Below are 57,671 nucleotides of genomic sequence, written 5' to 3' on the forward strand. Positions count from 1 at the left end.
GAAATATTCCCCCGACCTCAATCCGATCGAACAGGTCTTTGCCAAGATCAAGCACTGGATGCGCCAGGCTCAAAAGCGAACCGTCGACGACACCTGGCGCCATCTCGGCTACCTCGCCAACACCATCGAACCAGACGAATGCGCCAACTACTTTACCAACGCAGGATACGCTTCGGTGAAAACATGAAACGCTCTAGCACACCGGCGGGGATTGAACTGGTTCACATGATGCGCAAGCAGCAAGGCCTGTTTGCCTGCAGTCGTCCACTTACTCTCAAAGAGCAGTTCGAGGCAATCGCCGCCTGAAATGTATCATGAGGTAGGGCACTCTCTAGCCAGTTCCAGAATTTGAAACACAACCCTATCACTGTATCACTCCTGCATGGCGTGCGATGAAATCTCGGCGAGCGGCGAGAACAGGTATTCAAAGATCCGCCGCTTCCCGGTCAGGCGTCATTCACCCAGCTTTCGCAAGCTTGCTCCAGGCGTGCGCTTGGGCTCGGTGTTGAGAAGTTTTCTACGTCATCGCCTAACACGGCTGTCCAACTGTGCTTCCGATGTTCGTAGACGGAGACCGGCAAAGCTCAGACAGATATATGGCAGAAAAACACGCTCTGATGTAAGCTCAACCATGGAATTGATGAGGAAAGTCGGAAAATGGTTCGGATGCGGCCGTGCCGCACTCATCGTTGCTGTGGCGCTAGTCGGCATCCTCAACTCAACGCTACCGAACGGAGCACAGAGCGTCCGTACAGCGCTGGTGCTGCAACTCGAAGGGGTTATTGGCCCGGCTTTGTCCGATTATGTGGTGCGCGGCCTCGGAATAGCGGCGCAGCGCAATGCATCGCTCGTCATTGTACAGATGGACACTCCCGGCGGCCTCGACACGTCGATGCGCGCCATTATACGCGCCATGCTAGTCTCGCCTATCCCAGTCGTCATATATGTCAGCCCAAGCGGCGCCCGGGCAGCAAGCGCTGGCACGTACATCCTTTATGCCGCCCATATAGCTGCAATGGCGCCCGGTACCAACCTTGGCGCTGCGACTCCCGTGCAGATCGGCGATCTGCCATTTCCAGGAGGGGGTGAGGACGAGAAGGCTAAGGATCAGGATACGAAGACAAAAGACAATGGTGGTGCGACACCGCCGGCCTCGCCCCGCAACCCGATGGAAGCAAAGGCGATCAACGATGCCAGTGCCTACATCCGCTCGCTTGCCGAATTGCGCGGCCGCAATGTGGCCTGGGCGGAAAAGGCAGTGCGCGAGGCGGCAAGTCTTTCCTCCAGTGCAGCGCTCAAGGAAGATGTAATCGATATCGTAGCAACGAGCATGGACGACCTTATTGCACAGGCCAATGGCCGTATCGTCAGCGCTGGGGGCAACAGGATTACGCTTGATACCAACGGACTTGTTCTGGAGCAGATCAAACCCGATTGGCGCACGCAACTACTGGCCGTCATCACAAACCCCAACATCGCGCTCATCCTGATGATGATCGGGATTTACGGACTTATCTTCGAGTTCCTGACGCCCGGATCGTTTTTCTCTGGAACAATCGGCGCGATCTGCCTTCTGGTCGGCCTTTATGCTCTTGCCGTCCTTCCGGTGAATCTTGCCGGACTTGGTCTCATCGTCCTTGGCCTTGCGCTGATGGCGGCCGAAGCGTTCACAACTTCCTTCGGTGTCCTCGGTATTGGCGGCGCCATAGCTTTCGTGTCCGGCGCAACAATACTTATGGACACTGACATTCCGGCCTTTCGCATTTCCTGGCCGGTAACCGGCGGCATCGCTCTTGCCAGTCTGGCGCTTTCCTTGATCGTGATCCGCCTGGCACTCTTTTCGCGCAACCGCCCGGTTGTGACAGGCAGCGAAGAAATGGCGCGGGCCCATGGCGAGGTCCTAGACTGGCGTGGCCGCCGGGGACACGTCCTCGCTCATGGCGAACGGTGGACGGCGATGTCCGAAACTCCGCTGAAAAAGGGCCAGAGGGTGCGGGTAGCCAGCATCGAGGGAATTATCCTCAAGGTTGAACCCGATCAGCCGGACAACAGCTAATGGAGGATTTGCCGATGTTCATCACCGTTCTTGTTCCGATCATCGTTATTCTGCTGGTCCTGTTGGCTGCTGCCATCAAGATTCTACGCGAATATCAGCGTGGCGTCGTCTTTACGCTTGGTCGCTTCACCGGGGTCAAGGGCCCCGGCTTGATCATCCTCATCCCTTTTGTCCAGCAAATGCTGCGGGTCGATCTGCGGACAGTCGTCCACGATGTGCCGAGCCAGGACGTGATCTCGAAAGACAATGTTTCGGTGCGCGTCAACGCAGTGCTCTATTTTCGCGTCATAAATCCCGAGCGAGCGATGATCCAGGTCGAGGACTTCCTGATGGCGACGAGCCAGCTTGCCCAAACGACGTTGCGTTCCGTCCTGGGCAAGCACGATCTCGATGAGATGCTGGCCGAGCGAGATAAACTCAATAGCGACATCCAGGAAATTCTCGATGCTCAGACCGATGCATGGGGGATCAAGGTGGCAAATGTCGAGATCAAGCATGTCGATCTTAACGAGACTATGGTGCGTGCAATTGCACGGCAAGCCGAGGCGGAGCGTGAACGGCGGGCAAAAGTCATCAACGCTGAAGGCGAACAACAGGCGGCGCAGAAGCTACTGGAGGCCGCTAATATTCTCGGTCAGCGACCCGAAGCAATGCAGTTGCGATACCTCAGCACTTTGAACGTGATTGCTGGTGAGAAAAACTCAACGATTGTGTTTCCATTTCCGATGGAACTTGGCGAGTTCTTCAAGGCGACAACGGGAGTGAAATAGCGGTATCAGAGAATTGGGCGGGCCATCCGCCCCTTTCTTTGAATCAAGTGAAGCAAGGATCCGCGAAAGGCATCTATCACCGACAGAACGGAAAGCTCAAAAGCGCTTGACCTCAACACGCCGAATAGAGAGATCCTCTTAAATTGCTGTGAACACGGACTTTTCGGGCAACATTAAAGATGACTTATGCCCGGACGGATGATTTCTGCAAAGGTACTTTTATTGACGTTTCAGGAACCTGAATTTGTCGGTCAGTTCGCCGGTAGCGATGAGGTCGTGCTGATCAAATGGCCGTTAGTACACCATTTGCCAGCCGATTGTTGAGTGACGCCACCAATCGACCCATTTTTCCATCTGCGATTGACCACAATTGATCGAGATAAAACGAAGATAAATAATAAGCTTCTAATAGAGTTGGTGGGTCAGCGCTGAATGGCAAAGTGGTAGAAATCAACAGCAGCGGCCTCTTCAGAGTCCGCCGAACTAGCATACTATGCCTTCGCGCTGAAAGTGGATGGAAAGGCGGTTGTGTAGAACAACGGTCTCCACTTGCCTGCCGGACGCTCGGCATATATATTGGCCAAATGCTTGACCATTCGTCCCGACCGTCTTCGCCGCCGCATATCCCGATGGATGCGCTAAGCGAAGTCCTACAAGACTTTCGCTTGAGTGGCGTCAACTATGGCCGCTGCGAGCTCCGACATCCATGGAGCATCGCCTTTCCGCAACAACCGCTGCTTCGTTTTCACTTTGCCAGCCAGGGTCCATGCTGGATCCATACCGAAGTGCAAGGCTGGCAGGAGTTGCACGCTGGCGACCTGGTGCTGCTGCCGCAAGGCATCGCCCATCGGCTGGCCAGCGCGCCGGACGTTATGGGCGACTCGCTCAAGGGTTGCCAAGTGACCAAGTTGGGGAGCAACGTCTGCGAAGTGGTGCGGGAAGGAACGGGCGCGACCAGCACCCTTTTCTGCGGCTCCATGGCCTTGGGCGCCTGTGCGCTTAACCCCTTGATCACTTTGATGCCGCCAATCATCAAGGGCTGCGACGTGGCCGTCAATGACCCGATCGTTAGTCCGTTGCTCGCGGCTATGACGGCTGAGGCTGCACAACCGCAGATGGGCAGCGCCACCATCTTATCACGAATGGCGGACCTGCTCACAGCGCGGCTCATCCGCTGCTGGGTCAATTGCACCGGAGCCCCGACCACCGGCTGGCTCGCCGCCATCCGCGACCCCCATATTGGCCGCGCCCTGGCAGCCATGCACCGAGACCCCGGCCATAACTGGACCCTCGAAAGCCTCGCCGGCCTGGCAGGCCAATCGCGCTCGATTTTCGCCGAGCGCTTCAGCGCTGTTTTAGGGGAAGGCGCGGCACGCTATCTCGCCCGGCTGCGTATGCAGCTTGCCCGCGAGTTATTGGGGCAAAGCGGCATGTCGGTTGCCGAGGTCGCTACCCGTTTGGGCTATGAGTCCGAGGCATCCTTCGCTCGCGCGTTCAAGCGCATCACCAGCGTCTCGCCGGGCGTTGTGCGACGCACAATATCCGGACGAACGGACATGGATTTCGGATTTTGAGATACATATCATCCGAAAAGACTCGTCTATGAAGATCTCCAAACCTTGGAGATACCTCAATGACGGACACAACATTACAGCTTGATGGCGCGGTGACAGACCTTGATGCCGCTGCGCCAGCCGCGTGGAGCGCAGCCACCTGGTTCGCGGTCCTTTCGATGGCGACCGCCAGCTTTGCGCTGGTGTCAGCCGAGTTTCTGCCGGCGGGCCTGTTGACGCCAATGGCGCGCGATCTCGGCATCAGCGAGGGAACGGCCGGACAGGTCGTCACAGCCACTGCTTCCGTCGGCGCCGTGACGGCCATTTTGAGCAATGTTCTCATCGGCCGCTTGAACCGCAAGACGGTGTTGGTTGGTCTCAGCGCCTTGGCGATCGGCTCCAATATTCTTGCGGCGGTAGCGACCGAGTTCTGGCTATTATTGTTAGGTCGGGCCGGGCTGGGCATCGCCCTCAGCGCTTTCTGGGCGCTTTCAGTTGCTGTCGTAGCGAGGCTGGTGGGCGCCAATGCGACAGGTCGGGGCATGGCCATCGTCACCCTCGGCGTCTCGCTCGCCACCATTGCCGCACCGTCAATGGGTGCATTGATCAGCGACTGGTTGGGCTGGCGCAGCGCCATGGCCATGACAGCGGGGCTGGCCGCGCTTGCCATGCTGCTGCAGTTGCTCAGCCTGCCGACCTTGCCTGCAACCACAAGCAACAGTCTTGCCGATGTTCTTCGGCTGACACGGCGGCGTGGCATTCAACTCGGCATGCTTGCTATCCTTTTGCTAATGACGGGGCATTTTGCTGGCTCGGTCTATGTGCGCCCCTTCCTCGAACAGGTTACGCTCCTTGCAACCGGGCCGATTGCCCTGGCACTGCTCGGCTTTGGCATCGCCGCTGTGATCGGTAATATTGCCGGTGGCCGCATGGCCGACGCCAATATCCGTATTGCCCTTACGGCCACCGCCGCGTTAATGGCGTTTGCGGCGCTCGCTTTGGTACTTTGGGGCGTGCATATCGGCGTTGCCTTCGGCTTCGCTACGATGTGGGGCTTCGCCTTCGGCATGGCACCGGTGGTGCTGCCAACCAATCTGTCCCGCGCAGCGCCTGATGCGCTGGAAGCAGCGGGCAGCCTGATGGTCACTTCTTTTCAGGTCGCCATCACTATTGGCGCGGTTGCCGGCGGCTATGTCGTGGACACCTATGGCGCCACGGCGCCCTTAACTCTTACTGCCATCCTTGCCGCATCGACAGCCGTGCTGGCGCTGCTACAGTCCCGCAGCTAATCTTTGCTGCTGCGCGGTAGATGAAGCAACCAGACGTCATCGCCAGGTTGCAGGGGCCGAAATTGCAGTAAGCCCTTGGCGCATCTGCAAGAGCAGTTCCCGATGAGGTATTAAGCGATTTTCGAAGCACAGATCGGAAACATCAGACGGTTTCGTGCTCGAAAGTGGCGACGACTGATGGGGATAAAGGAGGCGACTTGCGAAGCTGCAATGCGACCGACCATGCGCTTTGTGGCGGTTAAAAGCGAAACCCGGCAGGCGTCCCCGCCGCTGTCTTCAAGGTACGTGATGTGCTGGTGCGGCAAAGGACGCAGATTATCAATGCCCTGCGCGGCCAAATGGCTGAGTTCGGGGTGGTGGTGCCACAAGGATCGGCGCAAAAGGCGCGGCCTGACTGGCCGGCGCTACTCCGGATTCAGGCGTGCTGCCACACGGCCTTGGGACATAGTCAGGAGGCTCGCTGCTTCGCCGCCGCTGCAGGCGATCTCCCGGAGCCTGCCGGCGATGCGCTTGGTCCGCTCAGAGATGGCAACAAGGAATGGGCGACCCGCCTCGAGGGCCTGCTGCGAGAGGCGGAACATCAAACGACCGGTTCCGGTCGTAACGCCATCTTTCCCGAAGACTAGGCAAACGACCGCTTTCCTAGCCGACGCTTGGCCACCGACGAGAAATGCGCCGATGCGAACGTCGAATGCCGCCTAACATTGCCACTTCTACGAGAACGAATTTCCTCCAGAGTGGCTCAGCGACGCAGATCGTAGGAAATCATCGATTCGGCGGAGTTGGCGCGCCATTTCACAGTCGAAGACTCGAACTGTCCTCGCTCAGCGCACAGGACCACTCAGCATGTGATCCGCCAGGCTGTAGCAGTGGCTCGCCTGATAGGCGTTCCGACCCCGGTTCATGTGCGTCAAGTTGAACGCCCGGATGGCCCGCAACGCACGGCGCGCCGCGAGGAATTTGCCGATCGAGGAGCAGCCGCGGACCTTGATGCCGAAAATATCCTCGCCGCGGGGGAAGAAATAGCCGACGTCTTCCGGCGTCATGACACAGCGCTCGAGGAAAGCTTCGTCCACCTGGCCCTGATCGAGTGAATGGTCGGTGGTGAAATCGGAAAGGTGCACCACGAATAGCGCGCGGATGCCCTCACCGTCCGCATAGAGGGAGAAAAGCTCCATCCAGCTCGCATTGACGCGAACGAGCGCCTTGCCCGGAGTCGACGGCAGACAGGAAACCGACCAGTAATGCCGCTCGGTCCGGCGCGGGATCGGGATGCAGTCGCGGCCGTAGCGCCGGAGAATCTCCAGGACCTCTTGCGCCTGCGGCCGGCGCAGCAGCTTCTCAAACCGCGCAACGTATCTGAGACGCAGTTCCAGGGACTCCGAGCGCTCGTCGGCGTCGGGCAGGATCGTCTTGCCCTGCATCCAATCGCGCTGCTGCTGGAGATCCAGGAATCGGCGCAGACCGGTGGTGTTTGGGCGGCGAGTCGCGCTCACGTCAGGTACCATGTCGGCCCATACAGTTCGGATGGGGTGTCGGCAATTCGATCAGCCTAAAATACCGCCCCATCGAGCGCAAATCGACCGAAATTCTCACGCTGCATGTCACATTCACCTCGTTGCAGTCGTCATTGCCATCCTCATAACCGGCGGCAATCATCTTCATGTATCTCGGCCAGGCTGTCGCGCTGCAGTTAACCATGAGAATGCCGCCTTAATGATTTCAATGAGTTGGCTTTGCACTTAATTTGAGAGCGTGCAGTTTATTTGAGAATTCAGCGCTAAACACTGCAGTGAATTTGATAAGCGATCCCAACAGCGTCGGCCCTTGTCGCTGCTGGCGGATGCAGGCATTCAGGCATTACGTTCGTCAGAAAATTCTATCAACTTCCAGTAGATAGCCTCACGAGACGGTTAGTAACTGAATTCCCAGTATTGCAGTTAATTTGAGAATCTAAGCGACTTCATTCTCATATAAAGTGCAGCAGTCAAGCGCAAACGGCCGCATTCTTACGATTAACTGCAGTGCGACAGTCTTTTTTACCCATGCACGCGGCATCGAATGTACTGACGATCAAGGATGTTCGGCTCATGTGCGAGTGTGGTCCAGAACGGGCGATATTCAATAGGGACAATCATGCATGCCACGGACAATCATGCATGCCACGGCGCACCATTCTGACCGAGCGTCAGCGTGAAACGCTGTTCGCCTTGGTGATCGCGACGATAACGCCGCCTAAATCGACGGGGCCTCCGAAATGCGCTATGTCACAATGACTTGAAGGGAACAGCACGTATGACATTCGCCAGGCTTCTCACCCTTGTCATGCTTTGCATCTCGACGATCTCGGCTCACGCACAATCCGATCAGTCAAAGCAGATGGCCGGGTGATGTCGGGTTAACTTTTCGTCATCGGTTTCGGATGTAATCGCTGCAGTCCTGCCATTCCATAGAATCCTTGTCCGCTCACTGCTTGCGCGCCTCGCTCAATCGCGTGACGGATCATAATAGTACAGCTCAATCACGTTGACCCGCAGCCCAGCCTGCCAATAGCGCGTTCGCCCCCGCGCGACCAGAACGGGACCCACTCCGGCCGAAACACGAAGGCACGCTTCTGAGAAGCGCAACGTCTGGAAACTGGGCGTCCCTGCTGCTTCCGGGGGCTACAAGAAGGGCGACTATCCTTGGCGTTTGAAATTCAATAGTTGCCTCCTGAGTTGCCTCCTGAATTGCCTCCTGAATTGCCTCCTGAGTTGCCTCCTGTAGATGCGGCGGGCGCCGTGCGTTGTGAAGATCCGCCTTGCGTGGCGACGCAGGCGGAAACGCTGAAGCAGATCAGTCCAAGAAATACAGCAAAGAAGAGGGCTTTTATTGACATCTGAGGTCACTCCTTTGTTAGATCGGGCGCCCAATGCGCGCGATTATGTGCTAACGGCCTTCGGACCTCTTTTATTCGAAATGTTTGCCTTACGCGGTCGCAACAGAGACTGGCTTGCGTTTTTCCTCGGACTCACCATCGAACTCTCTTTTTTCCAAGCTAAAGGGATAGGGATCATTGCCCCTCCCCACACTGCGGAGTGCTAGAAACACGAAATGGAACGCTCTTCGGGCAATGAGCGAATGATCGTTGGTTGCAGAGGCACGAGGAAATGCCTCGTCCAGTATGGAATGATAAGATGCCGACGTCCGTCAATTTGCATGGTTCAGTCGAGTTCATCACATGTTCAACAGATTCCGGAGGGCCGAACCCGCAAGAGCAACTGTTGATTAAGGCCGCAGGCTGTATACTCGCGGCCGGACGGTCATCATTTCCGTCCATGTCGCGACGGCGACCGCCGACGTTGGATGCCGACGATCCCGCCGCTCTCACTTCAGAGAGGGCTCTTTAATTGGACGCAGCCAACCGATCGCAGCAGCATCAGGCAACGCCGAGCTTTGCTGAACTTTTCACTCCCAAGCTGATCACCGTCCTGCGCGAAGGTTATGGCCGCACGAAATTTCAGGCGGATCTGGTTGCCGGGTTGACGGTTGCAATCGTTGCACAATTTCATTCTCGACTGCTCCGCGGTGCCTTAGCTTGATTCCACAGCGGCCAATGTCATCGAAGCCTCGGCGCGCAAGGCGGAACGGGCAGGAGTCCGGTTCTTCATAACCGGTGCTTCGCCAAGTGTGCGGCGCATGCTGAGCTCGCATGGTGTACGCCCGCCCCGCGTTGCTTATGCCGCCACCATCGAGGACGCAAAGGAACTGCTTCGCTCTTCAGCTCATGGAACCTAGTATCGTTCCAGCCTCCATCTTTGGGGAGCGGGAAGAGAAATCATTCGACTGAGCCCCGTTGCTGAGCGTGATAAAATGAGGCATGTACATCCTAGCAAGCATCGGCAAATGTTCGTTTGAAAATGCCGATAATGGCAGATTTCGATTGGTTCCTAAATTGTCTACAGTGACTTATCAGACTAAGAGACGCCACTTCCACGCTGGGTCCACAGCAGCCCCTCAAGTGATGAAATGTGAACTCGAGCAGAGTTGGTAAGCAAGCTTGCTCGAGTTACCGACGCTGCGGACCCAGTCAGAAGACATTTGCGATGCGTGCATCGCTGCAAAGTCAGCTCAGAGCAGCCCGTTCCTTTTCGGGCGAAACGCCACATTTCAAGGGACGTTCGCGATTAAGGCGATCCCATCGCAAAACCTGTTCTAACGTGTCGGTGGGAGGTCGAGTGGTGAGTCCCGCCGCATGCGCTTTTCCGGTATCGACCTGCATCAAGTATCGAAACGATGGAACTGGCGGTGCCATCAAAGGCATTTCCGACCAGGCCTCGATCTCGGCGTCCTTCAGTTTTTGCTCACTCACCCAGACAAGTTCGGCACCCGATTCTGAAATTCGGATGGCTTCATTGAGGACTGCGCAAAGCGGCATTTCGGGACCGGTTACATTGTAGATCCCTGAAAGCTCCGACACCGCGGCGTGTACGGCAAATTTGGCGGCGTCACGCGCGTCGATCAACTGGATTGGCCGAGAGTGCGGAGCCGGCGCAACGACCATACCTCCTTGGTCGATGCGTCGTACCCACCAGGTTAAACGATCCGTGTAGTCGCCCGCTCCTGCAAGCAGCCCCACGCGCAGTGAGATCGCTTTCTCCCCCAGGCGGTCGTGGGCGAGGATCTCGCATGCGCGTTTGAGCGGACCATAGGATGCCCCATAGGCGGCGGCGTTGCCGCGATTCCTTTCCGGTACATTTCGCGCGACCTCGACATCGGCCTCATTCGCCGTTGGAACGGCATCTGACTCGTTCAGTAGCGGCTTCAAGAAGGTCCCATAGGCTGAGATCGAAGAAACCAAAACATACCGCCGGAAACCCAACCCGATTGCGTCAAGCAAGTTTTCGACAGCGTCAGGCGAGAAAGCGCAGGTATCGAAGACAAAATCGAACTGTTCATTCCGGAGAGCAACCAGAGAGCCATAGCGATCGCCGTGCAATGTCCGCGTTCCATCGGGTAAATCGCGCTTCGTTCCTCCGCGCGAAAGGACGGTTACCTCGTGACCTGCTCTGGCGATGCTGTCGACGATCGCTCCTCCCAGAAAGCCGGTTCCGCCAACAACAAGTGTCTTAAACATCGTTCATCCATTCGCACTGTGCCCGTAGCAGGTCGATCCAAGGACTACCGCCCGATAAAGGGTGCATTATGGTTACAACGCAATGGCGAAAAGTTGAAGGCTTCATCGTCCCTACGCTCAAGATTGCCATTCCCTTCAGTTGAGGGGCGCGGGCATCGCTGGAAGATGCCGATAGTCCGACGGGTTTCAACACGATGAACGCCAGATAATTCATTGGCTGTGACGGATCGGCTTGCTTTTATCCAGTCGCTGAGCTGCCAAGAGATAAGGAGGGGTCAGTCCAAGGTGCTGGGAACTTTTCTCGGGAGGAAGGTGACAAAGGCGAAGTTTAGCGGGCCGTGAAACCGCGTGGCGACCCGCCAAAAACACGATGCTGCCTTAACGTGACATCGCATAAATAACACCCTAGTTGTATTTTTCTTAGGCTTGAGTTAGGGAATCTTCGAATGGATTGGACTTGCGCGAATGCAACATAATGACGTCGATCGCAATTCGTTGAAAGCCGCACCGTCCTCCTTGTTCCGGATGGAGGCCATTGTCGCACGGCAGGATGCCTGGCTTGGGCGGACCGTCTTGCTGCGGCCGCAACATGACATGGGCTTGCTCATGCATGAACCCGATCTTGCGACTTTCACCGAAGAGATGGACGTCAAGTTGCGTCGCTTCAGGAAGGATCGAAAGGAGGGGGGTCCCTGCGGCTACAAATTGCCCCTGCTGCACGAGCACAGCCGTGACTGTTCCGGCCCGTGGCGCCGACACAGGCGAACCTCCTTGTCACGGGGCACTCAAATGGGGTCTTCCTCAATCTGTGTGATGATTTTTTTATAAACTACCTGTCCTTGGCTATCTAACAGAACATCGTAAGCCTTCGCGACGTTCCAAATCTATCAGGCTGGCCCCATGGATACCGCCTTATGCCAGTTCCAGTCACCTTCCTGGGTGCCGCGAGTGGTGAAATTGGGTTTGGGCTGCTGCAAAATGGTGTCGTCCCTGACTGGAATGCCAAGACGGGCGAATCGGCCGCCTGTGGCGGCTTGAAATCGCCTTCCGTCGGCGTACCATTACGTTGCCTACCTTGAAGGAGCGCAGCCATGGAACTCACCGTCGTGCCCATCGTCAAGCCGGACGCCGCCAACTTCATTTTTGGCCAGTCGCATTTCATCAAGACTGTGGAAGACCTCCACGAGGCGCTGGTAGGCGCGGTTCCTGGCATCCGCTTCGGACTGGCCTTCTGCGAGGCCTCCGGTAAGCGGCTGGTGCGCTGGTCGGGTAATGACGAAGCCGTGCTCGCCCTCGCACGCGACAACGCATTGGCCATTGGCGCCGGCCACACTTTCCTGATCTTCCTGGGCGAGGGATTCTTTCCCGTCAACGTGCTGGCTGCGGTGCGTGCGGTGCCAGAGGTCTGCCGCATCTACTGCGCGACGGCCAACCCGACACAGGTGATCGTCGCGCAAACGGAGCTGGGCCGCGGCGTGCTCGGCGTGGTGGATGGCGCCTCACCGCTGGGTGTCGAAACCGACGCGGACATTGCATGGCGAAAAGACCTGCTGCGAAAGATCGGCTACAAGCTGTAGTGGCTGGATGAAGCCGAAGTCGACGGGCCTGCATCGACAATACCGTCAAGCTCATGACCCAGATGCCCGGACCGTTCCACGCAACGTGGCGGTGACCGCGCGCTACGGCGCGTATGGTCGCCGCATGCCATGCCTCTGGCGGTCGCTCTGGTTGCCCATCACGAGGACTTGCGGCGCAGCACGAGGAACAGCGTCGGTGCGCATAGGGCCGCAGGCGTACGACAAGGCCAACGACCATCGAGGGCGAGATCATTGACGCGAGCGATTGCGGAGCAGCTAAACCGGTGCGCGACCAGATTGGAGAATCTCCGTGCCTGCCCCTCGCCTCGCCTGGTCCCATCTCGCCGGCCGCGAGGTCCTCTCAGACTGGCCTGGAACGGCCGGACACACGTCAGCACCCGACCACTTTGTTCATCGCCACCCGTAAGATTTTGCTTGCATCCGGCGGGGCGTCCACACACGTTCCTTTGAAAATCTCGATAAAGGCACATTCGGCTTATGCCTAAGTCTCCGGAATTCCATGAGATCAGTTTCACGTCGCGGAACAGCATCCCACAAGAGTAACGATGTAGTCTAGGCGACTGTTGCGGGAGGCCGCACCGCATAGATGTGTGCGGATTAGCGAGGAGATCACGACACTGTGACCACGGTTGCAACATCAAGTTGTCGGATTAACCCCGTGCGGATCGTCGTTCGGCTAAAGGCGCCGATTGCGTGCTCCATTGTGAAAGGAAATGTCATGTCGATGCTGAAAACGCCCATCGGTACACTCAACTCCCTCATCACCTCGTCGCTATTTCTGACCTTGCCCGTCTGGGAGGAGGATCTGGGTGGCTACCCAGCTCTGATTAGCGGTGGACAAAACGCGCCGCGCAGCCCCTTAAGCGCTGTCTCCGGCTGAGGAGAACGTCTCTACTGTCTGTCACAAAGGAATCTTCATGGCAGCCACTCGACCCCCAAAAGCAACGCGGCGCGAATGGTTCGGGCTTGCCGTGATCGCACTGCCCTGCCTGCTCTATTCCATGGACTTAACGGTCCTCAACCTCGCAACGCCGCATCTCAGCGCCGATCTTGAACCAACGAGCTCGCAACTGCTGTGGATCGTGGATATTTATGGCTTTCTGCTCGCCGGCTGCCTGGTCACCATGGGCACCTTAGGCGACCGTATCGGCCGCCGCAAATTGCTGCTGATTGGAGCCGTGGCATTTGGTGCGGCCTCAGTGCTAGCCGCCTTTTCTACCAGTGCACCAATGCTCATAGCCGCCCGGGCCGTGCTTGGCATTGCGGCCGCTACACTCGCGCCCTCGACACTTTCCCTTATCCGCAACATGTTCTTGAACGAGCGCGAGCGGACCTTTGCGATCGGCGTATGGATCGCCAGCTTTTCGGCCGGCGGTGCAATCGGTCCGCTGGTCGGCGGCGTTCTACTCACCTATTTCTGGTGGGGATCGGTGTTCCTCATCGCGACTCCGATCATGGCGCTGCTGCTCGTGCTTGGCCCAATTTACCTACCCGAATACCGTGATCCTGCGGCCGGACGGCTGGATATCATAAGCGCAGCCCTATCGCTCGTTTCCGTTCTTGCCGTGATCTATGGGATCAAGCAGGCGGCCGAAATCGGCTTCAATTGGGTTACGCTTTTGAGCGTGGCAACGGGCGTGGTCTTCGGTGCCGTGTTTGTCCGGCGCCAACGGGTACTGCGCGAACCCCTGATTGATCTCGAGCTGTTCCGTCAGCCGGCCTTCAGCGCCGCCCTCGCCGTCAATGTCCTCGGTTTCTTCGTTGCCTTCAGCGCTTTTTTGTTCATCGCACAGTTTCTTCAACTGGTGTTGGGTCTCACGCCTTTCGAGGCGGGGCTCTGGAGCGTACCCTCAGGGCTTGCCTTCGTTGCCGGCTCGATGCTGACGCCGCTCCTCGTCAAAGGACGCCGGCCGACATCCGTGATGGCAACAGGCTTTTTACTCGCGGCGGCGGGTTTCCTAGTTCTTATCCGTGCCGGCGAGCCGGCCACCCTCCCGACAACCATCCTCGGCTACGCCGTCTTCTCGCTGGGGCTTGCACCGGTTTTCACCTTGGCCACCGACACGATGGTTGGTTCCGTTCCACCCGAGAAGGCCGGTATGGCCTCCGGCATCGCGGAAACCAGTAGCGAGTTCGGGGGCGCGCTCGGCATTGCCCTCCTCGGCAGCCTTGTTACGACGATTTATCGGAGCCGGATGAACAATGCTCAGCTGGATGGGATACCGGCGGAGGCGGTCGAGATGGCTCGCAATACACTCGGAAGTGCGGTCACCGCGGCGCGGCAAATCCCTAAGGAAAATAGCGACGTCTTGCTCGTGATAGCCCAAGACGCGTTTGCGCGAGCCTTCACGTGGGTTTCCGCGGTGAGCGCCGCGCTCGCCCTCCTCGGGGCGCTCCTCACCGTTCTGGCGATTCGTCGGTGGCACCCCGGTTCGAGGTCTTCCCATTGAGATCGATAGTTGCTGAGCTCGGAGCCACAGGGCCAAATGGGGAAACCTAGAACAATTGCCTCGTTAGTCGGTCGAGGGCTGTACTGACAATGATTGCCTGACTGACGAAAACAGCCCAAGCTGTCGCGCCGATTAGGTGATAAGCGAAGGAGACCATGGCGATGCCATCAAACAGGAAATCGGGCGCGGAAGCCGAAATCAGCGAACTCATCGAAAACTGGGCCAGGGCAGTGCGCGAACAGGACTTGGATGGTGTCGTGGCCGGACATGTCGAGGACATGGTGATGTTTGATGTCCCGCCACCTGTTCAAGTGCGGGGCATCGAAGCCTACCGCGAAACATGGCCGCCATTTTTTGACCACCAGAACAGTGATTCCGCCGCAGCTTTCGACATTGTATCACTTGACGTCACGGCAGGCGAAGAGATTGCGTTCGCAACCGCCATACTTTCCTGTGGGACAAGAGAAGATCTGGAAGAAAATCCGGAGCCTCGCCTTCGTTTGACTGTCGGGCTGCGCAAGGAAAGCGGGCACTGGGCCATTGCGCATGAGCACCATTCGTTTCCGGCCGAATCGTAGCCTCGGGTGGAGCTCTCCGCCACTTCTTACAAATTATCTCTATATTTCAATACATCGCGGGCGGTGTAGTGCTACAAAAGTAGCGACGACCAATGGGGGAAAGGGTGCATCAGAATCGCTGGCGTGAACGCGTAAAAGCGTAGGGAACCATGATGCGCATTCGGCGTTAAAATATATGGTAGTTACGCTACACCCTAGCCGCCTTTGTCGGCCATTGCGCCCCTACGCAGCGGCGTTTTTCGCGCGCCTTTGAAGGGTCCTTCGCGCCGTTATTTAGCGGAGGTTACTATGTCATATAAGGATATCATCGTCTACCTGGACGCCAGCGACCTGAACGAGCCGAGGGTCGGGACTGCGATCAAAATAGCTGCGCAACACAACGCGAAGCTGACCGGCGTCGACATCAGCACAGCCGCAGCTTTCGAAGGCGAAAGGCGCGAACGGGCGCAAGCTATCCAGGGCACGTTTGAGAAGATGGTTCGGACAGCGGGGCTGGAAGCTGACTGCCGGGTGGCGGGTTCTTCAGCCAAGACTGCCCAGGAACTCTGCTCGCTCTCGCATTGCGCGGATCTCATCGTTGCAAGCCAACCCCATCCTGACAGCGCTCATCTCGCCGCCGCGGCCGTTCCCAAAGACGTGCTGCTTGCGTCGGGCGTCCCGATGCTCATCCTCCCGACCGGGTGGGAAGCCGAGGATCATATCGGGCGGCGCATCCTCTTGGCATGGAATTTCAGCCGCGAATCGACACGCGCTCTCCATGACTCTATGCCGATGCTCGCCAAGGCCGAGAGTGTCGTGCTGTTCGTCTTCGACGCGAGCTTCGATCCACACCGTTCCGACGTGCTGGACGTTGTGGCTCATCTCGAACGACATGGGATCAAAGTGACGGTTGATGGTTGGCGCGGGACCGGAGAGGTCGACACGATCAGCGCGATGTTTGCAAGTCTGGATCGCGAGGAAGCCGACTTGATCGTCGCCGGAGCCTACGGGCATTCGCCTCTGTCGGAATCCCTGTTTGGAGGAGTCTCCGAACAGCTACTCCATAACGTCTCGATGCCGGTAGTAATGTCCCATTGATCCGAAATTACGGGAAGACCGAATTCGTAATGGCCATGCGAGTGGATAGGTACTGCACTGCCCGGGCTTTGCATCGTTAATAACGATTGCAATTTCAATGTTTTAGAGATTTTTCCGGTAGGTCATCTTGCGTGCTTATAGAGCGGCTTCCTGTGAATTTTTCAAATTGCAGTCCTTTGTGGGAAGAAAACGCCCGCCCGAGGCGGATGCCGCTCGGTCATGCGTGTCGCTTCCGCCGGCAATGTCTGCGCGCTTCTCAAAGACCCTGATCCAGCCTACTCTGTGCCTACCGGTTGGCAAATGGAGTCGATGATCCGGGAAATGACGGCCAAAGACCCAAAAGAACTCACCTGGCCAACACATAGCGGGATAACAGGAGGTAACAATGGATCTCAAGGACAGACGCCTCTGGTACGGCGTAGCCGTGATCGTGGTATTGATCGTGATTGCCTATGCGGCTGGTTGGTTTGGTGGGCCGCCGACACCAGTGCCACCGCAGTGACAACGCTCGTCACGCCCCGTTAGACCTTATGATTTGGAACAGCTCTTGTCGCCGCCCCTACAATGCTGATGGTCTTGCAATCTATAATTATTCGCATATCCTATTAATAATAATTTGATCCGCAAGGAGGTGCTACCCTCATGACTGCCGAAACAATCGACCACACCACACTATCCCGGCTCGTGGAGGCTGGCGCCGTGCGCGGGGCGCATGTCGTCGGCCAGGCGGGTGGATGGGCCGTCACCGTAAAATACGGCATGGCAGAGCGGTCGCTCGCTGCGCAGCGGAGCCGACAAGTCCGCCTGTTCAAACGCATGGAAACGCTTGTGTCCTATCTCAAGGCTGTGGGAATCTCCCACTTCGACGTGGATGCGGCGGATTACACGCCGGAAGGGGGCAAGGATCATTCCCGACCGGATCGGGCCGAGGCGCTGCGCCGTGTACACGAAGCCGCCGCCCATGACAAGTGGTTCCGCCAACAGGTCGGGGAAGCCATACGCGAGGCAGATGACCCGAGCACAGTTTGGGTTAGCAATGACGACGCCAACAAGGGGTGGGCGAAGAAGCGGGCAGCGCTTGCCGCACGGATCGCGGCCGGAGATAAGGCTTGATTGTTGCTTGGCTCCCGCGAGCACTCGCAGATCGGGACGCGCAACTTGACTATATCGCAGCCGACAATGTGAGCGCCGCCATCGAGCAAGGCGACAGGATCCAGCACCAGGTCAACTTGTTGGCCGATCATCCGGCGATGGGAAGGGTGGGACGAAAGCGCGGTACCCGTGAGCTGGTAATCTCCCGAACACCGTTCGTTATCGTCTACCGGGCGCCCCGGAGCACGCAACGAGTCGAGATTCTGCGTGTCCTGCACGGTGCACAGCAATGGCCACCCAAGCCCCTCAAATTGTAAGATGCCTTGACTGCGGTGATGCCCATTGTGCTTGCCCAGTTTTTTCTATCGGCAACTGGATGAAGCTGGAACATTTTGCATCACAGTTGGTTGATGTCGCATCATCTACAGGAGGCCAAAATGAAACACCATGCACTCGAGCAGTTGCAGATCGTCGCCGAGGTCAGTCAGGACCACCCGCGCCAGATCATGTCGCGCAATGAACGTCTTGAACGATGGGCGGAGCTCCTCGACCGGGATCCTGGCCGGCGCCTCTCGACGCTGCACCAGACCGAGTATCAGCCGATCAGGGAGCGCACGGCCATGCGCAACGACGGCTCGCCGATCTCGGTCGCTTTCGAGGACCCAGTCTTCCGCGCAGCCGGGCTGGAAAACGACAGTTACGGCGAAGCGAAGCGGTTTTTCGAACTGACTGATCATCAATTGCACCGGGTCATCTGCTATTGCCATTTCGGAGAAACGGTGAACGCTGCGACGGCCGCCTATCACATCCGTAAGGCGCTTACCGGTAAACAACGAGGTGTGTTTGCCCGGTTACACGAGATGTTCGCCGGATAACGAAGGCAAAGTTTCGCGGGGTCAGCGTTGAAGCGGCTCGTCCGGGTTCGTCGAACCGCGGTGACGAAGTTTTGCTGCAAATAAGCCAGACCAGTTCCGGACCTCGTCGCTCGCTGGTGCCATGCCGACGCAATGGATGGTGCCGCCACACAATTTTGTTCAAACCCGGGCAACGTGCGTGCCAGCAAGGTTAGCGTTTAGGTGCCGCCGATATCCCACGTCTTTCGATCCGCACGTCGCCGGAACGAAAGCGGATGCAATCCGTTACCTCGTGAAAGGAGCTACGATGGTATTAGCGACGCTGGTCGGTGCACTGCTCGTTACCTGCGGGCTTTTGTATATGGCAGGAGCCGCCATCTATCGTGGCAGGTTGACCGAATCCCGTTCGTCTCCCCGTGAGCCGGCCGGTCTCACGCTCGAACCCCGCCATCGCAGTCTACGCTTCCTTGGTTTGAAAGCCAATTGGCCGGGACTTTTGATTGCGGCGATCGGTGCGCTGATGCTGTTGTTTCCACTAGTGTAGCGACCCTCGGCTATGGCGTGCCTTGGGCCGCGGGAATTTGAGGGTCTCGTAGTTCGCGTTTTCGCCGACCCGGCGAGCCAGTCACCTCATAGGCTTAGCGAGAAATCGCTGAGCCTTTTTGCTTTTCTGACGGCTAGACATTGCCTACTTCCACACTCCAACATGCTTAGGCGGTTCCCGCACCTCATCGGGATTCGGCAAGGGTATCTCATCCGGTAACTGAATTGGCGGTGGCTCCGCTACTGGCGGAATTGGTCCAGGCTCCGGGTTGGGGACAGGCGGATCGCCAGGCAGTGGCGGGTTCGGTTCTGGCTCCGGGCCAGGTATCGGATCACCCATATCTTTCTCCTCATGGTGAGATCCAAACTACTGAATGCCACGATTGTTCCGCTGGCTCAGCACCACAGTCCTTGCATGGCGGGCGGACGGTCCCAAAATTGGAATCGAACGGATTTCTGAAACGGTTCGCTATTCCCCGCGGACAAGCGTAGACTTTGCTCTTGCCGGGCAATGCAAATAGTGGCCGCTGGGCGCTTGAGAGATGGAAGGTGCTCCCGCCAACGGTGGAAGAGGAGCCGCCATGATACACAATCACATTTCTGACAGATCCACTTACGGCGAAGAAGATTGGCATATCATCGAGCGTGCGCACATCAAGGCATGCGAACTTCTTGGACAGCCGCCCGCGACATACGAACACGCTGACCGTCTGGCCCGCACCATTATGAGGCTATTCGATCAAGGCTCACGCGACTTTCAGATTCTTGCCGCAATAGCCGCCCATCACGAAAACGTATTGAACCGTCGGTCATCCGAGTATCATTGACTGATATAAGGAACGTCATGCCTGAGAGACTTGACCACATGCTAGAGTATCCCAATTGCGGGACGATCTAGCTGGATATCCCGCGGAACGTTAAGGGTGACAGCCAGACAGCAATAACTGTTCGGTTGAAAATGCCGATAATATGTGTCTTGGCGCGGTTCTGATTGGATCCTGAAGGTCCACAGTCTCACAAGTAGCTGCCGGGGCCCGTTTGATGAATGTGCGGTTCCATTGGAGCCATTATGCGATTTTCGAAGCACCGAACGGGAAGGCCTTGCCGCTCCAGCACTCCTGATGCCACCAAAGGATGGCTCAGATGATATCGTCCGGGAACTTGAACGCTTCAGATTCACACCTTGGCAAATTCCGGAACATTTGGCGCAAAAATCTTCAGGTGGCGACCTTATCTTGCAGACTTAAGCAACACCGGAATCGACCCGATGCGGCCACTAGGGACCGAATCAACAAACAACGGTTTAAGCGGATCGCTGATATCAAAGACACCTGCGAAATTGGTCGGCTAACTGCTCAACGACGATATTGGATTGTGCTGCTCGCGCAACGCGTCGGCTGACTGACGAACTACTTCAGCAATCTGCAAGAGCTGTTTGGCAATGGGGCTTTTCTTGCGCCAAATCATGCCAATTGTCCGTGAGGGTTGGGGACTGTTGAAGCGGGCGACGGATACTGACGCCGAGCGTGTCTCCACCGCCACAGCCATCTCCGGGATCAAGGTGACGCCGATGCCGGCACTGACCATTTGGACCAGTGTAGACAGAGAGCTACCATCCAGCAACTCCCGTGGTCGTGCCGAATGCATATTGCAGAAAGACAGAGCCTGATCGCGGAAACAATGCCCCTCTTCCAACAGAAGCAGCCTCATTTCGCGCAGCGTTTCGCGATTGGGTACCGGCATTCCCTCATCCTGCCCTGGCCGGACCAACACAAAATTCTCCGCAAACAGCACTACCTCCGTCAACGAAGGTTCGGACACCGGCAGTGCAACAATCGCCGCGTCAAGCCGACCGTCCGCCAGTTCCTGGATCAGCTTCTGCGTCAGCGTCTCGCGCACGTGAACGTCAAGGCCGTCATGCATGCGGGCAAGGTTTCCGATTATTGTAGGCAGCAGGTAGGGCGCAATCGTCGGGATCACTCCTATCCGCAGCCGGCCCACCAGCCGGTCCCGTGAGGCGCGCGCCAAGTCGCCCAGTTCATCTACCGAACGCAGAATGTCGCGGACGCGCAGGGCAAACTCTTCTCCGAAGTTGGTCAACCGGACCTGCCGCGCGCCTCTTTCGAAGAGCTCTGTGCCCAGCGCTTCTTCTAATTCCTTGATCTGCACAGAGATAGCAGGCTGAGAGATCGCACAGGCATCCGCCGCGCGTCCGAAGTGGTTATGTCGTGCCAATGCCTCAAAATAGCGAAGTTGCCTTAGCGTCAGGTTGTTCATAACGGCATCTTATCCCTGCAATCAGTTAATCCAACTTAAATTAATCAAGCCACTCTGGTATACGATTGGAAAAGGAGATCAGGAGCGGCCGATATCACAACCGCCTTGCGTCGTGGGCACTGGCGGTTCGCAGCTTGCCGATGTCCAGATTATCCAGATGGCTGGCGCGCTCGGGCATCTTTTGCTTCAGGAGACTTGTTCAAGGCAAGCTCAAAGCAGTAGGACATCCCAACTATTTTGGCACGTGGTCATCGCGCTGGCCATGGAACGGACTGTCATCAAGGACATTCATTGTCCTTGTTTAAGGAGCAGTTCAGATAACGTAGCAATGATCGGAGAGAAAGATGGACACAAAGACTGATAACCAGAGCGCGGGAAAGTGCCCAGTCGTGCACGCAACAATGGCCAGGGCCAACCGGGATTGGTGGCCGAACCAGTTGAATCTCCAGATTCTCCACCAGCATTCCACACTATCCAATCCGATGGGCGAAGCGTTCGACTACGCAAAGGAATTTAAGAGCCTCGACCTGAATGCCGTGATCAAGGACCTGCATGCCTTGATGACGGAATCACAGGAGTGGTGGCCGGCGGACTTTGGCCACTATGGGCCGCTGTTCATCCGGATGGCATGGCACAGCGCAGGCACGTACCGCGTCGGCGACGGTCGCGGTGGCGCCGGAGCCGGCCAGCAGCGTTTTGCGCCGCTGAACAGTTGGCCGGACAACGTGAATCTCGACAAGGCGCGCCGGCTGCTGTGGCCGATCAAGCAGAAATACGGCCGGAAGATCTCCTGGGCCGACCTTATGATTCTCACGGGCAACGTTGCCCTCGAGTCGATGGGCTTCAAAACGTTCGGTTTCGGCGGCGGGCGTGAGGATGTCTGGGAGCCCGAACAAGACATCTACTGGGGTTCCGAAGGCAAGTGGCTGGCGGACGAACGCTACAGCGGCGACCGTGATCTCGAAAATCCTCTCGCCGCCGTGCAGATGGGCCTGATCTACGTCAATCCGGAAGGCCCGAACGGCAACCCGGATCCGATCGCCGCGGCGCGGGACATTCGCGAGACCTTCGCGCGCATGGCAATGAACGACGAGGAGACAGTTGCGCTCATCGCAGGCGGACACACCTTCGGCAAGACACACGGCGCCGGCGATGCGGCACTGGTGGGCCCAGAGCCGGAAGCCGCCAGCATCGAAGAGCAGGGCCTGGGCTGGACGAGCAAATTTCGCACCGGCAAAGGCGGCGACGCGATCGGCAGCGGCCTTGAAGTCATCTGGACCACGACGCCAACGAAGTGGAGCAACAACTTCTTCGCCAACCTGTTCGGCCATGAATGGGAACTGACCAGGAGTCCGGCCGGTGCGTATCAGTGGACACCGAAGCAGGGTGCGGGCACCGATACAGTGCCGGATGCGCACGACCCGTCAAAGCGTCACGCGCCATCCATGCTGACCACGGACCTCTCCCTGCGGTTTGACCCTGCTTACGAAAAGATCTCCCGGCGCTTCTTCGAGAATCCGGATCAGTTCGCAGATGCTTTTGCCCGGGCGTGGTACAAGCTGACGCACCGCGACATGGGCCCGATCGTGCGTTATCTCGGCCCGCTGGTTCCGAAGGAGGAGCTGCCATGGCAAGACCCGATCCCGGCAGTCGATCATGAACTGATCGGGGAGCAGGATATTGCCGCTCTGAAGGCGAAAATCCTCGCCTCTGGCCTGTCCGTTGCACAGCTGGCCTCGACAGCTTGGGCGTCGGCGGCGACGTTCCGCGGCTCCGACAAGCGCGGTGGCGCGAATGGGGCGCGCATCCGCCTCTCACCACAGAAGGATTGGGAGGTCAACCAGCCAGCCCAGCTGGCAAACGTCCTTCAGAAACTCGAAGCGATCCAAACGGAGTTCAACGCTTCGCAGTCCGGCGACAAGAAAGTCTCGGTTGCCGACTTGATCATTCTCGGTGGCAGCGCCGCAATCGAGAACGCCGCGAAGGACGCCGGGCACGACGTGAAGGTGCCGTTTACGCCGGGCCGCATGGACGCGTTGCAGGAGCAGACTGACGTCGACTCCTTCGCGCCGCTCGAACCGACGGCTGACGGTTTCCGCAACTATCTCCCCAGCAGGCAGCGCCTATCGCCTGAGGAGCAGTTGGTGGATCGGGCGCAATTGCTGACACTGACGGCACCCGAAATGACGGTCCTCGTCGGCGGACTGCGCGTCCTGGGCGCAAATGTCAGTCAGTCCACGCACGGCGTCTTCACCAAACGGTCCGAGACACTAACGAACGACTTCTTTGTCAACCTGCTCAACATGAGCACAGAGTGGAAAGCGGTATCGGATGCCAAGGACGTGTTCGAAGGTCGCGACCGGGCGACAGGCGAACTCAAGTGGACCGGCACGCGCGTAGACCTCATTTTCGGTTCGCACTCCCAGTTGCGCGCCCTCGCGGAAGTCTATGCGGGCGCGGACTCGAACGAGAAGTTCGTGAAAGACTTCGTGGCGGCGTGGACCAAGGTGATGAACCTGGACCGCTTCGATCCTGCCTGATCTCGGCGCAAAGCTGCTGGAGCAAGGCTGCGTCAGAGCGTCGGGCCTGGGGCGGATTGCATTGATGCCTGCAGTTGTTTAGGACGCCGGCAGATTGAGACACAAGAAACCACGGCGGCGTTTCAAAGCGAATTGGAACGCCGCCTTGAAGCAGGGTTCAAATGACCAAGCCGGTAGCGTCGTTCGTGCTAGTTGCAGTTGATGTCGCCGCCTAAGAAGCGCCATTGTGAAGGCGGCAGATTGATACTTCTGGTATAGACAGATCCGTTGGCATTGGGCGCGACGGTGGCCGGCCAATGAGTTGGTGTGGTCAATACTCGCCGGCCATTTTGCCGAGGCAGCAAATGAGGCGCTGTTACCCCACTCCGTTTTCCGCGCCGCTGTGAGTTCGCAACGCATTCCCGCTGATCCATATCAAGCCAGGGTATCGGCAGTCAGCTCAGGAAGATAAACTACCCTCCAGCCGCTGCAATGCGGGTTTTTTCCGGCCGCTCGCTTAGGGTTTTCCTTCCTGCCCACGTCCGGAACTCTGCTATTGTTGGCCCTGATGGAAAGGGAGGACACCCTATGGAAACCGCCGTGGCAACTTTTCCTGCCTGCACCCGCTCACGCCTTGACGATCTTGCCGTTGGACTCGCGATAACTGTCACGTATCTACCCCCGCAATGTCAGGCTTTTGCTCCCAGGAATCGCCTGCCGCAAGAATGCAACTCTTGCCGGAGGCATCTGTGATGACGAGGGTCCAGGTGGCTCCTTGGGGAGAAAGAAAAAGCTCGAGGATTGCCTTATCTCCAACCAGGCCGTAGGCCCCTTGAAGTTCCTGGAACTCGTCCTTTAGATACTCGACAATCTGGGCGTGCTTGGCGCAGACGATAACCTGCGCGCCGGCAGCCGTGCTGCTCGCGGCAATCGATGCTGCCGCAAACACGGTTATGATGGTTCTGTGCATGTGAATGCGCTTCATAACGCACCTCCTTGGCCGAGTCCGATCCGGCAACCGGGGCGCGTCGTTGAGCTCAGTATACCGGAAGGATGACAGCTTGTTTTTTTGTACGCACCGTCTCGCTCCTTTCCGCGTTTCGCTTCCTGTCCATGGACCAGCAAGAGCGCTGAATCCACTTACATATATGACGTGGGGATGCTTCATCCGGACTTCAAGAGAAAGGGCCTCTGCATGGACTGCCGCGACGCCTTTTATACAAATATTCCGTTTGATATTACTTCGTCGCCGGGATGATGAATTAACGTTCCGTCGCAAATTTTCCCCTGGGTACAGGGAACAGAGCGATGTGCGATTGTCATGCAGCCAGGATGGTGAATTGCTCTTCGATGGACGGACTGGGATTGCAGGCATACCTTGCCTGACGCCTGCGCGTTATGTGGATCATCGCGATGCCTGCAAGGATAATGGACGCTGTTGCTTCAGACTTGAATCAGAGCATTGATCGCACACGACGCTTGATGCGCCGATGACCTTGCTCGATCCGGTTGCTGAGATATTTACTTGAGCTGATGCTGATGAGCCTGGTCCTGCTGCCGTCTGGTTCGCCGGATGATAGTTGAAGCGGGTGCCTCGCTCGTTGAGCTGCCGTGGACTGTAGTGTTCTGCGACGGAACGTATATGAGTACTTAGTGCATGCGGGCTCGGGAAAGGCCTTGCTGTCGAAAATACACAAAAAATGAACTCCCTTGGGGCCGTCAGGGTGTATTCTACTGGAGCCAACCGCAACGACGGCACCTCCTCCACGAGCCCGGACCAGCGGTCAGGCCTTATGGGAGAAGCCGCCGCAGGCCACGTCACCTACCCAGCGACAGGCTTTCTGCACTTCTCCCACTTTTTTGGGCAGACGGCCACCCCATCCATCGAACCATTTCGGTGGAAGGATTCCAAACATTGGTTAGTTGGGGTAGCGTCGCGGTGTATTCTGATCCCCTGACTGCCTATTGCCCCAGAGCCCACAAAGCGCTGCCTGTGACGTGTGTCACTTAGGGGACGGGCCCGCCGTCCAAAGCGGTGACATGCTACTTTGCGTTAGACGGCTTTGGCTCACGGGTCAGAAAATGCAGATTGCCGCCCAGCTCGGAAACAACGAGCCGGCGCTCGTCCCAGACGAGGACAGAGACGGGACGTGTCAGACTGTCGAGAATGATATCCCGGTGGCCAGTCGTCTTGTCGAGCCGGAGCAAACGACCGCTGCCTTTTTGGAAACCTTGCTTCTGATCGAAGGTGCCGTGTTCGAGGACCAGCATCCCACCATCGTTATCGAAGGCGATGCCGACGGGGGCGTTCAGGCCCTCGACTTCAAGCTGCGGTGTTGTCGTGCCACCGGCTTCGGGGATCGATATGACCTTTCCGGCGCCCGCCAGGAAGGGAAAGCCGCCGAACAGGGCGACATGAAGGCGTCCGCCGCGAAGGGCGATGCCGGTCGGAACCGCGTCGACTTCGTAGCTCTTTCCTTCCGCGAACTCCGTAGGCGAAAGGCTCCGCATTGCCGTCGCCGTCTCCCGGCGGAAGCTAATAATCGTGTCTTTTCGGCCGTCCGCTTTCACGCGTTCGACGCTGTTTCGTGCGGCATCGATCACGTAGTAAAATCCGTCCGCCGCGATAAAGTCGAACGGATTCCAGAAATCGCTGCTGATGACACGGACCTCATCAGCGCCGTCGAGCGCGACGAGGGCATGGTCAAGCGGACCGGCATCGGAGCCTGCCGGCGTCCATCCCTGCGCGACAACGTGGATGTCGCCGGCACGGACGACGCGGTAGGGACCCGTAGGGTCGCCCATCACGTCGACGCCATGGGGAAAGGCCGGGCCGAATGCGGCAAGTTTGCCGTCCGAGCCGCGCCGATAGAGCCGGCCACTGGCGAGATCGGTGACGAGTAGCGCCTCGCCGTCGCGCGACAGGCCAGAGAAAGCGGCGCCCGGCACACTGACCATCTCAAGCCTGTAGCCGGACGCAGCCGTCGGCTCGGCGCCTGCTTCGACTGTCAGGAACAAAAGACCAGCTGCGATCATCAGGGCGGCGCGAAGCGGATGCATCGGAAGCCTCCATTGGCTGAAAAACGGAATTCTGGATCATAGGCGAGGCGGTAGGTTGTCGTGAGGTGGGCGGGGTCGCTATTCCAGGAGCCGCCGCGCAGCACGCGGTATCGTCGGTCGCTTTTCGCGCCGAGCCCGCCTTCATAGGGCGCGTAGACATCACGCGTCCACTCCCAGACATTGCCAACGAGATTGAGGACGCCCTCGCGGCTCGCGCCGTTGGCAAAGGAATCTGCCGGCGCGGTCATGAAATAGCCGTCGCTCACGTCACCGGAACAACAGGCATCGGCGCCGAAATTTGCGCGTGTGGTGTCCGGCGGAGCCGCGCCCCATGGAAACGCGCCACCGTCCGTTCCCCGCGCCGCCCGCTCATATTGCTGCTCCGACGGTAGATCTAGTCCGTGGTAACGGCAAAAGGCATCGGCATCGCCCCAACTCACCCCTACGACCGGCCGGTCGTCCAATCCCAGCATCGGGTGGTTGGCGTAGAAGGCCGTTCGGTGGCCGGTCCCATGGACGAAGCGTCGATATTGCACGTTCGTGATCTCGGTGCGATTGATTCCGAATGCGCTGCCCTCCAGCACGCGGCGCGGTCGTTCGTTGTCGGGGCCGTCGTCGCGACCGAAGACAAACGCTCCAGCGATAATTTCGATCAGGGGATTGCCGGCGATGGGGCCGCTCTCGGCCATCGCCGAGCCTGATGTCACGGCGATCATAATGGCTGCTGCCCATATGTCAGAAGTCGACGCGATATTGAGTCTCCCCATCAAACAGAAACACGCGATCCGTCGTGACCTTGACACCGATCTGCTGATCGATCTGACCGGCGAAATTCTTGTCGGCACGCACGGTCATGAGCTGACCGCCGAGCCGCACGCTGACGAACGTGCTCTCACCGGTGAGCTCCACCGAATAGATCGGCGCGACCAGATTGACGCCGGCACCGTCGACCCTCGCCACATGGACGTCCTCCGGACGGACGCCGAGGACGGCCCGCGAGACGTTTGCCTGTCCGAGCCCCCCCACCCTGAAGCTGTCGCTGGCGAAAACGCCATTCGTCACCTCTCCCGGAATCAGGTTCATCGGCGGCGAGCCGATAAATCCGGCGACGAACAGGGTGCGCGGATTGTTGTAGATTTCCTTTGGTGTTCCAAGCTGCTCGATCACACCCTTGTTCATCACGGCCACGCGGTGGGCGAGCGTCATCGCCTCGATCTGATCGTGGGTGACGTAGATCGTGGTGATCTGAAGGTCATGCTGAAGGTGCTTCAACTCCGCGCGCATCTGGGTGCGAAGCTTGGCGTCGAGATTGGACAGCGGCTCATCCATGAGAAAGACACGCGGCGTGCGGACGATGGCACGGGCGAGAGCTACGCGCTGGCGCTGGCCGCCGGAGAGTTCCTTCGGAAGACGCGACAGCATCGAGTCCAGTTCCACGCGCCGCGCAACCTCGGCTATTTGCCGCTTGCGTTCAGCGGGCGGAACTTTGCGGATCTTCAGCGGGTAGCCGATATTGTCTTCGACGGTGAGGTGGGGATACAGCGCATAGGACTGGAAGACCATCGCGACATCGCGATATTTGGGCAGGACACCGTTGATGCGGTCTGCGTCGATATAGATGTCACCCGAAGTGGCCTCCTCCAGCCCGGCAACCATGCGCATGGTCGTTGTCTTACCGCAGCCGGAGGGTCCGAGCAGAACGAGAAACTCCTTGTCCATGACCTCGAGGTTGAAGTTGGCCACGGCGACAAACTCGCCGAACTTCTTGCTGACGTTCTTGAATCTGACGGACGCCATGGATTTCAACCTTTGACGGCACCCAGAGAGAGTCCCCGGACAAGGTGCTTCTGGACGATGAAGGCGAAGATGACGATCGGTACGCAAGCCATGAAACCCGCCGCACTGATTTCACCCCAATAGGTCTTGTACTGCGTCACCCGCCCGGCAATGCCAATCGGCAGGGTTTGCGACTGCTCGGTCAGCGTGATGATGAGCGAAAGCAGGAACTCGTTCCACGAGATGATCAGGCAGAAAATGGCTGTTGCCGCGAGGCCGGGCCGGGCTAAAGGCAACGCAACGTGCAAAAACGCCCCCCACCGTGTGTCGCCGTCGACTATCGCTGCCTCCTCCAGCTCGACCGGAAGATCCTGAAAGTAACTTTTCATCATCCAGGTCGCGAAGGGCAGGTTGAAGGCTGTGTAGGCGATGATGAGAGCCGACTTCGTGTTGAGCATGTCAAAATAGTTGAAGAACAGGTAGAGCGGAATGATGCTGACGATCGGCGGCATCATGCGCGTCGACAGGATCCAGAACGATATCTGCTTACGCCATTGCCACGGATAGCTGAACCGCGCCAAGGCATAGCCGGCCATGGTGCCGAAGCCTACGGAAACGACAGTCGTTCCCATGGCAACCAGGAAGCTGTTTAGAGCGTAGCGCAGGAACGGACGCTGGATGAACGCTTCGTCATAGTGCTTCAGCGTTGGGTGCCGGGGCAGCCATTCCGGCGGCACGGCGAAGATGTCGATATCAAACTTGAACGAGTTCGCCGCGATCCAATAAACCGGGAAAAGTGTGACTACGAGCGCGACGAGGATCGTCAGATAGGCTGACAGACGGACGAACAGCTCCCTGCTGCGCTTGTGGGTGGGCATGGTTGTTACCGTCGCCATGTTCACTCCGCCAGCCGCATACGTTTCATGAACCAGGTGCTTAGAATGATTGTCGCGAAGAGAACAAACAGCGAAATCGCTGCGGCATAACCCGTATCGGCAAAGCGGTAGGCAACCTGATAGACATAGAGGCTCAATACCTTGGTCCGGTCAGCTGGACCCCCGCCCGTCAAGATGAAGACGAGGTCGAAAAGACGCAACGCATCCATCACGCGCAACAGCAGGGCAATGGCGATAACCGGTTTGAGGAATGGCAGCGTCAGGTCCCAGAACTGCCGCCAGGACGAGGCGCCGTCGAGCGCGGCCGCTTCATAGGGCTCGACGGGTAGGCTGGCCAGGCCTGCCAGCATCAGCAGGAATATGAAGGGTGTCCATTGCCAGACATCGGCGACTATGATCGAGAACATCGCTAGGTTCGCGTCGCCTGCCCATGCCTGCAACGGGAGGCCAAGACGGAACATGATTTCATTCAGGACGCCGAACTGAGGTTCGTAGATAATCTTCCATGTGATCGCGACGGCGATCGGCGGCAGCATCATCGGAATCATCAGGACCGTCTTCAGGAACGTCAGCCGGCGGATATACTTGTCGAGGAGGAGTGCCAGGCCAAGACCGAGAAGAAACTCGGCCGTCACTGCCAAAACCGTAAATATTATGGTGTTCCGGAGCGCGACATGGAATTGTCCGTCAGAAAGAAGCCGCGCGAAATTGCCGGAGCCGACGAACTCCCAGGGCAAATCAGGGTTCGGGCTGATCTTGTGAACCGCCGCATAGAACATGTAGACACTGGGAAAGATCGTCAGCGTCAGCAGTATGAGTACTGTCGGCGCAAGCATGAGAATGCGCAAATGGCGCTCCACCCACCGCTCCAGACCGCGACCCGTTCGAAGCTGCGCCATCAAAGTGCCGTTGTCGGCCTTCAGCATTGGTGTCTCCCTAGAGCCCTGTCCTGGCACGCCTGAAGTGCCGGGTTCCATGGCACCGAAGGCCATTGCCGGCGCCGTGGCGGGAGCGGGATCCGAAAGCCCCGCTCCGAATCGACCCATTTACTACTTAAGGCCTGTAATCTGTTCGACCGCCGCCTGTGCGTTCTTCAGGGCCTCTTCCGGTGTGATCGTGCCAGCCACGGCCTTGGAAAGCTCTATGCCGAAGGCATTTTCAATCTCCGGCCACTTCGGGTGACGCGGACGGGGGGTCGAGGCCTGGATCGCTGCCATCAATACTGGATAGTGTCGGAACTTTTCCTGCGACGTCAGTTCCGGGTCGCTAAAGACCGAGGTCCGGACAGGCGGATTGCCGCGCTCGGCGGAAATCTTGATTTGCTCGGGCGACGTCGCCCAGAGCATAAAGTCGAAGGCTTCCTGCTTGTTTTTCGAAGCCGACATGATGCCCATAGTCCAGTGGCCAATTTCCGAGCTGCCGGGCTTCGTGCCAGCCGGAATGGTAGTGTAGGAGATCTTGCCGACCATCTTCGATTGGCTCGGATCTTCAAAAGTCGCTACCCAGTTCGGCCAGTTAATCGATGAAGCCGCCGTACCGGCGGCGAGAGCCGTGCCAACCTCATTGGCATTATAACTCTCTACCCCCTTAGGCGAGACATCGCGTAGCGCTATGAATGTCTTCATAGCAGCTGCGCCTTCCGGCGTGTCGATCGTTACCTTGGTCCGGTCGGCATTGAAAAGATCGGCGCCATAGGACCAGAAGATGGGCATGAAATCAGCAACCACCGGGTTACCCTGACCGCCGCGGAAAACGTACCCGAAATAGCGGCCGCCGCCGCTTTCAGTCAAGGTCTTGCCCACCTTCAGCACGTCATCCCAAGTCTGCGGGGCATCAATACCGGCTTCCTTGTACTTGGCGGCGTCATAGAAGAACATCTGCGCATTCCCCACATAGGGCAGGCATACATAGGGTCCCGTGTTGTAGGGGTTGCGACAGACCGCCAACGACTTCGAAAGGAAATCGTTGTCGGGTCCTTCGATTCCGGCCTTCTTGAAGTAAGCCGTCAGATCTTCCAGATGCCCGTTCTCGGCGAAGAACGGAATCCATGGGTCGTCCATGAGGATGATATCGAAGACACCGGACTTGGTGGAACCGGCATTTGCACCCTGTTCGAAAACATTTGCATAAGGCGCCTGGACGATCTCGACCTTGCTGCCCTTCACCTTCGAGTAATCGGCGGCGGCGGCCCTAAGACCGTCGCCTTCGCTGCTCGACGGTACGAGGATTGTAATGTCGGCCCATGCGGCTCCAGTGATCGCAAGTGTGGACGCCGCAATTGCCAAGCTGAGAAGAAGTTTGCGAACCATCGTTTCCTCCCTTTCTGGATTGCTGATTAAGCGCTCCTTCCCGGGGGACTCTGGCCTCGGCCCGCCTCCGGACCTCGTCATCCCGACCGGCTTCCGGACGGGGCGGTTATTAGTTGCTCGTTCCTCTTAGGATCTTGATTACGCTCTCCTTTTTGGCACTTGTCAAGCAGTAGCCCAAGCTCAGGACCTAGCCATTATCGATCCGTTTAAATGAGTTCCATCGCGTGGCGATGGCATTAACTCGCAATATTATCAATGGGATATATCATCAGAACGATTATGACATATGTACCGGGAATCTTGCCCTGCGCTTATATGGCGATTAGCGCCTTACTGTCTGTGGAGGTGGACCTTGTTCTGTGTCTCCACCTTTTGGTTCTCCCGCTCTTGTGTTCAGAACCCGGCCACCCTAGTGCCGAAATTCTACGACTTTAGCCGTACCGAAGGGCGTTGGTGCATCGATCCTTTGTCAACGGTTTGGCGATAGGAAAGCGAGATCGCAATCAGCTTGATCCGTGCCATGCCCTACAAACACAACTCTGCGCGCCGTCACCATATCCGGAAGATGAAATTTAGAGTGCTAAGAAGGGTTCTCCCGCTTTATCGGAACGAATTGAAGCCATTCTTCACGAAATTCCAGTGCTGCAGCTCGAAGCCCCTATCGATGGTGAATACAGCGGCATACGCGCCGAACTGGAAGCCGCGGGCCAACCCAAAGGCGGTAATGATCTTCTTATTGCCGCGCACGCTTACACTCTCGGAAACACAATCATCACGGCAAATGTTCGTGAGTTTGGCAGAGTGACGGGGCTAAAGGTTGAAAACTGGCTCGAACAATAACCCGCTGAGTGCGGTGCGGTCCACTTGAGACATCATGCGATTTTCGAAGCACAGATCGAGAACATCAGGAGGGCTCGGGTGAAGTCGAGCCTGTCGTAAACCCTTTTTGGCGGTTTGGGCGGTCGGCACACCATCCTGGCATTCCAGCACGTCGTCCGGCGTCTGCGAGGTCGCTGGCGCGCCAAGAGACCGAACGGTCTCTTCACCACCTGCGCAACGGCAGCGACGGAGGGTAGCACAAGGGCAGCGATCGCCGTAGCGCCGGCCAATCTCAGGTAGCGCCTCATGGCTTTTCATCCTTGTCGCCGTCCGGGTCGCGCGGCACCTCATCCGGCGCCGCGCATCAGTGTGGTCGGGATAGTTACTGCGCCACATTGATACCGGGCGGCTGCCACGTCCCTTCGCCCGGCGGCAGGATCGAAGGCGGCGTAGGCTTCGGCCAATATAGGCGCATCACGAGATAGATTTTGTCGTCCGGCGCCGGAAGCCAATTTGCTTCCTTATCCGCACCGGGACTGTCTTTTTGGATGTACAGCGTCAGCGAGCCGTCCGCCTCCTTTTTCATCGCCGGCAACATCGGAGAGTTGATGAGGTAGCGATTGATCGGATTCTTGACCAAGAACTGGCTCTTGCCGTCGTACATCGTAACGGACCAAAACGCATTCACTGGCGGCAACTGGCCGGGTGCGAAGGTGATGGTGTACTTGTGCTTGCTGCCGTCGAGCGGCGCACCGGTCGCGTCCGTTCGGGTATAGGGGTACATGGCTTCTACGGCATCGTTGCCCAAGAGACCGCCCTTTGCAGCCCCGGCCCGCATCACCCAATCGCCGTTATAGAAGGCCTCGTCGCCAAAGAACGAGCCGACGTTCCAGCCGTTGATGTTTTTGTTTCCGCTGGCCAGCCATTTGTCGACCTTGTCGTCACCCTGCTTCATGGCCACCAGGATTTCGGCTTTATGTTCGAGCGATAGATCCTCGAACTCGAAGGTCTTGCCGGGACCGATGCCAATCTTAGCAAGTTTCGCCCGAATCGCCTTGTCCCTTGACGTCTCAGGGACGAATTGCAGGGCTGCGTCGAGATATTGGAAGAAGTTATCCTTGATCCCGGCAGTGGTGGCAGGAAGGAACTCGATCTTGGGCGCGGCAGGCGGAGCGGGACGTTTAAGGAAGGCAGAAAGCGGCTGCGCATTGTAGCCGGCCTGAATTTTCTCGACGTTTGGCATGTCGCCGGGGTTAAAGAGTTGAGTGCGGATAAGCGCGAGCGTAAACGGCGTCGTCGATTGGAAGACCTTCTTGACCCCGGCGGGTGTTTCACCTTTCCAATCGGGGCCGACTACCAGATAGTCGCCTGGCTCGGTCCCCGTGGCGCGCGTGCCGATATAGCCAAAATTGTAGGTATTGCCGTCGATCAACTGAACCGAGTAGTAGCGGTCCTTTTCGACCATCGGCACCGAGATAACCATCGGTTCAGCGCGCAAATCTAGCCAGATGAACGAGTAGGGAGTGTCGCTGTTCGGCGTAATGACTGCCGTATCCTCGGGGGTGGCGACATGGTGCTGATTGTTGATTTCGTTGAACGGTGCCTTGAACTGCCCCGAGTTCTTGTCAACGGCGAACTCTTGCATAACCGCATAATTCATCACGAGCGGTAAGCCGTAGATGAAGCCTTCTTCGGCGATGTCCTTGGCCTCGATGATGCCAGGGTAGCTCTGCGCCATCAGGAGGCTTGGTCTCGCAATCGCGGCGCCAGCGGCGATCGCCGCGGCGGAGCGAAGTAGATCGCGCTTCGTCAACATTTGCCGTACTCCTTTATTATTCGATGAGTTATCGAATCGATTCGAGCTGTAGGGCAGCTCCGGAACCCTGGGCGCAATCGCGGAAAAAAATGTACGGTTGTTCGGCGTCGATATCCATTCGAGCAGAACGCCGTGAACTTGTCCCGATTCTTTAGCCTTTTCGGCGATGCATTTTGTGTTCCCGTCTCGACTTGTCTCAGCAGGAGCTAAAAGCGGTCACGTTCGGCCGCAAGTCATTGATCGATGTAACGAGATCGCGATCGATCAGCCAGCGCTCAATTCATCGGCCGACAACTTGCCCGATCTTTTGTCCCGCACCATTTCGTAGCTGATTTTCTGACCGTCATTGAGGCCGCGCATACCCGCCCGCTCTACGGCGGAGATATGAACGAAAACATCGGTGCCGCCATCGTCCGGCTGAATGAAGCCGAAACCTTTGGTCGAGTTGAACCATTTAACAGTGCCAGTCGCCATTTTTTACCTTCTTCGTGTGCAGGAGTTTTTTTGAAAGATTGAAGACAAGCCGGCTGGAGGTTCATGGTCGCGGGCGGAAATGTCAATCGGTAGAATTGCTTAGCGAAATCAGGGATTCTCCTGAGAGGGAACCCAGAGCCGCATATCGGGATGAGTGATTTCCAATGAGCGCCTTGATTGGTATCGAACCGCGAACTCGTTGAATGGCATCCCGACGAGGCGGTTCCACACGAGCCATTATGCGATTTTTGGAGTACATACAGAGAACATAAGTGGCTGCGGTTTAGCGCCCAAAAGTGGCGACAAACGGTGGGTACAAACGTTCGTTTGAAACGATAGGCCGATAAGCCGATAACGGCATATTTCGATTGAAACCTAAAGTCTACAAACGACTAAAGTAGCTGACAAGTTGAGGTGGCAACTGTCGCAACAAACCAGTAGTGTCGCGCTCTTTGCCAGGCAGAATTCACTTTTCGTGTGTCGACGGGGTGTGGGTGGGCAGTGTCGAGGATGTGGGCGCAAGGACACGTTCGGCTCCATCCGAAATTACAGCTCGCATTGCTGCTTTGGCAGATTGGACATCCCTGACATTGATGGCATCGACAATTGCTTTGTGTCGTGCGACCGATTGCCCATGTCTCTCGGGGTTCGGAATCGGCGAACTGATTGTGAAAGTGGTAACAAGCGCCACCTCGATCAGCGTGCTGATTGAGCGCATGAATGGGTTGCCGGATGCGTCGGCAATAGCAATGTGGAACTGCAGGTCACTGTTGACGAAATCTGCAGCCGATTGCTCTGCCCCGTCCATCTTGCCCACGCAGTCGTAAAGCCTTTCAAGCTGCTGCTCGCTTCTGCGAAACGCAGCAAGCCCGGCTGCCTCCGGTTCCAGTGCGAGGCGCATTTCGAGTAAACTCGAAAGAAATTCGGGACTGGCGCCCGTTTCAAAGTGCCAGACCAAAATGTCCGGGTCGAACAGATTCCAATGAGCACGCTTCAGCACCCTGGTTCCGATTTTGGCTTTTGGCTGGATCAATCCTTTTGCGGCTAGCGACTTGAGTGCCTCCCGGAGCACCGTCCTCGATACTCGAAACTGCTGCAACAATTCTGTATCGCCCGGCAGGATATTGTCTTCCGCATAAAACCCGCTGACGATCTTCAATCCAACATCGCGCATCACATGGCCATGATGCGTATGCGAATGTCCAGCTGAGCGGAAGTCATAGTTGGCCAGTTGATTTTCGGGCAGGTCAAGAGGTGGCATTGACCATAGCCCTCCTCGTTGAAAGGAACACCAAAATCCTTTGCAACGCGATGAATGCAAAAAGGAGAGCACCCACGACGATTTTCGTCCACCAGCTGGACAAACTTCCGTCGAAGACGATGTACGTCTGGATGATGCCCTGAATGATCACACCGACAAAGGTGCCGGCAACATAGCCGACACCGCCCGTAAGCAAAGTTCCCCCGATAACAACAGCGGCGATCGTGTCTAGCTCAACCCCGACCGCGGCCAGCGAGTAGCCGGCGGATGTATAGAGTGAGAAGACGATACCCGCGAGTCCGGACAGGAATCCTGATAGGGCGTAGATAGCGATTGTCGTCCGGGCGACAGGAATGCCCATCAGTTCCGCCGAAGTGCGATTCCCCCCGATCGCATATATGTAGGACCCGAACTTGCTGAAATGAGCCATCATGATACCAACGAGGAAGACCAGCACCATCAGGCAACCGATGAATGTCAAGCGCCCGCCACCCGGCAACCGGTAATACATGCCTTGCAGCATCGAATAGAATTCGTGATTGATCGGAATAGAATCCGTCGTCATAACGAAACACATCCCGCGCATCAGGAACATCCCGGCCAAGGTCACGATAAATGCCGGCACATCGAGATAATAGATAATGAAGCCCATGATCGCCCCAAAGGTCGTAGTAATAACGAGCGCCATGGCAAAAGCTGCCAGCGGATGCACGCCATATTTCGTGATCAGCACGGCAAGCAGGACGCCGGTAAAAGCGATGACCGAGCCGACCGAAAGATCGATGCCTCCCGAAAGAATGACGAACGTCATGCCGACAGCTGCGATCCCGAGGAAGGCGTTGTCGGTCAAGAGATTGCCAGCAACCCGAGTGGACAACATCGCGGGAAACTGCATGACGCAGGCAGTATAGGCGAGCGCGCAGATGAGTAGCGTGGCATAGAATGGAAGAAGCCGCGTGTTCATTGTCGCTTTGCTCCCTTCGCGCGGAATTCAGTTTTCAGGAACTGCCAGCCGCCCGCGGATGAGAGGGACTGCGCCAGCAGAATCACGATGATCATCACGGCTTTGAGGATGAGATTATATTCCGGAGGAAACCCGGAGAGTAGGATCCCGGTATTCATCGCCTGGATGATGATGGCGCCGAGTGCTGACATCAGGATCGAGAAGCGTCCGCCGAACAGCGATGTTCCGCCGATGACAACGGCAAGGATCGCGTCAAGTTCAAGCCAAAGCCCGGCATTGTTGGCATCGGCGCCGCGGATGTCAGCGGCAACGATGATGCCGGCCAGCGCCGCACACAGACCGCAAAAGGCGTAAATGATGAGAAGGAGCAGCTTGCTGTTCAATCCGGCATAGCTGCTGGCGCTGCGATTGACGCCGATGGACTCAATCAGCAGTCCAAGTGCAGTCCGTCGAACGATTATGATTGCAAACACAAGCAGAGTGGCGGCAATCAGCACCGGCATCGGTATGCCGAGAACCGAGCCCGTACCGAAAAAGATCAGGTCTGGATCGGTGAAGGTGACGATCGACCCTTCCGTGATGAGCTGGGCGATGCCGCGGCCTGCAACCATCAAGATGAGAGTTGCAACGATCGGTTGGAGATCGAAATAGGCAACGAGCAACCCGTTCCACAGACCGCAGAAAAGTCCTGTCCCGAGCGCCGCAACCATGACTACAGGCAGTGAATAGCCGGCAACGGTCATTGTGGCGGCGATTGCTCCGGAAACTGCCATAACTGCGCCCACCGATAAATCGACGCCACGGCTGGCGATGACCGCCGTCATGCCAACGGCGAGAATGATCACGGGCGCACCCCGGTTAAGCACATCGACGAGGCTGCCGAACAACCTCCCATCCTGTAACCGAATATCAAAGAAGCCGGGGAACGCCAGATAGTTCAAAAACAGGATCAGGGCCAGCGAAAGGAGTTGCGGCGAAGCCTTGGTCAATGCAACTGCATTTATGCGGTTCATCCGTGCACCTCGCCTGGTTCTGCAGCGATTTTCTGCATGATTTTCGTCGTTGTGATGTCGTCGCCTGCAAGTTCGCCCCGTTGCACGCGGTCACGCAGCACAACCACGCGTGTGCTGTAGGCGACGATTTCTTCGATTTCTGATGAGATGACGAGAAGTGCCATGCCGTCATCACAAAGCTGGTTGATGAGGGCAATGATTTCCGCATGGGCGCCGACGTCGATGCCGCGCGTCGGTTCATCCAGGATGAGGAAGCGCGGATTGGTGGCAAGCCAGCGGGCAAGAATGACTTTCTGCTGGTTGCCGCCGGAAAGAAACTTGATCGGCTTTTCAATATCTGTTGTGCGGATGTCCAGCGCTTTGACGAACTTGTCAGCGAGCGCCACCTGTTGTCTTCGGGGCAACCGTTTGAACCAGCCTCTTTGAGCCTGCAAAGCCAGCACGATGTTTTCTCGCACCGAAAGGTCGCCGATAATTCCGTCTGTCTTTCGGTCTTCCGGGCACAGCCCGAAACCCAACGCGACAGCGTCTTGCGGCGAGCGAATGCGGACGGGAACTCCATCCACTGCCGCCTGGCCAGTGTCGGCAGAATCGATGCCGAACAGCAGGCGCGCCGTTTCGGTCCTGCCTGAGCCCAGCAGACCTGCCATGCCGATTACTTCGCCCTCGCCAATGTCTAGATCGAACGGCGCGACACTGCGGCTGCGACCCATGCCTTTGAAGGAAAATTGCTTCGTTTCAGGCTCTTGCCGATCCCGGCGGACATTGTGCGTCACGGCAGCCAGCGCACGACCCAACATAAGAGAAACAAGCTGCATTTTCGGCAGCTGCGACGTCAGTTCGGACCCGGCAACCTTGCCGTTGCGTAACACGGTGACCCGGTCGCAGATCTCATAGACCTGGTCGAGGAAATGCGTGATGAATACAATCCCGAGGCCCCGTTCCTTCAACCGCCTGAGTGTTGCGAAGAGGATTTCCGTTTCGTGGCGATCAAGGCTCGCGGTCGGTTCATCGAGAATGAGAATGCGGCCCGACATATCGACTGCTCGCGCAATGGCAACGAGTTGTTGCACCGCGACAGAGTAACGGGACAGATCCGACGAAACATCGATGTGAAGGTCATATTGACTAAGCAGTTCGCGCGCGCGCTTCTCCATGCGGCGTCGATCGATAAAACCAAAGCGCATCGGCTGGCGGCCGACGAAGAGATTGTCCGCCACAGACATGTTCGGAAGCAGGTTTACTTCCTGGTAAACTGTGCCAATGCCAAGCTGTTGCGCCTGCAGCGTATCGCGAACGTGAATGGGCTGCCCGTCAAGCTCCATTACGCCCAGATCTGGCTGGTGGACGCCAGTCAGCACCTTGATCAGTGTTGACTTGCCGGCGCCATTTTCCCCCAGCAGCGCATGGATCTCGCCTCGCCGGATGGTCAAATCGACCGCGTCCAGTGCCCGGAATCCAATGAAGGATTTGCATATGCCTCGAGCGGCCAGCAGAACAGTAGGGTCCGTCATCGCGCCCTCTCCCGTGAGCGGTTTTGTCGGTGGGACTGGCCGCCCTAAGGCGGCCAGCCATGACTGAGTGATTAATACCCCAGTCCCTTTTTCTCTTCGTAAACCTTCTTCGGGTCATCAGCCTGCGTGTAGAGCTTGGACTCGGTCTGGATCCACTTTGGCGGAGCCTTACCGCTGTCCTTGTAGGCTTTCAGGGCGTCGAATGCAGGACCTGCCATGTTCGGCGTCAGCTCGACAGTGGCGTTGGCCTCTCCTTCGGACATTGCCTTGAAGATATCCGGCACAGCATCGATCGAGACGACAAGGATGTCTTTGCCCGGCTTCAGGCCGGCTTCCTTGATGGCCTGAATGGCGCCAACTGCCATGTCATCATTGTGGGCATAGAGCGCACAAATGTTCTTGCCGCCATTTTCGGCCTTGAGAAAGCCTTCCATGACTTCCTTGCCCTTGGCACGGGTAAAGTCGCCGGTCTGGCTGCGGGTAATCTTTATATTCGAGGCGGATGCGATGCCCTCCTCAAAACCCTTCTTGCGGTTGATTGCGGGGCTCGATCCTACCGTTCCCTGTAGTTCGACGACATTGCAGGGCTTGCCTGCTGTTGTCTTGACAAGCCAATCGCCCGCAACCTTGCCCTCGTGCACAGTGTCAGAGGTTACCGCGGTCAGATACAGGTCGTTATTGGCAGTCTCGATCGTCCGGTCAAGCAGAATGACCGGTATTTCGGCTTCCTTGGCTTCAGCGAGAACCGTGTCCCACCCTGTTGCAACGACAGGCGCAACAAATATAGCATCGACGCCCTGGGCGACGAAGCCGCGGATCGCCTTGATCTGGTTTTCCTGTTTCTGCTGTGCATCTGCGATCTTGAGATCAATGCTGCGCTTCTTTGCCTCAATTTTGGAAACGGATGTTTCGGCTGCGCGCCAGCCTGATTCCGATCCGATCTGTGAGAAGCCGACCGTCAGGTCAGACGCGCTTGCTGCTCCCGCAAAAGACATTGCAACCGTACTGGCAAGCAGAATTCTCTTCATGAACGACATGATTATTCCTCCCGAATTAGGTCAATTCCGTAAGATCCTCCCAGACCTCAATAAAACTATTATAATATAGTAATATTATTGGCAAGGGCCGAGATGAACCCGCGAACTCCGCCCACAATAGCCTCCTAATTGTGGGATAATTTTCGAGGAAAGCGCTTGCGCAAGCGCTTTTTTCGTATTAGCCTACCAATATCAGCTCCTGCTCAGCCACCTGAACCGTTGAAAATCGAGGCGGATTCAGCTTGTCAACGGCATGGCTGATACGCCGCTGAGGAGACGTGGCGAAGTGAGGACGTGCCCTGCCCGCGCAAGACGGTCGCGATACCGGGCCTTGGAGGAAAATAAAATGGGAATGACATTGTTTTCGCGGCGCGCGATTGCGCGCTGTGCGGTGGCGGCTGCCCTATTGTCGAGTGTTGCGGGTCTCGCAGCCCCCGCCTTTGCCGCCGGCCCTGTCGAATTGCGATACTTCTATCGCGCACCGTGGCCTTCGTCGGAGATCTACGCAAACAGGCTCATCGACGAATGGAACAAGAAGAACGGCGATCGCATCCACGTGACCGGAGCGAGCGTCGATGGCGAGACTTACAAGACCAAGCAGACGATCGAGCTGGCCTCGAGCAATCCGCCGGATGTTTTCTATTCCTGGGAAGGCGGCCGGGCACTGGGAGTCATCAAGAACGGTTTCGCTGCCGATCTGACACCCTACTACCAGAAATACGGCTGGGAAAAATTCCTCGTGCCGGCGTCCGTTTCGCTGGCGACTTTTGGCGACAAGAAGTATTTCGTGCCCACCGAGATCGGCGCATCCGTCGTCTGGTATCGCAAGGATCTCTACGAGAAGCTCGGCCTGAAGGTTCCGACCACGTGGGACGAACTGATGGCCAATGCTGAAGCAGGCAAGAAGGCGGGCCTGTGGCCGTTCCTGCTGGCGAACCAGAAAAAATGGCCGTCGCAGTTCATGTGGTCGGCCATTCTAGTCAACAAGTTCGGTCTCGACACCTATCAGGGCCTCGTGAACAACACGATCCCGTGGACTGATCCTCGTGCCGTCGAAACCACCAAGATCATGGCCGATCTGGCGAAGAACGACATGTTCGAGCCGTCTTTCAATTCGATCGACGTCGGTCCGGCCATGGTGCCGTGGTCGCAGGGCAAGGCGCTGCACTGGTATCAGGGTTCGTTCAACCTCGGCCGGTTCCGCGGCGATCAGGCCAAATGCTGCGTCGTACCGATGGACTTCTTCCCGATGCCCTCCATCGACGGCAAGAAGCCCGTGATGTCGGTCTTCGCTGAAGACACCATCATGATCCATGCCAAGAGCCCGCATAAGGACGAGGCCGCCGAATTCGTCGACTGGATGATCTCGAAGCCAGCGATGACCGAAAAGCTGGCGATCGACAAGCCTTACCCCTCCTCGACTGAGGGCGATCTTTCGAGCCTTTCGGAAATGGAACAGCGCCTGGGCAAGGAAATGGCCGGCGCCGGCCAGTTCACCTTCATGCATGTGGACCATGCCACGCCGCCTGCTATCTCCGACAGGTTCCTCGACAGCCTGCAGGGTGTGCTTGCGGGTGCGATCACGCCTGAGGATGCCATGCAGCAGACCGAGGACGAAGCCGTGCGCACCCGCGGCAAGCTCTGACGACTGACGGGTCGCTAGACGGCCGCGATGGCGCCCTTCCAGCCAGACCGGCCGCGACCGTGGGCAATAATATTATGCCCACGGTCTTCCGATCCTGAAGAAACGGATACTCATCCATGAGCACATCACACAGATCCGGTGAAAGTCCGGGATTTTTTGCCTTTGCGCGTGAGCACACATTCGTGACGATTTTCGGCATTGTCATGCCGCTTGCAGTCTTTGCCGTTTTCGTCGGCTATCCGATCCTGTTCACCATCTATCTCAGCCTGTTCGAATGGAACGGCATGACGCCTGATAAAACCTTTGTCGGGCTGGAAAATTACCGGCACATGATCGGCGACAGTCATTTCCAGATTGCGCTGATCAACAATTTCAAGTGGCTGGCCGTCACTCTCGCCTTCCCCGTTCTCGCCGGCCTGCTGATTGCCTATGCGCTGCGCAATAAGATCCTGCCGGCACCTGCCCTGGTGCGGACCATCATCTTCTTTCCGGTGACGATGTCGCTGATATCAGTCGGCCTGATGTTTCTGCTGATCCTCAACCCGCTGTTCGGCGCTTTCGATACGATTCTGCGTTCCGTCGGCCTCGGCTTCCTGGTGACGGAATGGTTCGGAAACTACAAGGTCGCGATCTACACGCTGGCGATCGTGTCCGGCTGGGCTTTCACCGGCATGCCGATGATCTTCTATTATGCCGGTCTCGGCGATGTGCCGAAGGAGACATTCGATGCTGCCCGCATCGAAGGGGCAGGGCATTGGCGGATGTTGACCAAGGTGGCCGTTCCGCAATTGCGGCCCGTCACCGCCGTCGTCGTCATGCTGACACTGTTTGAATCGCTGCGCGCCTTCGACCTCGTCGCCGTCATGACCAAAGGCGCCCCCTTCGGCTACACAAACGTCCTTGGCTACATCGTCTATCTCGAAAGCTTCTGGAACACGCGCTTCGGGTATGGCGCCGCCATCTCCGTAGCGATCCTCGCCGTCTCGGCGCTGATGGCCCTGATCATCCTGAAAAAACTGATGAAGGGGGCCTTCGATGTCTGACACGCTTATTCTGGCGCATCGGCGCGATGTCTTCCGCTTCACGGCACGGTTTCTCGGCTATACCCTGCTTGCCGTCCTCCTTGCCGTTTGGTCCGGCCCGATCGTGCTGGTGCTGATCACCTCGATCAAGTCGAACCAGGACTTTCTCGCAGGTCCCTTTTCCATTCCCTCGCACCCGACCTTCCAGCCCTATATCGACGTCTGGAATTCGCTGGGTTTCAGCGGCCTGCTCGCCAACAGTTTCCTTTATGCGACCGCCGGTTCGGCGCTGGCGGTTATCCTGGCGCTGGTTCCGGCCTTTGCCCTGTCGCGCATGGAGGTGCCCGGCAAGACGTTCATCTTCGGGCTGATCCTGACCGGTCTCATGCTGCCGCAGCAGACCGTGCTCATCCCGCTCTACGACACGCTGCGCACGCTGCATCTGCTCGACACCAAGATCGGCTTGATCATCGTTCATGCCGCCTATGGCATGCCGGCCCAGATCCTTATCCTGCGCGGTTTCATGACCAGTATTCCGCGGGAAATCGAGAAGGCCGCCTATGTCGAAGGAGCGACCGATTTCCGGGTGTTCTACAAGATCATTCTGCCGCTGTCCCTGCCGGGCATTGTCGTCGGCTTCACGTTGAATTTCATCGCGATCTGGAAGGAATTCGTCTTCGGTCTGGTGCTTTTGAATTCCGAGGAGAATTTTCCGGTCACGGTCGGCATGCTGAAGCTGAACAGCGACCGCTACATGGCGGTGTTCAACCTGCCGGCCGCAGGCCTCGTCATCTCCCAGATTCCCATCATCGTCCTGTTCATCCTGACCTACCGCAAGATTGCCTCGGGCAATTTCGCCGGCGCCGTCAAGGGTTGAGCAACGTTATTCCAGCATAAGGAATTGCATTCACATGGCTGAAGTTTCTCTCACCCACATCGAAAAAAGATACGGCGTCCATACTATCATTCCAAGCCTGGACCTGACCATTCCGGACGGCGAATTCACAGTGCTTGTCGGCCCGTCCGGTTGCGGCAAGTCCACCACGCTGCAGATAATTGCCGGCCTGGAATCCATTTCGGCCGGGCGGTTGATGATCGGCGGCGTCGATGTCACACATCTGCCGCCGAAGGACCGCAACATCTCGATGGTCTTCCAGTCCTATGCGCTGTTTCCGCATATGAATGTCCGCGACAATATCAGCTTCGGCCTGAAGACCCGCCGCGTGCCGACGGCAGAAGCCGATCAACTGGTGGCGGTCGTTTCGAAAAGACTGAAGCTGGAGAGCTATCTCGACCGGTTCCCGCGGGAACTTTCCGGCGGACAGCGCCAGCGAGTGGCGCTCGGTCGTGCGCTGGTGCGCCGGCCCGGCGTCTTTCTGATGGATGAGCCCCTGTCCAATCTGGACGCAAAACTGCGTGTCGAAGCCCGAAGCTTTCTCAGCAAGATGCATCAAGAACTGGGGATCACCACCGTCTACGTCACGCATGATCAGTCGGAAGCCATGACGATGGGCTCCCGCATCGTGGTGATGAACGGCGGCACGATCCAGCAGGCAGCGGCGCCGATGGAGGTGTACCGCCGCCCGGCCAACCGCTTCGTCGCCGGCTTTATCGGCTCACCGTCGATGAATTTCGTCGATCTCGACGTCGCCCCGCCCGCTGAACTGGTGGATGCGAAGAACGGCATCCGCATTTCGGTTCCGCAACACCGGCAGGTTGAACTGGCGAAGTCCGGCCTTCGCTCCGTCACTCTCGGGCTCCGTCCGGAACATATCAGGCTGCTGGCCGCTGGAGACACACGCCCGGGAGCAGCGAGCTTCAAGATCGAGGTGTGCCAGTTTCTGGGCTCGGAGACGCTTCTCGACATCACGCACGGGGCCTGCCGGGTCATTGCCAGAGTGGGGCCGGAGGAAACCGTAAAGCAGGGCGAGGAGCGCATCTTCGCGTTCGATATGGATCACGCCCATTTCTTCGACCCCGATTCGGGGAATAATGTAGCGTTGGATAGATGACGTGCTTGTCTGGTCGAGGCCGCGCCGACACGATAGACGAGATGTTTAGAAACACGATTTGACTGAGAAGCAAGGTAAATGGCCACGATTGCCGATGTTGCAAGGATTGCCGGAGTTTCGCAATCCACCGTATCCCACGTCATCAATGGGACGCGATTTGTTAAGCCGGAAACGGAACAAGCGGTGCGCGATGCTGTTGCGCGAACCGGATATACCCCCAACACGCTTGCCCGCGCGTTGGCCCGCTCATCGAGCAACAGCGTCGGCATCGCCATATCAGCGATATCAAATCCCTATTTTGCCGATATCATCCGTGCCGTGGAAAGCGAATGCGCCGCCTGCGGCATGACCGTTTTCCTCGCCGATACGCATGATACACCCGAAAAGGAGCTGGAGGTCGTTCAGGCGCTGCACCAGTTGCGCGTCGACGGGATTATCATCGCGCCCTGCTCGACGGAGGGATCTGGTGCGCTTCGCTATCTCGAAGATCATGGCATCCCGACCGTTCTCGTCGACCGGCTAGCTTCCACCAAATTCGATCAGGTCGGCGTGCAAAATGCCAAATCGATGGAGGTTTTGGTCGAGCATCTCGTTGAGCTGGGCCATACCCGGATTGGCATGATCCCGGGGCACACCGGTTTCGCCACGACCTTGGAGCGCATCGATGGTTTCGTGAACGCGGCGCGCCACGCAAAATTGCAAGCCAGCGAATGCACTGTCGCGCGGAGTTCGAACGATGTGGACAGCGCGGCAAGAGCCACCATTGAGATGATGAGCCGTGCGGTATGTCCGACAGCGCTCGTTGCCGGCAACAACATGACGACGATCGGCATTATGCGAGGACTGAAATCGCTTGGCAAACATGTTCCGGACGATATCGCACTCGTTGGATTTGACGATTTCGAATGGGCCGATTGCTTCGAACCGCGCCTGACTGTCATCGCTCAACCCTGTATTGAACTCGGCCGCAGGTCGGCCAAGCTCCTGCTCGACCGGATAAAGGATCCGGGCAAGACGCCGAAGACAATCAGGGTGAAAACAAGCTTTATCGTTCGCAACTCGTGCGGATCGGCAAATCGCTGATGTCAGCGCCCGGGTGATATCGCGCTGGGAGGCTGTGGCCACCATTATAGATCAGCGGGATGTTGCGAGTGTCGAAAAATCTTTCGTCACATCGCGCCATCTTCCTACCGTGCGGCTGCCACGCGGATCGCAGATTCGCGTGGCAGAGTTTGTCATGCAGCCTTGCGGTTCTAGAAAAAGTTGCTTCGAACAGACGGTGCGGCCCGGCATAGTCGGCCCAACACAACAAAGGACGACAAGGAAAACAAAATCAGGTTGCCCGCGACCGTCTCGAAATGTTCGCCTCGTTCGAGGTGCAGCAAAATGGCCAAAACCTGTATTACTGTAAACCCGCCAGCAGCCAAGGGCACCAGTTGAGGTGACGCATTGACCAGTGCAGGCAGGATAAGTGCAATACTTCCCAGTAATTCTATCATGCCGATGAAGCGGGTCATTGCCTCAGGATAGTTCGTCGCATAATCGACACCCATCATCGCAAGATGTCCCACCGGCTGGCCCAGTTTCATCGTTCCCGCAAGCACATAGAATGCAGCCAGTGCCACCTGCGCTGTCCAGAGGGCGAGCATTAGAAGTTTCTCTGGAGCTCGTACAATCCTCGATTTCACCATCAAACAATCCTCGTTCAGCCGAAACCGATGAGATTCTTTCACCGGCGCTTCACGAAGAGTATTAAATGCGCCTGTCAAAGTGTGTGTGGTTTTGTTCTAAGAAGGGGAGCGGACATCCAGAAGAATATAATGCGCTGGCGTTGACGAAAAGTTCGAACATTCTGTTCCATCTCCAGGTAGTTCCTTCAACGCGTGCAGCGCGGTCAAGACAATCGTTGCGCACACGCGCGGCCTAGTGTCGACACCCATTTCCGTCGTCTGCTCTAGGCAGCGCCGGTTGGCGATATCTGGCACGATTTGTTATTGTCGTGGGTTTTGTATTGTTAAGAGATGTTGCGCGACTCTGTGCTTTCGCTACAGCCGCGGCTTGGTCGGCGAACGAGTGCTCCGAGGATAGCGATTAGATCGCGCCTCAATCCATGGCGCGCAAGCCTCCGCTCATGGCGAGACGAAGACCGCCGCAACGCCTGCCCAGACCGTCAGGACGAATATCATCACGTCACGCGGATCGTTGATGTCTGACGATCGTTGCGGGATCTGAACGCACCGAAGCCACGCGCATCCACGGCAATGAGAGGCGCGTAGACAGTTTGCTACCAGGTTTCTTTCCGGTGAGAAGGATCGGTGGCGATCGGTGGCCCGCACGTTCAATCAGCCTGGCGTCGCAGAGGATTTCGCCGAGAGTTCGGTTGCTGCACCGCAACAAACTTTAACAATGCAAAACACAAGGCAATGCCAAATCTGACCTAATGCCGCCATCCGAAGCGCGAGTGCGCACCTCGGATGAAGCATTCAGAAGTGTCTGACCAGGGTCGGAGCCACGAAACCTCTATCAATACCGCGGCATTGACACACTCAGGGTGAACCTCATGCTAGTTCTTGTCGTCATGGTCGCGCTTGTGGCCGCGAGCATCGTGTACGTCTACCGCTTCCGGGGTGAAGCCCGCTACGAAAGCCTGACTGAGTACTTCCGCAAAGGATGACCGATCTTTTCCCCGTTGAATTGTGCGTTGTGAAGCGGCCCCTGAACCCGCTGGGGGCGGTGTTCAACTTCTTTTATCAGGGCATAGCACGCGCCTCGGTAGTGCCGAACACGCCGGAAGACCGTCGTGGCTTGGCCAACAGGATCTTCAGAGGGCTCGCGCCCGTGCTGGCACGCACCAGAACCGGCCGCTATACCGCGTCATCAAGTGGTCGGTGAATATCCTCCTGTTGCTGTTGCTTCTGGGGCTGGTCGTGGGCGTGGTGCAGTTGCTCGGTCGACTCGTCTGAAAGCATGACGTGGTATGGATGGACGCGCGATCCGCCGTGCTTCTCTCAACCGTGGGTCTTGCGGGAGCCGGGTGTTTCAGCTTCCCGAATTACGCGCACACCATCCACGCATGTGTAGCCGCGGAGGCGGACGGTCCGGTTCACGGACATTCGGCTCGATCTTCTGACGCACACGGCTGACAAGCACGTCGGCGCTCCCCTCCGCGGGGCCAGCAAGACCAGCCCAGCATGGGTTAGGCCGAACAGTTGGTCGTGGATGAGAACCCGTCCCGTGGTGCTAATGGTGATCATCCCATCATCCTTGTGTGGGCATGCCGGATCACACGCGAGAGAACGACCGTCTTGCTAGGGAGTACGACGCGCTGCGCAGCGCCTCATGGCGAACCGTCCGCGAGAAGAACCAGGACCAGCTCGACTTGCAGGCGTGTCATCGGGAGGTTCCACTTGAGCCATTATGCAGGCTGTTTAGTACTCAAAAGTGGCGACGACTGATGGGGATAGACGTTAATGCCGATATGCGGATTCGGATTGAACCTGAGGTCTACAACTCCTCTGTAATCGCGCCATAAGCCGAGCCTGTCGGTGATCATACGCCTCGGCACCTGATGATCACTTAACGGCCACCTCAAAAGGGGATCCAACCGCAGCCCTGCAAATGGCTTGCTTTTCACGTGGTTACGGCAGCGGATCGGTGCCTTCGTTAAGGATTGTGAGGTATCGTCTATACCGGAAAACGCGACCTCGCTTCCGGCCGGTCACCTCCTCAGCTATGCCGAGACGCTCCAGGTCGGCGAGTGCCGCGTTGACGGTAGGCGCCGATAGCCCTGTCTTCTGAACAAGTTGATTGGCTGTCAGAAACGGATTTTGTTGAAAGAGATCATGAATGCGCAGCGCCGAGCCGGCTCGGTCGCTTTGGGCTGTGATGCTCTCCCGATCTTCTTTGAACAAATCGACAATGCGGGTGGCGGCGTTAAACGCCTGGTTGGCTGTGTCGGCGACACCAGCAAGGAAGAAGTCGAGCCAGGCTTCCCAATTGCCTTGCTCACGGACCTGTTGAAGCAGTCGATAATATTCCGTTCGATGAGTCTTAAGGTAAAGACTCAGATAGAGCAGCGGCTTACGCAACACACCATTTACACAAAGATATAGCGTGACTAGCAAGCGACCGATGCGGCCGTTGCCATCCAGAAAGGGATGAATGGTTTCAAACTGGACGTGCAGAAGGCCGGCTTTTATGAGTGCAGGCAGCCGCGACCGATCTTCATGCATGAAACGTTCGAGCGCATCCAGGCAGACGTCCATCTCGGTGACTGGCGGCGGCACGAAGAGTGCGTTGCCAGGTCGCGAGCCCCCAATCCAGTTCTGCGAACGCCGGAACTCGCCAGGGCTCTTGGTCCCTCCACGCCCGCTTTGCAGCAACCGCGCGTGCATTTCACGAATCAGACGCAGTGACATCGGCAGGACTTCCAGCCGCTCTAGACCGTACATCATGGCATCGACGTAGTTCGAGACTTCGCGGATGTCGTCTACAGGGTTGCCTGCCTGCGCTTCCATCTCAAAACGAAGAAGATCTGACAGCGTCGATTGTGTTCCTTCGATCTGTGAGGATAGAACAGCCTCCTTCCTCACATACATGTAAAGAAAAAGCTCCTGGCGAGGGAGCAGCATCGTGATACCGTCTAGCCGCCCCAGCGCTCGTTCCGCTAAACTAAGCCGTTCCAAAAGTGAAAGTACGTCAATCGACGGTGTGGGTGGCAATGGCGGAGGTATGAATGCCCGCACCATCTCGCCGGCAACGGGTGTTTCGACAAAGCGGCCGAGCCGCTTATTTAGTTCAGAATCAGACATGTACCAACTATGATTTCCCGCCACTATTTAAGCAAGACGACTTTCACTTAAATAGCGGGGAAACTAAGGTAAGCGCACTTAAATAAGCCCCGAGCACTTGCAGAAGTTTGTTCCAGTAGAGATGGGATGGTTGCCGCCCTCCCCTGACGGCATCGCAATGTGCCAATGTTGTGGTGCGTTAACCCACAAAGCGGAGAAGGCGGCAAAATGAACGATACGATGATTGGTGTGGATCTGGCAAAGAGTGTTTTCCAGCTCCACGGAGCGTCGATGCTTGGCGAGGTGACGTTCCGCAAAAAGCTGTCCCGGTCGCAGTTTCTGAAGTTTATAGCGGATCAAGCACCTGCGGTCGTGGTGATGGAAGCCTGCGGCAGCGCGCACTACTGGGCGCGACAGGTCGTGGAGTTCGGCCATGCGGTGAAACTGATTGCACCCCAATATGTCCGGCCGTTCGTGAAGCGGCAGAAAAATTATGCGGCCGACGCCGAGGCGATCGTGATCGCGGCGCAGCGGCCGGAGATGCGCTTCGTGGAACCCAGGTCGCAATGGCAGCAAGCCAGGCGGTACTGTTCCGGGCCCGTGAACGTCTCGTCCATCAGCGCACCGAACTTGTGAATGCCCTGCGGGCAGTGCTCTACGAATACGGTCACACAATCCCGCAGGGCATTGTCCACCTCAAGCGCATCGAGGCGCTTCTCGACGAGCCAGATAGCGACCTGCCCGGGCTGGTCCGCGAGGAATGCCGGGATCTTCTGGCGCAAATCTCCGAGAAGACCGTGCGGATCCAGGCCAAAACGGGGAGGATCAAGGAAGTGGCGGCCGAAACCGATACGACACGACGGTTGCAGACGATGCCGGGAGTTGGCCCGATCGTCGCGCTTGCAGTCGAGGCCTTCGCCCCGGCGATGGCAAGCTTCAAGCGTGGCCGCGATTTCGCTGCCTGGCTTGGGCTCGTTCCACAACAGCATTCCTCGGGCGGCAAGGAGCGGCTCGGGCGCGTCTCGAAGGCCGGCCAGGCCGACATCCGCCAGTTGCTGATCATCGGGGCAATGTCGCGGTTGAGCTGGCTCGGGCGCAAGTCCATCGCTGCGGGATCGTGGCTGGACCGGATGCTGGCGAGAAAACCGAAGATGCTGGTCGCAATCGCCTTGGCCAACAAGATGGCGCGGGCAATCTGGGCCATGTTGACGAAGGGAGAAGATTACAGCGATCCGGCACTGATTGCGGCGGCATGATCGTCGCAACGACAATCACCGGTCAAGCAGTGTGAGAAGGCAATGACCTGAATGGGCAAATGATCGAACAGATCTGGATCGGAAAAACCAGCTAATGCCTCTGAGCCTTCGTGCTCGCAGTTGAGATTTGGACCCTATCCGCAGATCACCATACCGGCCCGCGGCGCCAGACAGGCCTTATGCGATTTTCGGAGCACATACTGAGAACATCGGGCGGTTTAGCCTCAATTGGCGAGACCGATGGGGGCATACGCGTTTGGAAAGGCCGATTAGAGTGGTTTTTGATTGGGCACAAAAATCTAAAGGCAATTTGCGACAGATCCTTCTAAATCTGAACCGCTTCTATCACGCTAACCGCGGAATCGGTCGGCACACGACGAGAACATGGACGCGCTTTGTGAACTGGAAAGCGATCGCGCGATACTCCGCGGACGATCGTCCGTCTGCAAGTGCCCCAGCGAGAGTCTCGATGCCTGAGGAAGTATGTATCGGAGCCTGAGCACCGCTAATTTTTGCCACCAATGGCTGCAGCGCCAAGTTGCGGCAACACACATGGCGCTGCATTCAGCTTACAATCCAAAATCTTCCGCAGGCTCGATCAGATCGATGAGGGCAGCGACGCGGGTTCCAGGAAGTGGTCGGCCCTCGTTCATCAGCGCCTCATCGGAGTTCAGCCAAGCGAATGCCTCCCTGAGTTCGCTCAGCGACGCCTCGGTTGCTATGATGTCTGCCACCAACGTTTCGTCGACGGGTCCGAGAACGGCGACGACTTCGTCACGGGTTATGACCACGGTTCGATCCTCCCTGACAATCGACTGGATGCATCTGGCCCTTTGGCGATCACTATCCAAAGGACGGAAAAATAACGTCCGCAAGCCCGGAGCGTTCCATCTTCTGGAAACCTCCAGTGGATGCAAAAGACGCTGTTTTTCCCTTGACACCGAGAAAGACGATACCCAAATTTTAGATGTCGGCCGCCACAGCGCGGGCGCGAAGCTGTCTACGGTCTTAAGCGGCCCGTGGCTCCACCTCGACCGTTACGTGTGACAGGTCATGAATATGCGCGAGTTTTTCGCGATAGGATGACGGCGCCTTCGGATGTTCGCTAACGAGCGACACGATGGCCCCGTGATGTCCCGGACCAAGTTGCCAGACGTGCAGGTCGGTGATCATGTCGCCTTCTTCTTCAAGCGCTGAGCGGATTTCTTCCGGTAAATCTTCATTGGATGGCACGTAGTCCAGGAGCACCCCGCCCGCATCTCGAATGAGGCCCCAGGACCATTTGGCGATGACAAGCGCACCGACAATGCCCATCGCCGGATCCAGCCACAACCAGCCATAGATGCTGCCGGCAACAAGGGCAGCAATAGCAAGGACGGAGGTCAAAGCGTCGGCGAGGACATGCAGGTAGGCCGCCCGCAGATTGTTGTCATGACCATGTCCATGGTGATGATCATCATGGTGATGTCCGTGGCTGTGGAGAGACTGGTCGTCGCGCAGCAATAAGGCGCAGATGAGATTGACACTCAGACCGATCACGGCGACCGAGATTGCGTGCGAGAAGCTGATTGGAATGGGAGTGGCAAGACGCACAAAACTCTCCCACCCGATCAACAGCGCTATCAGGGCCAGCACGACGGCACTGGCGAATGCGGCAAGATCGCCGAACTTACCCGTCCCGAACGTGAAGCGCGGATTACGGGCATTCTTGCGGGCATAGAGATAAGCCAACGCGGCGATCAGCATGGCCGCCGCGTGCGTGGACATGTGCCAGCCGTCAGCAACGAGCGCCATCGAACCGAACACGGTTCCTGCCACAATTTCCGCCACCATCATCGTCGCCGTCAAGGCAATGACCAACCATGTTTTACGCTCGTTGCGCTCGTGATTGTCACCGAGGAAAACGTGGTCGTGAGCACCTGTCTGCGCGTGTGCTGTACCGTCATGGGTCATCTGAGATATTTCCTCACAACATCGATGAGTTCTGCGGCACCCTGGGCGCGTTCGGCATCCGCATCCCTATCGGGATCGACGACGTGCATGCGGATGTGGTCTTCGATGAGCTCCCCCATCAGGCCATTCACTGCTCCCCGTACTGACGCGACAAGGTTCAGGATATCCCCACAGGGCACCTCGGCTTCCAGAGCCCGCTCCACCGCCTCCATCTGCCCCTTGAGGCGGCGGATGCGTCCGAGCAGCTTGGCTTTTTCTTTCGTGGTATGCGACATAATATAGACCCCTACCCTATATTTGCTGCATTGGCAATCCGGACTGGGGGTCGGCTTGCCCGAAAATGTGCCGTCCGAAGTGGACGCTTTACCGCCGCAAGCGGGCGCGAGGCGAGCCCCTCAGAGTCCGCCAAGCGCAAGCCAATGACCGGTCGTTGGCTGTGCTGCATGCTTAGGACCCTCGCGGTCGGTTCAGATCAATTCACGGGCTGCGGATCAGGGAATTTCCATGTCCCATTGAGGATGGACTCGCGCGGACGATAGAGCCTTACCGTGTAGTTCCAGCCCTTCATATTCGGCAGGCAGTTCGGGATTTTACCATCACACCCGCCGAATTGAATCCCAATTGAGCCATCCTCGCTTTTCTGGGCCGTCACGTTGTTGAGCGAATAGGCATCGTAAGGGTTCTTCTCGTAGTAGCCTTTAGAATTGTAGAGGCTGATCGACCAGAAGCCGTCAACTGGGACATCCCTGACGTCGAGCTTGTAGATCGTCGAACCGTCATTCTTCGCAGGCGTGATGTTGAGGTAAGCGGCGTCCTTATCGGGATTGCCGCCCCAGGCAGCCGCGCTCGCAACCAGATGACGCACCGGATCGACCTCGGCCGTGGTGCCGAAAGCCTTGTTAAAGTCGGGCATGGTTGTCGCCAGAATGAGAAGGGCGTCGCGAACCTTCGTTTGACTGTCCTGATCCCACTCCGGCACTTCGAATTTACCCGGACCTCCGGTCTGGTCGATCTTGATGGCGTCCTGCAGAGCATGGACCTGCTCGACGTCCTTCGGATCGGAGGGGTCGACGAATGTACGTATGGCAATCGCCAGATAACGCGTGCCCACCTGATTCTTGGTGAACGTGCTCGCACCTCCATACGATACCGCCGGAATGTAATGGTCTTCATTGATGGCGAGCAAAGACATGAAGCGCTTGTCTGCCTCCGGCAAAGTAATCGTCACTGGCCCGGCGTCGAGGTCGAAGATTGCCGCCGAGTAGAGCGTGTCGCGGTTGAGGCGTATGACTGTCTGGTTGTCGATTGCCGCTGGTTCGCGGCGATGGGTGAATTTCCCGAAGCCCCCATCTTTGACGATGTTGCTGAAATAGAGGTCGCTCTCAGCACGGACGAAATTGTCGATGGTGACGGGTTCGGCGGCAAGTGATGCGCTGGAAAAAGCGATGAGTGCCCAAACGCCCATCACGGCGGCAAACGCGAGATATCTAGCATTCATAGCGGTTCCTTCGGTTCATTTTCTGCGATGACGTCTAGCGGCATCGGATGCCAGGCCGTTAGGCAAGACACCTTGAGCCAGCGGCCTTGTTTTAATCGACCCGTTCGAAGTCACCTGGCTTCCAACTTTTGTCGAACCATGGCTCCAATGGAGCGTACAGCCGCAACAACGAATTCCAGCCCTTGCCGGGCATGGTTTGAACCCAGTTTCCCTCTTGTCCCGACGGAGCCTCAGGAGAGAACCAAACTGTCACGGAACCGTCCTCGTTCTTCTTGATGCCCGGCTGGCTGCTGTCGATCCCTGCGAGTTTCTGATCAGTTTCCAGCATCGATCTGGTCTGGTTGTCGTAGACTGTGAACGACCAGAACTGTCCGGCCGGAACGGGGAACGGCAGGGTGATCTTGTATGCCTTGCTTCCGTCGAGATAGGTTCCCGTCGAGTCCCTGACAGCAAACGCATAGGCCGAGCCGGTGCCGGGTTTCGCGTCTGCCATCGCAGGGGTGATCCCCGTCGCCGCGTAATGGAACATCGTGCGGGCGTCGAGCATGCGTGCGCCGTCGTTCAGGAACTGATAGCTGTTGCCGATGAAGCCGTTGTTCCATTGACGGTCGGGATAAAACTTCGCGCGTTCATCGCGGGGCGCAAATACCATCGACCGGGCTGTCGCATTGCCGACCGCGACAGCCTCGGTGAGGATTGCCTTCATGCGGGCGTCGGGCGCGAACGGCTTGCCCTTCTTGATGCCAATGGATGCGAATAGACCGACAGTTTCCGGATCGAAGGCATCGCCCGGCTCAGCCTGAATGACGCTGTTGAGTTCCTCATAGAAATGGAAGTCATTGGCATGAACCGTGTTGAATTGTTTGCCGGAGATGTTGATGAAGGTGGTGTCCGGCGGCTCCTTGTCCGTCGACAGCGGGTAGACACGCGCATGATCCTTCACGTTCGTGACCGCTGCAGCAATGTCGCCGTCTTTGACGAAGGCGCGGTAGAGAACGAGGTTTGTGTTGGTCGGTGACTTGGTGACGAAGTAACCTTCAGAAGGCAACTCGCCGGAATAGCCTGGCGGCACAAAGAGATATTTCCCGCCTTTGCCCCTGTCTGGTCCGATGAGGCCGACATCGGTGACATAGCGGAAATAGGCATCGTCGACGGGTCCGAGCACACCTGGCGGCACCTGCGCCACGACCGGACCGTCCGCGAGATCCACACAGAAGAAGACGTAGACGGTCGTCGTATTCGCGGTCAGAAACAACGAACGCGCGTCCATCAGGTTCTCTGTAACACCGATGCCTTTGTTCTTTGCTGCCCCGACATCCTCCAGACCTTGGCACAGTGCGTAGACAGACGCGGCCGGCATTCCGGATAGAAAGGCTTCGACGCCCCTTGAAAAATCGATGTTGTCGTAAACCTTCTGCACCGTCGCCTGATCGGGAAGGCCGTCAGAGAACTCCAGGATCCCAATGCGAGTTTTCACCGTATCCGGCGTCTGGATGTTCGCCGGAACATCAGCCATGAATCTGGGTCCGGCATCTTCCTGCGCGGCAACGGACGTCGCTGAGACGAGCGAAAACAGTGCCAGCGCTGGCAGTCGATTGAACTTGACCATGCATACTCTCCTGGAAGTTACCGGCGGGAAAATACCCGCGGCCTTCTGCCGAGGAAGTACGTTACAGTAAATATCGCCGTAAACTCGCGGCATTCGATCCCATTTGAGGTGGCAACTGTCCGTAGAGCAGTTTCGAGGAATACGTCGGCACGGATTGGTTTGAGCGCGTGACGCCTGTTGAATTCGACGAGTAAGCTCACCCCTGCGGCACAAGATCGACGCAATGCCCGATTAGAGAAGCGGTCATAACGAACCGACTTGAAGAATTCGAGTGCGCGGTTCCACACGAGATATTATGCGATTTTCGAAGCACAGAACGGGAACGTGATTAAGGGATGTCCGCTAATGGAATGGACCGGCTGCAAATGGATAGTGGGTCATGATGGGTCGGTGCACCGGTCCAAGCTTGCAGCACACCGATTACTGCCCGATCCGCTCGAAAGCATGACGGATCGGGGCGCTGGAAAGCTGCAGTGTTCCTTCGAACGGCCGACCCAATTCCAGGATCAGGAAGATCGCCGCCGAAACCGAGAGTGCACATACGAAAAGCACGCCGATGATCGTCGCGTTGGGTGGCGAAAGAAGCCCAAAGCTGGCAAACAGTACCGTTAGCCAGAATACAAGGATTATGAGGAACGGCAGCGGGACGACGCCGCTTTCCTGCTGCGCGACGAGCAGCCAGCGTGTCTGGCCGAGCTCCTGGAGCAACTGCAGGGCTTGAGATTGGAGCCTGCGCTGCGTGTCGTCCTGTGGTGAGAGTTCCTGAACCAGATTGTAGACCGCTGTAGCGCCTGCTGTTGTATCGGATGCAGTCAACGAGGAAGCCAGAGACGAGTCATTTGGCCAGATGTGATTGAGCGCGGATGCGACGGTGTGCCGGAACTGATTGCGCGCCCCTGCGGCCTTCGGTCCATACAGCGCCAGCCCCGCGTCGACCAGAATGAGCTTGGCTGCGACCTGATCAAGCCCGTCACGCTGTGTATCGTACTGGCTCTTGCTGGAGGCAATGAGCAGGCCGAGGACCAAGGCAGCCAATGTCGCCAGCAGGCCCATTCCCAGTTTTAATACATCCTTGGAATCGTTGTTCAGATGATGTTCGGGCAAGATGCGGCGAAGCAGCATGCCAAGCAGTGCGCCGCAGGACACACAGACGAAAACGATCCAGGCTATTGCTA

General features: G+C 57.5%; 49 protein-coding genes and 6 pseudogenes (1 of these 55 running past the window's edge). 27 read left to right on the plus strand and 28 right to left on the minus strand.

Features of this window, described 5'->3' with window-relative positions; genetic code table 11:
* From CU102_RS19325 to CU102_RS19350, 8 genes and pseudogenes are all read left to right on the plus strand, one after another.
* Positions 1–187: pseudogene (locus CU102_RS19325) on the plus strand (IS630 family transposase); the annotation flags it as partial.
* Positions 184–306 carry a hypothetical protein gene (locus CU102_RS30885; protein WP_280951911.1) on the plus strand — a complete coding sequence of 41 codons (123 nt, stop codon included), beginning with the start codon at positions 184–186 and terminating at the stop codon, positions 304–306. The pseudogene CU102_RS19325 and the gene CU102_RS30885, both read left to right, overlap by 4 nt.
* Before the next feature lie 334 nt (positions 307–640).
* Entirely contained in the window at positions 641–2,056 is a 1,416-nt protein-coding gene (locus CU102_RS19330) for an NfeD family protein (protein WP_106712856.1), read from the plus strand.
* A gap of 14 nt (positions 2,057–2,070) precedes the next feature.
* The gene (locus CU102_RS19335) at positions 2,071–2,826 is read left to right on the plus strand and encodes a slipin family protein (RefSeq protein WP_106712857.1); all 756 of its coding nucleotides are present in this window, start codon (positions 2,071–2,073) and stop codon (positions 2,824–2,826) included.
* Positions 2,827–3,410: 584 nt separating this feature from the next.
* Positions 3,411–4,400, plus strand: a complete 990-nt coding sequence (locus CU102_RS19340; RefSeq protein ID WP_166648560.1) for an AraC family transcriptional regulator — start codon at positions 3,411–3,413, stop codon at positions 4,398–4,400.
* A 59-nt stretch (positions 4,401–4,459) separates the two neighbouring features.
* Positions 4,460–5,668: an MFS transporter gene (locus CU102_RS19345; protein WP_106712749.1), complete on the plus strand. Its 1,209-nt coding sequence runs from the start codon at positions 4,460–4,462 to the stop codon at positions 5,666–5,668.
* Positions 5,669–5,857: 189 nt separating this feature from the next.
* Positions 5,858–6,039 (plus strand): annotated as a pseudogene (locus CU102_RS30120) (IS110 family transposase); the annotation flags it as partial.
* Positions 6,040–6,294: pseudogene (locus CU102_RS19350) on the plus strand (transcriptional regulator); the annotation flags it as partial. It lies immediately after the preceding pseudogene.
* Positions 6,295–6,492: 198 nt separating this feature from the next.
* On the opposite strand, the gene CU102_RS19355 reads toward CU102_RS19350, so the two are convergent.
* Entirely contained in the window at positions 6,493–7,176 is a 684-nt protein-coding gene (locus tag CU102_RS19355; RefSeq protein WP_106712750.1) for a hypothetical protein, read from the minus strand.
* Between the two features lie 1,881 nt (positions 7,177–9,057).
* On the opposite strand from CU102_RS19355, the gene CU102_RS29930 reads away from it, so the two are divergent.
* Both CU102_RS29930 and CU102_RS30450 read left to right on the plus strand, forming a co-directional pair.
* On the plus strand, positions 9,058–9,249 hold the full coding sequence (locus CU102_RS29930) for a hypothetical protein (protein WP_106712753.1): 192 nt from the start codon (positions 9,058–9,060) through the stop codon (positions 9,247–9,249).
* Positions 9,212–9,445, plus strand: a pseudogene (locus tag CU102_RS30450) (sodium-independent anion transporter); the annotation flags it as partial. The gene CU102_RS29930 and the pseudogene CU102_RS30450, both read left to right, overlap by 38 nt.
* Before the next feature lie 328 nt (positions 9,446–9,773).
* On the opposite strand, the gene CU102_RS19380 reads toward CU102_RS30450, so the two are convergent.
* Together CU102_RS19380 and CU102_RS19385 are read right to left on the minus strand one after the other, a co-directional pair.
* Positions 9,774–10,784, minus strand: coding sequence for an NAD-dependent epimerase/dehydratase family protein (locus tag CU102_RS19380; RefSeq protein ID WP_106712754.1), 1,011 nt, complete (start codon positions 10,782–10,784; stop codon positions 9,774–9,776).
* A 420-nt stretch (positions 10,785–11,204) separates the two neighbouring features.
* Positions 11,205–11,543, minus strand: a complete 339-nt coding sequence (locus CU102_RS19385; RefSeq protein WP_106712755.1) for an HlyD family efflux transporter periplasmic adaptor subunit — start codon at positions 11,541–11,543, stop codon at positions 11,205–11,207.
* 332 nt (positions 11,544–11,875) lie between these two features.
* Here CU102_RS19385 and CU102_RS19390 point away from each other — a divergent pair, with 332 nt between their 5' ends.
* The 9 genes from CU102_RS19390 (at position 11,876) to CU102_RS19425 (ending at position 18,977) form a co-directional block, all read left to right on the plus strand.
* Positions 11,876–12,361: an adenosine-specific kinase gene (locus CU102_RS19390; protein ID WP_106712756.1), complete on the plus strand. Its 486-nt coding sequence runs from the start codon at positions 11,876–11,878 to the stop codon at positions 12,359–12,361.
* Between the two features lie 679 nt (positions 12,362–13,040).
* Positions 13,041–13,262, plus strand: a complete 222-nt coding sequence (locus CU102_RS29455; RefSeq protein WP_146146476.1) for a hypothetical protein — start codon at positions 13,041–13,043, stop codon at positions 13,260–13,262.
* A 37-nt stretch (positions 13,263–13,299) separates the two neighbouring features.
* The gene (locus CU102_RS19395) at positions 13,300–14,832 is read left to right on the plus strand and encodes an MFS transporter (protein ID WP_106712757.1); all 1,533 of its coding nucleotides are present in this window, start codon (positions 13,300–13,302) and stop codon (positions 14,830–14,832) included.
* Between the two features lie 161 nt (positions 14,833–14,993).
* A complete protein-coding gene (locus CU102_RS19400; protein ID WP_106712859.1) occupies positions 14,994–15,410 on the plus strand; it encodes a YybH family protein in 417 nt (138 codons plus the stop codon).
* 288 nt (positions 15,411–15,698) lie between these two features.
* The gene (locus tag CU102_RS19405) at positions 15,699–16,487 is read left to right on the plus strand and encodes a universal stress protein (protein WP_106712758.1); all 789 of its coding nucleotides are present in this window, start codon (positions 15,699–15,701) and stop codon (positions 16,485–16,487) included.
* 642 nt (positions 16,488–17,129) lie between these two features.
* Positions 17,130–17,600: a hypothetical protein gene (locus CU102_RS19410; RefSeq protein WP_106712759.1), complete on the plus strand. Its 471-nt coding sequence runs from the start codon at positions 17,130–17,132 to the stop codon at positions 17,598–17,600.
* Entirely contained in the window at positions 17,597–17,896 is a 300-nt protein-coding gene (locus CU102_RS19415; RefSeq protein WP_106712760.1) for a type II toxin-antitoxin system RelE/ParE family toxin, read from the plus strand. The genes CU102_RS19410 and CU102_RS19415 overlap by 4 nt, the downstream gene beginning before the upstream one ends.
* 120 nt (positions 17,897–18,016) lie before the next feature.
* Positions 18,017–18,454 (plus strand): hypothetical protein, encoded by a 438-nt coding sequence (locus CU102_RS19420; protein WP_106712860.1) that lies wholly within the window; start codon positions 18,017–18,019, stop codon positions 18,452–18,454.
* Positions 18,455–18,740: 286 nt separating this feature from the next.
* A complete protein-coding gene (locus tag CU102_RS19425) occupies positions 18,741–18,977 on the plus strand; it encodes a hypothetical protein (RefSeq protein WP_106712761.1) in 237 nt (78 codons plus the stop codon).
* 1,346 nt (positions 18,978–20,323) lie between these two features.
* Here CU102_RS19425 and CU102_RS19440 read toward each other — a convergent pair.
* Positions 20,324–21,253, minus strand: coding sequence for a LysR substrate-binding domain-containing protein (locus tag CU102_RS19440; protein WP_106712764.1), 930 nt, complete (start codon positions 21,251–21,253; stop codon positions 20,324–20,326).
* Positions 21,254–21,597: 344 nt separating this feature from the next.
* On the opposite strand from CU102_RS19440, the gene katG reads away from it, so the two are divergent.
* Positions 21,598–23,793 carry a catalase/peroxidase HPI gene (gene katG, locus CU102_RS19445; RefSeq protein ID WP_106712765.1) on the plus strand — a complete coding sequence of 732 codons (2,196 nt, stop codon included), beginning with the start codon at positions 21,598–21,600 and terminating at the stop codon, positions 23,791–23,793.
* Positions 23,794–24,439: 646 nt separating this feature from the next.
* Here the strand turns inward: katG and CU102_RS19450 are convergent.
* The 8 genes and pseudogenes from CU102_RS19450 to CU102_RS19485 form a co-directional block, all read right to left on the minus strand.
* Positions 24,440–24,757 carry a hypothetical protein gene (locus tag CU102_RS19450; RefSeq protein ID WP_106712766.1) on the minus strand — a complete coding sequence of 106 codons (318 nt, stop codon included), beginning with the start codon at positions 24,755–24,757 and terminating at the stop codon, positions 24,440–24,442.
* Between the two features lie 334 nt (positions 24,758–25,091).
* Positions 25,092–25,307, minus strand: a pseudogene (locus tag CU102_RS19455) (DDE-type integrase/transposase/recombinase); the annotation flags it as partial.
* A 508-nt stretch (positions 25,308–25,815) separates the two neighbouring features.
* On the minus strand, positions 25,816–26,832 hold the full coding sequence (locus tag CU102_RS19460) for a ScyD/ScyE family protein (RefSeq protein ID WP_106712767.1): 1,017 nt from the start codon (positions 26,830–26,832) through the stop codon (positions 25,816–25,818).
* Positions 26,808–27,548, minus strand: coding sequence for a formylglycine-generating enzyme family protein (locus CU102_RS19465; RefSeq protein WP_106712768.1), 741 nt, complete (start codon positions 27,546–27,548; stop codon positions 26,808–26,810). Before CU102_RS19465 ends, CU102_RS19460 begins: the two co-directional genes overlap by 25 nt.
* A 19-nt stretch (positions 27,549–27,567) precedes the next feature.
* Positions 27,568–28,629: an ABC transporter ATP-binding protein gene (locus CU102_RS19470; protein WP_106712769.1), complete on the minus strand. Its 1,062-nt coding sequence runs from the start codon at positions 28,627–28,629 to the stop codon at positions 27,568–27,570.
* Positions 28,630–28,634: 5 nt separating this feature from the next.
* Positions 28,635–29,504 carry a carbohydrate ABC transporter permease gene (locus tag CU102_RS19475; protein ID WP_106712770.1) on the minus strand — a complete coding sequence of 290 codons (870 nt, stop codon included), beginning with the start codon at positions 29,502–29,504 and terminating at the stop codon, positions 28,635–28,637.
* A gap of 2 nt (positions 29,505–29,506) precedes the next feature.
* Complete coding sequence (locus CU102_RS19480; protein WP_106712771.1) at positions 29,507–30,430, minus strand: carbohydrate ABC transporter permease; 924 nt, start codon at positions 30,428–30,430, stop codon at positions 29,507–29,509.
* Positions 30,431–30,553: 123 nt separating this feature from the next.
* Positions 30,554–31,813, minus strand: coding sequence for an ABC transporter substrate-binding protein (locus CU102_RS19485; protein WP_106712772.1), 1,260 nt, complete (start codon positions 31,811–31,813; stop codon positions 30,554–30,556).
* Positions 31,814–32,452: 639 nt separating this feature from the next.
* Between CU102_RS19485 and CU102_RS19490 the strand changes: the two genes are divergently transcribed.
* Positions 32,453–32,653, plus strand: coding sequence for a PIN domain-containing protein (locus CU102_RS19490; RefSeq protein ID WP_208113889.1), 201 nt, complete (start codon positions 32,453–32,455; stop codon positions 32,651–32,653).
* A gap of 32 nt (positions 32,654–32,685) precedes the next feature.
* Here the strand turns inward: CU102_RS19490 and CU102_RS29460 are convergent, their stop codons facing one another.
* The 8 genes from CU102_RS29460 to ytfQ all read right to left on the minus strand — a co-directional run bounded on the left by CU102_RS29460 (position 32,686) and on the right by ytfQ (position 40,702).
* On the minus strand, positions 32,686–32,940 hold the full coding sequence (locus tag CU102_RS29460; protein WP_133624692.1) for a hypothetical protein: 255 nt from the start codon (positions 32,938–32,940) through the stop codon (positions 32,686–32,688).
* A gap of 74 nt (positions 32,941–33,014) precedes the next feature.
* Positions 33,015–34,448: a DUF1254 domain-containing protein gene (locus CU102_RS19495; protein WP_106712773.1), complete on the minus strand. Its 1,434-nt coding sequence runs from the start codon at positions 34,446–34,448 to the stop codon at positions 33,015–33,017.
* 264 nt (positions 34,449–34,712) lie between these two features.
* Positions 34,713–34,922: a cold-shock protein gene (locus tag CU102_RS19500; RefSeq protein WP_106712774.1), complete on the minus strand. Its 210-nt coding sequence runs from the start codon at positions 34,920–34,922 to the stop codon at positions 34,713–34,715.
* 466 nt (positions 34,923–35,388) lie between these two features.
* Entirely contained in the window at positions 35,389–36,096 is a 708-nt protein-coding gene (locus CU102_RS19505; protein ID WP_342588780.1) for a FadR/GntR family transcriptional regulator, read from the minus strand.
* A gap of 73 nt (positions 36,097–36,169) precedes the next feature.
* Entirely contained in the window at positions 36,170–37,147 is a 978-nt protein-coding gene (yjfF, locus tag CU102_RS19510) for a galactofuranose ABC transporter, permease protein YjfF (protein ID WP_106712776.1), read from the minus strand.
* Positions 37,144–38,160 (minus strand): ABC transporter permease, encoded by a 1,017-nt coding sequence (locus CU102_RS19515; RefSeq protein ID WP_106712777.1) that lies wholly within the window; start codon positions 38,158–38,160, stop codon positions 37,144–37,146. Before CU102_RS19515 ends, yjfF begins: the two co-directional genes overlap by 4 nt.
* Entirely contained in the window at positions 38,157–39,674 is a 1,518-nt protein-coding gene (locus tag CU102_RS19520; protein ID WP_106712778.1) for a sugar ABC transporter ATP-binding protein, read from the minus strand. Before CU102_RS19520 ends, CU102_RS19515 begins: the two co-directional genes overlap by 4 nt.
* Before the next feature lie 71 nt (positions 39,675–39,745).
* Positions 39,746–40,702, minus strand: coding sequence for a galactofuranose ABC transporter, galactofuranose-binding protein YtfQ (gene ytfQ / locus CU102_RS19525; RefSeq protein WP_106712861.1), 957 nt, complete (start codon positions 40,700–40,702; stop codon positions 39,746–39,748).
* 355 nt (positions 40,703–41,057) lie between these two features.
* Here ytfQ and CU102_RS19530 point away from each other — a divergent pair, with 355 nt between their 5' ends.
* The 5 genes from CU102_RS19530 (at position 41,058) to CU102_RS19550 (ending at position 46,473) form a co-directional block, all read left to right on the plus strand.
* Positions 41,058–42,356, plus strand: coding sequence for an ABC transporter substrate-binding protein (locus CU102_RS19530; RefSeq protein WP_166648562.1), 1,299 nt, complete (start codon positions 41,058–41,060; stop codon positions 42,354–42,356).
* A gap of 116 nt (positions 42,357–42,472) precedes the next feature.
* Positions 42,473–43,399, plus strand: a complete 927-nt coding sequence (locus tag CU102_RS19535; RefSeq protein WP_106712780.1) for a carbohydrate ABC transporter permease — start codon at positions 42,473–42,475, stop codon at positions 43,397–43,399.
* Positions 43,392–44,255: a carbohydrate ABC transporter permease gene (locus tag CU102_RS19540; protein ID WP_106712781.1), complete on the plus strand. Its 864-nt coding sequence runs from the start codon at positions 43,392–43,394 to the stop codon at positions 44,253–44,255. The genes CU102_RS19535 and CU102_RS19540 overlap by 8 nt, the downstream gene beginning before the upstream one ends.
* A gap of 34 nt (positions 44,256–44,289) precedes the next feature.
* Positions 44,290–45,390, plus strand: a complete 1,101-nt coding sequence (locus CU102_RS19545; protein ID WP_106712782.1) for an ABC transporter ATP-binding protein — start codon at positions 44,290–44,292, stop codon at positions 45,388–45,390.
* Positions 45,391–45,468: 78 nt separating this feature from the next.
* On the plus strand, positions 45,469–46,473 hold the full coding sequence (locus tag CU102_RS19550) for a LacI family DNA-binding transcriptional regulator (protein WP_106712783.1): 1,005 nt from the start codon (positions 45,469–45,471) through the stop codon (positions 46,471–46,473).
* Positions 46,474–46,643: 170 nt separating this feature from the next.
* Here the strand turns inward: CU102_RS19550 and CU102_RS19555 are convergent, their stop codons facing one another.
* Together CU102_RS19555 and CU102_RS19570 are read right to left on the minus strand one after the other, a co-directional pair.
* On the minus strand, positions 46,644–47,015 hold the full coding sequence (locus CU102_RS19555; RefSeq protein ID WP_166648563.1) for a DoxX family protein: 372 nt from the start codon (positions 47,013–47,015) through the stop codon (positions 46,644–46,646).
* Positions 47,016–49,028: 2,013 nt separating this feature from the next.
* A complete protein-coding gene (locus CU102_RS19570; RefSeq protein WP_106712786.1) occupies positions 49,029–50,201 on the minus strand; it encodes a Fic family protein in 1,173 nt (390 codons plus the stop codon).
* Between the two features lie 207 nt (positions 50,202–50,408).
* Here CU102_RS19570 and CU102_RS19575 point away from each other — a divergent pair.
* Positions 50,409–51,436: pseudogene (locus CU102_RS19575) on the plus strand (IS110 family RNA-guided transposase).
* Between the two features lie 569 nt (positions 51,437–52,005).
* On the opposite strand, the gene CU102_RS19580 reads toward CU102_RS19575, so the two are convergent.
* The 6 genes from CU102_RS19580 to CU102_RS19605 all read right to left on the minus strand — a co-directional run.
* Positions 52,006–52,221 carry a hypothetical protein gene (locus CU102_RS19580; RefSeq protein ID WP_425351576.1) on the minus strand — a complete coding sequence of 72 codons (216 nt, stop codon included), beginning with the start codon at positions 52,219–52,221 and terminating at the stop codon, positions 52,006–52,008.
* A 223-nt stretch (positions 52,222–52,444) separates the two neighbouring features.
* Positions 52,445–53,389, minus strand: coding sequence for a CDF family Co(II)/Ni(II) efflux transporter DmeF (gene dmeF / locus CU102_RS19585; protein WP_106712788.1), 945 nt, complete (start codon positions 53,387–53,389; stop codon positions 52,445–52,447).
* Positions 53,386–53,664, minus strand: a complete 279-nt coding sequence (locus CU102_RS19590) for a metal/formaldehyde-sensitive transcriptional repressor (RefSeq protein WP_106712789.1) — start codon at positions 53,662–53,664, stop codon at positions 53,386–53,388. Before CU102_RS19590 ends, dmeF begins: the two co-directional genes overlap by 4 nt.
* Positions 53,665–53,861: 197 nt before the next feature.
* Positions 53,862–54,887 carry a DUF1254 domain-containing protein gene (locus CU102_RS19595; RefSeq protein WP_106712790.1) on the minus strand — a complete coding sequence of 342 codons (1,026 nt, stop codon included), beginning with the start codon at positions 54,885–54,887 and terminating at the stop codon, positions 53,862–53,864.
* A 91-nt stretch (positions 54,888–54,978) separates the two neighbouring features.
* Positions 54,979–56,496, minus strand: a complete 1,518-nt coding sequence (locus CU102_RS19600) for a DUF1254 domain-containing protein (protein ID WP_106712791.1) — start codon at positions 56,494–56,496, stop codon at positions 54,979–54,981.
* Positions 56,497–56,916: 420 nt separating this feature from the next.
* Positions 56,917–57,671, minus strand: the 3' portion of a protein-coding gene (locus tag CU102_RS19605) for a bestrophin-like domain (RefSeq protein WP_133624783.1). It continues 10 nt past the right edge of the window; the window shows 755 of its 765 coding nt (coding positions 11–765); its start codon lies beyond the right edge, outside the window; it ends in the stop codon at positions 56,917–56,919.

Origin of the sequence: Phyllobacterium brassicacearum (genome assembly GCF_003010955.1) — a bacterium.
In the GTDB taxonomy this organism is placed as follows: Bacteria; Pseudomonadota; Alphaproteobacteria; order Rhizobiales; family Rhizobiaceae; genus Phyllobacterium; species Phyllobacterium brassicacearum.

Coding starts and splice junctions, on each gene's coding strand:
- CU102_RS19500 (WP_106712774.1), bottom strand. CDS start 34,922: ATGGCGACTGGCACTGTTAAATGGTTCAACTCGACCAAAGGTTTCGGC.
- CU102_RS19340 (WP_166648560.1), top strand. CDS start 3,411: ATGCTTGACCATTCGTCCCGACCGTCTTCGCCGCCGCATATCCCGATG.
- CU102_RS19545 (WP_106712782.1), top strand. CDS start 44,290: ATGGCTGAAGTTTCTCTCACCCACATCGAAAAAAGATACGGCGTCCAT.
- CU102_RS19335 (WP_106712857.1), top strand. CDS start 2,071: ATGTTCATCACCGTTCTTGTTCCGATCATCGTTATTCTGCTGGTCCTG.
- CU102_RS19405 (WP_106712758.1), top strand. CDS start 15,699: ATGTCATATAAGGATATCATCGTCTACCTGGACGCCAGCGACCTGAAC.
- CU102_RS30885 (WP_280951911.1), top strand. CDS start 184: ATGAAACGCTCTAGCACACCGGCGGGGATTGAACTGGTTCACATGATG.
- CU102_RS19400 (WP_106712859.1), top strand. CDS start 14,994: ATGCCATCAAACAGGAAATCGGGCGCGGAAGCCGAAATCAGCGAACTC.
- CU102_RS19515 (WP_106712777.1), bottom strand. CDS start 38,160: ATGAACCGCATAAATGCAGTTGCATTGACCAAGGCTTCGCCGCAACTC.
- CU102_RS19420 (WP_106712860.1), top strand. CDS start 18,017: ATGAAACACCATGCACTCGAGCAGTTGCAGATCGTCGCCGAGGTCAGT.
- yjfF (WP_106712776.1), bottom strand. CDS start 37,147: ATGAACACGCGGCTTCTTCCATTCTATGCCACGCTACTCATCTGCGCG.
- CU102_RS19535 (WP_106712780.1), top strand. CDS start 42,473: ATGAGCACATCACACAGATCCGGTGAAAGTCCGGGATTTTTTGCCTTT.
- CU102_RS19460 (WP_106712767.1), bottom strand. CDS start 26,832: ATGCATCCGCTTCGCGCCGCCCTGATGATCGCAGCTGGTCTTTTGTTC.
- CU102_RS19595 (WP_106712790.1), bottom strand. CDS start 54,887: ATGAATGCTAGATATCTCGCGTTTGCCGCCGTGATGGGCGTTTGGGCA.
- CU102_RS19495 (WP_106712773.1), bottom strand. CDS start 34,448: ATGTTGACGAAGCGCGATCTACTTCGCTCCGCCGCGGCGATCGCCGCT.
- CU102_RS19520 (WP_106712778.1), bottom strand. CDS start 39,674: ATGACGGACCCTACTGTTCTGCTGGCCGCTCGAGGCATATGCAAATCC.
- CU102_RS19410 (WP_106712759.1), top strand. CDS start 17,130: ATGACTGCCGAAACAATCGACCACACCACACTATCCCGGCTCGTGGAG.
- katG (WP_106712765.1), top strand. CDS start 21,598: ATGGACACAAAGACTGATAACCAGAGCGCGGGAAAGTGCCCAGTCGTG.
- CU102_RS19470 (WP_106712769.1), bottom strand. CDS start 28,629: ATGGCGTCCGTCAGATTCAAGAACGTCAGCAAGAAGTTCGGCGAGTTT.
- CU102_RS19590 (WP_106712789.1), bottom strand. CDS start 53,664: ATGTCGCATACCACGAAAGAAAAAGCCAAGCTGCTCGGACGCATCCGC.
- CU102_RS19465 (WP_106712768.1), bottom strand. CDS start 27,548: ATGATCGCCGTGACATCAGGCTCGGCGATGGCCGAGAGCGGCCCCATC.
- CU102_RS19550 (WP_106712783.1), top strand. CDS start 45,469: ATGGCCACGATTGCCGATGTTGCAAGGATTGCCGGAGTTTCGCAATCC.
- CU102_RS19440 (WP_106712764.1), bottom strand. CDS start 21,253: ATGAACAACCTGACGCTAAGGCAACTTCGCTATTTTGAGGCATTGGCA.
- CU102_RS19570 (WP_106712786.1), bottom strand. CDS start 50,201: ATGTCTGATTCTGAACTAAATAAGCGGCTCGGCCGCTTTGTCGAAACA.
- CU102_RS19425 (WP_106712761.1), top strand. CDS start 18,741: ATGGTATTAGCGACGCTGGTCGGTGCACTGCTCGTTACCTGCGGGCTT.
- CU102_RS19480 (WP_106712771.1), bottom strand. CDS start 30,430: ATGCTGAAGGCCGACAACGGCACTTTGATGGCGCAGCTTCGAACGGGT.
- CU102_RS19540 (WP_106712781.1), top strand. CDS start 43,392: ATGTCTGACACGCTTATTCTGGCGCATCGGCGCGATGTCTTCCGCTTC.
- CU102_RS19395 (WP_106712757.1), top strand. CDS start 13,300: ATGGCAGCCACTCGACCCCCAAAAGCAACGCGGCGCGAATGGTTCGGG.
- CU102_RS19450 (WP_106712766.1), bottom strand. CDS start 24,757: ATGAAGCGCATTCACATGCACAGAACCATCATAACCGTGTTTGCGGCA.
- CU102_RS19600 (WP_106712791.1), bottom strand. CDS start 56,496: ATGGTCAAGTTCAATCGACTGCCAGCGCTGGCACTGTTTTCGCTCGTC.
- CU102_RS19330 (WP_106712856.1), top strand. CDS start 641: ATGAGGAAAGTCGGAAAATGGTTCGGATGCGGCCGTGCCGCACTCATC.
- CU102_RS19475 (WP_106712770.1), bottom strand. CDS start 29,504: ATGGCGACGGTAACAACCATGCCCACCCACAAGCGCAGCAGGGAGCTG.
- CU102_RS19530 (WP_166648562.1), top strand. CDS start 41,058: ATGGGAATGACATTGTTTTCGCGGCGCGCGATTGCGCGCTGTGCGGTG.
- CU102_RS19505 (WP_342588780.1), bottom strand. CDS start 36,096: ATGCGCGATGTTGGATTGAAGATCGTCAGCGGGTTTTATGCGGAAGAC.
- CU102_RS19485 (WP_106712772.1), bottom strand. CDS start 31,813: ATGGTTCGCAAACTTCTTCTCAGCTTGGCAATTGCGGCGTCCACACTT.
- CU102_RS19390 (WP_106712756.1), top strand. CDS start 11,876: ATGGAACTCACCGTCGTGCCCATCGTCAAGCCGGACGCCGCCAACTTC.
- dmeF (WP_106712788.1), bottom strand. CDS start 53,389: ATGACCCATGACGGTACAGCACACGCGCAGACAGGTGCTCACGACCAC.
- CU102_RS19380 (WP_106712754.1), bottom strand. CDS start 10,784: ATGTTTAAGACACTTGTTGTTGGCGGAACCGGCTTTCTGGGAGGAGCG.
- CU102_RS29460 (WP_133624692.1), bottom strand. CDS start 32,940: ATGAGGCGCTACCTGAGATTGGCCGGCGCTACGGCGATCGCTGCCCTT.
- ytfQ (WP_106712861.1), bottom strand. CDS start 40,702: ATGAAGAGAATTCTGCTTGCCAGTACGGTTGCAATGTCTTTTGCGGGA.
- CU102_RS19345 (WP_106712749.1), top strand. CDS start 4,460: ATGACGGACACAACATTACAGCTTGATGGCGCGGTGACAGACCTTGAT.
- CU102_RS19355 (WP_106712750.1), bottom strand. CDS start 7,176: ATGGTACCTGACGTGAGCGCGACTCGCCGCCCAAACACCACCGGTCTG.